General features: G+C 69.8%; 45 protein-coding genes and 1 tRNA gene. 17 read left to right on the top strand and 29 right to left on the bottom strand.

Going from position 1 to position 56,123, the window contains the following annotated elements:
* Together BKH28_RS08890 and BKH28_RS08895 are read left to right on the top strand one after the other, a co-directional pair.
* A partial coding sequence (locus BKH28_RS08890; protein ID WP_256695592.1) for an HAD family hydrolase occupies positions 1-612 on the top strand: 612 nt, incomplete at its 5' end.
* Positions 613-743: 131 nt separating this feature from the next.
* On the top strand, positions 744-1,547 hold the full coding sequence (locus BKH28_RS08895; protein ID WP_256695594.1) for an HAD family hydrolase: 804 nt from the start codon (positions 744-746) through the stop codon (positions 1,545-1,547).
* 231 nt (positions 1,548-1,778) lie between these two features.
* Here the strand turns inward: BKH28_RS08895 and BKH28_RS08900 are convergent, their stop codons facing one another.
* Together BKH28_RS08900 and BKH28_RS08905 are read right to left on the bottom strand one after the other, a co-directional pair.
* A complete protein-coding gene (locus BKH28_RS08900; protein ID WP_075418467.1) occupies positions 1,779-2,225 on the bottom strand; it encodes a GNAT family N-acetyltransferase in 447 nt (148 codons plus the stop codon).
* A 166-nt stretch (positions 2,226-2,391) separates the two neighbouring features.
* Positions 2,392-3,747: a serpin family protein gene (locus BKH28_RS08905; protein WP_075418468.1), complete on the bottom strand. Its 1,356-nt coding sequence runs from the start codon at positions 3,745-3,747 to the stop codon at positions 2,392-2,394.
* Positions 3,748-4,030: 283 nt separating this feature from the next.
* Here BKH28_RS08905 and BKH28_RS08910 point away from each other — a divergent pair, with 283 nt between their 5' ends.
* The gene (locus BKH28_RS08910; protein ID WP_075418469.1) at positions 4,031-5,395 is read left to right on the top strand and encodes a PAS domain-containing protein; all 1,365 of its coding nucleotides are present in this window, start codon (positions 4,031-4,033) and stop codon (positions 5,393-5,395) included.
* Between the two features lie 5 nt (positions 5,396-5,400).
* On the opposite strand, the gene BKH28_RS08915 is transcribed toward BKH28_RS08910, so the two are convergent.
* The 3 genes from BKH28_RS08915 to BKH28_RS08925 all read right to left on the bottom strand — a co-directional run bounded on the left by BKH28_RS08915 (position 5,401) and on the right by BKH28_RS08925 (position 7,847).
* Positions 5,401-6,630, bottom strand: coding sequence for a methyltransferase domain-containing protein (locus BKH28_RS08915; RefSeq protein ID WP_075418470.1), 1,230 nt, complete (start codon positions 6,628-6,630; stop codon positions 5,401-5,403).
* An 86-nt stretch (positions 6,631-6,716) separates the two neighbouring features.
* Positions 6,717-6,792, bottom strand: a tRNA-Thr gene (locus BKH28_RS08920).
* A 152-nt stretch (positions 6,793-6,944) separates the two neighbouring features.
* The gene (locus tag BKH28_RS08925) at positions 6,945-7,847 is read right to left on the bottom strand and encodes a DsbA family protein (protein ID WP_075418471.1); all 903 of its coding nucleotides are present in this window, start codon (positions 7,845-7,847) and stop codon (positions 6,945-6,947) included.
* Positions 7,848-8,103: 256 nt separating this feature from the next.
* Here BKH28_RS08925 and BKH28_RS08930 point away from each other — a divergent pair, with 256 nt between their 5' ends.
* From BKH28_RS08930 to BKH28_RS08940, 3 genes are all read left to right on the top strand, one after another.
* Positions 8,104-8,544 carry a hypothetical protein gene (locus BKH28_RS08930; RefSeq protein ID WP_256695600.1) on the top strand — a complete coding sequence of 147 codons (441 nt, stop codon included), beginning with the start codon at positions 8,104-8,106 and terminating at the stop codon, positions 8,542-8,544.
* Between the two features lie 114 nt (positions 8,545-8,658).
* A complete protein-coding gene (locus BKH28_RS13845; protein ID WP_075418472.1) occupies positions 8,659-9,195 on the top strand; it encodes a hypothetical protein in 537 nt (178 codons plus the stop codon).
* Between the two features lie 174 nt (positions 9,196-9,369).
* Positions 9,370-9,807 carry a hypothetical protein gene (locus BKH28_RS08940; RefSeq protein WP_256695602.1) on the top strand — a complete coding sequence of 146 codons (438 nt, stop codon included), beginning with the start codon at positions 9,370-9,372 and terminating at the stop codon, positions 9,805-9,807.
* 99 nt (positions 9,808-9,906) lie between these two features.
* Here BKH28_RS08940 and BKH28_RS08945 read toward each other — a convergent pair whose 3' ends face one another.
* Positions 9,907-11,955, bottom strand: coding sequence for a serine/threonine protein kinase (locus tag BKH28_RS08945; RefSeq protein ID WP_075418474.1), 2,049 nt, complete (start codon positions 11,953-11,955; stop codon positions 9,907-9,909).
* Positions 11,956-12,403: 448 nt separating this feature from the next.
* On the opposite strand from BKH28_RS08945, the gene BKH28_RS08950 reads away from it, so the two are divergent.
* From BKH28_RS08950 to BKH28_RS08960, 3 genes are all read left to right on the top strand, one after another.
* Positions 12,404-13,531 (top strand): ABC transporter ATP-binding protein, encoded by a 1,128-nt coding sequence (locus BKH28_RS08950; protein ID WP_075418475.1) that lies wholly within the window; start codon positions 12,404-12,406, stop codon positions 13,529-13,531.
* 188 nt (positions 13,532-13,719) lie between these two features.
* Positions 13,720-15,096, top strand: a complete 1,377-nt coding sequence (locus tag BKH28_RS08955; RefSeq protein ID WP_075418476.1) for a DUF4032 domain-containing protein — start codon at positions 13,720-13,722, stop codon at positions 15,094-15,096.
* A gap of 113 nt (positions 15,097-15,209) precedes the next feature.
* Positions 15,210-15,665 carry a hypothetical protein gene (locus BKH28_RS08960; RefSeq protein ID WP_075418477.1) on the top strand — a complete coding sequence of 152 codons (456 nt, stop codon included), beginning with the start codon at positions 15,210-15,212 and terminating at the stop codon, positions 15,663-15,665.
* A gap of 213 nt (positions 15,666-15,878) precedes the next feature.
* On the opposite strand, the gene BKH28_RS08965 is transcribed toward BKH28_RS08960, so the two are convergent.
* The 6 genes from BKH28_RS08965 to BKH28_RS08990 all read right to left on the bottom strand — a co-directional run bounded on the left by BKH28_RS08965 (position 15,879) and on the right by BKH28_RS08990 (position 22,470).
* Complete coding sequence (locus BKH28_RS08965; protein WP_075418478.1) at positions 15,879-17,120, bottom strand: hypothetical protein; 1,242 nt, start codon at positions 17,118-17,120, stop codon at positions 15,879-15,881.
* A 141-nt stretch (positions 17,121-17,261) separates the two neighbouring features.
* Entirely contained in the window at positions 17,262-18,260 is a 999-nt protein-coding gene (rlmB, locus tag BKH28_RS08970; RefSeq protein ID WP_075418479.1) for a 23S rRNA (guanosine(2251)-2'-O)-methyltransferase RlmB, read from the bottom strand.
* A 57-nt stretch (positions 18,261-18,317) separates the two neighbouring features.
* Complete coding sequence (gene cysS, locus BKH28_RS08975) at positions 18,318-19,901, bottom strand: cysteine--tRNA ligase (protein WP_075418517.1); 1,584 nt, start codon at positions 19,899-19,901, stop codon at positions 18,318-18,320.
* 103 nt (positions 19,902-20,004) lie between these two features.
* A complete protein-coding gene (locus BKH28_RS13395) occupies positions 20,005-20,505 on the bottom strand; it encodes a hypothetical protein (RefSeq protein ID WP_143224114.1) in 501 nt (166 codons plus the stop codon).
* 478 nt (positions 20,506-20,983) lie between these two features.
* Entirely contained in the window at positions 20,984-21,508 is a 525-nt protein-coding gene (ispF, locus tag BKH28_RS08985) for a 2-C-methyl-D-erythritol 2,4-cyclodiphosphate synthase (protein WP_075418518.1), read from the bottom strand.
* Positions 21,509-21,792: 284 nt separating this feature from the next.
* Positions 21,793-22,470, bottom strand: coding sequence for a uracil-DNA glycosylase (locus tag BKH28_RS08990; protein ID WP_075418481.1), 678 nt, complete (start codon positions 22,468-22,470; stop codon positions 21,793-21,795).
* 119 nt (positions 22,471-22,589) lie between these two features.
* On the opposite strand from BKH28_RS08990, the gene BKH28_RS08995 reads away from it, so the two are divergent.
* The 3 genes from BKH28_RS08995 to groL all read left to right on the top strand — a co-directional run bounded on the left by BKH28_RS08995 (position 22,590) and on the right by groL (position 26,622).
* A complete protein-coding gene (locus BKH28_RS08995; protein ID WP_081380103.1) occupies positions 22,590-23,219 on the top strand; it encodes a LytR C-terminal domain-containing protein in 630 nt (209 codons plus the stop codon).
* A gap of 6 nt (positions 23,220-23,225) precedes the next feature.
* Positions 23,226-24,707, top strand: a complete 1,482-nt coding sequence (locus BKH28_RS09000) for a glycoside hydrolase family 15 (RefSeq protein ID WP_075418482.1) — start codon at positions 23,226-23,228, stop codon at positions 24,705-24,707.
* Between the two features lie 292 nt (positions 24,708-24,999).
* Positions 25,000-26,622: a chaperonin GroEL gene (gene groL / locus BKH28_RS09005; RefSeq protein ID WP_075418483.1), complete on the top strand. Its 1,623-nt coding sequence runs from the start codon at positions 25,000-25,002 to the stop codon at positions 26,620-26,622.
* Positions 26,623-26,743: 121 nt separating this feature from the next.
* On the opposite strand, the gene BKH28_RS09010 is transcribed toward groL, so the two are convergent.
* From BKH28_RS09010 to BKH28_RS09040, 7 genes are all read right to left on the bottom strand, one after another.
* Entirely contained in the window at positions 26,744-27,091 is a 348-nt protein-coding gene (locus BKH28_RS09010) for a WXG100 family type VII secretion target (RefSeq protein ID WP_075418484.1), read from the bottom strand.
* A gap of 207 nt (positions 27,092-27,298) precedes the next feature.
* On the bottom strand, positions 27,299-28,705 hold the full coding sequence (locus tag BKH28_RS09015) for an HD domain-containing protein (RefSeq protein ID WP_075418485.1): 1,407 nt from the start codon (positions 28,703-28,705) through the stop codon (positions 27,299-27,301).
* A 142-nt stretch (positions 28,706-28,847) separates the two neighbouring features.
* Entirely contained in the window at positions 28,848-30,446 is a 1,599-nt protein-coding gene (locus tag BKH28_RS09020; protein WP_075418486.1) for a sensor histidine kinase, read from the bottom strand.
* Positions 30,446-31,183 carry a response regulator transcription factor gene (locus BKH28_RS09025; RefSeq protein WP_009407606.1) on the bottom strand — a complete coding sequence of 246 codons (738 nt, stop codon included), beginning with the start codon at positions 31,181-31,183 and terminating at the stop codon, positions 30,446-30,448. Before BKH28_RS09025 ends, BKH28_RS09020 begins: the two co-directional genes overlap by 1 nt.
* Before the next feature lie 243 nt (positions 31,184-31,426).
* Positions 31,427-32,029: an NYN domain-containing protein gene (locus tag BKH28_RS09030; protein ID WP_075418487.1), complete on the bottom strand. Its 603-nt coding sequence runs from the start codon at positions 32,027-32,029 to the stop codon at positions 31,427-31,429.
* 463 nt (positions 32,030-32,492) lie between these two features.
* Positions 32,493-33,341 (bottom strand): PspA/IM30 family protein, encoded by an 849-nt coding sequence (locus BKH28_RS09035; protein ID WP_075418488.1) that lies wholly within the window; start codon positions 33,339-33,341, stop codon positions 32,493-32,495.
* A gap of 201 nt (positions 33,342-33,542) precedes the next feature.
* Positions 33,543-35,744, bottom strand: a complete 2,202-nt coding sequence (locus tag BKH28_RS09040) for a TPM domain-containing protein (protein ID WP_075418489.1) — start codon at positions 35,742-35,744, stop codon at positions 33,543-33,545.
* Between the two features lie 112 nt (positions 35,745-35,856).
* Here BKH28_RS09040 and BKH28_RS09045 point away from each other — a divergent pair, with 112 nt between their 5' ends.
* Entirely contained in the window at positions 35,857-36,765 is a 909-nt protein-coding gene (locus BKH28_RS09045; protein ID WP_075418490.1) for a type 1 glutamine amidotransferase, read from the top strand.
* Positions 36,766-36,831: 66 nt separating this feature from the next.
* Here BKH28_RS09045 and BKH28_RS09050 read toward each other — a convergent pair whose 3' ends face one another.
* On the bottom strand, positions 36,832-38,526 hold the full coding sequence (locus BKH28_RS09050; RefSeq protein WP_075418491.1) for a DNA repair helicase XPB: 1,695 nt from the start codon (positions 38,524-38,526) through the stop codon (positions 36,832-36,834).
* A gap of 483 nt (positions 38,527-39,009) precedes the next feature.
* Here BKH28_RS09050 and BKH28_RS09055 point away from each other — a divergent pair, with 483 nt between their 5' ends.
* The 3 genes from BKH28_RS09055 to BKH28_RS09065 all read left to right on the top strand — a co-directional run bounded on the left by BKH28_RS09055 (position 39,010) and on the right by BKH28_RS09065 (position 43,836).
* The gene (locus BKH28_RS09055) at positions 39,010-39,309 is read left to right on the top strand and encodes a hypothetical protein (protein WP_075418492.1); all 300 of its coding nucleotides are present in this window, start codon (positions 39,010-39,012) and stop codon (positions 39,307-39,309) included.
* 97 nt (positions 39,310-39,406) lie between these two features.
* Positions 39,407-41,974 (top strand): helicase-associated domain-containing protein, encoded by a 2,568-nt coding sequence (locus BKH28_RS09060; RefSeq protein WP_256695614.1) that lies wholly within the window; start codon positions 39,407-39,409, stop codon positions 41,972-41,974.
* A 152-nt stretch (positions 41,975-42,126) separates the two neighbouring features.
* A complete protein-coding gene (locus BKH28_RS09065) occupies positions 42,127-43,836 on the top strand; it encodes a DUF3027 domain-containing protein (RefSeq protein WP_081380104.1) in 1,710 nt (569 codons plus the stop codon).
* A gap of 24 nt (positions 43,837-43,860) precedes the next feature.
* Here the strand turns inward: BKH28_RS09065 and BKH28_RS09070 are convergent, their stop codons facing one another.
* Both BKH28_RS09070 and BKH28_RS09075 read right to left on the bottom strand, forming a co-directional pair.
* Positions 43,861-44,697, bottom strand: coding sequence for a uracil-DNA glycosylase (locus tag BKH28_RS09070; protein ID WP_075418493.1), 837 nt, complete (start codon positions 44,695-44,697; stop codon positions 43,861-43,863).
* A 67-nt stretch (positions 44,698-44,764) separates the two neighbouring features.
* Complete coding sequence (locus BKH28_RS09075) at positions 44,765-49,765, bottom strand: DEAD/DEAH box helicase (RefSeq protein WP_075418522.1); 5,001 nt, start codon at positions 49,763-49,765, stop codon at positions 44,765-44,767.
* A gap of 147 nt (positions 49,766-49,912) precedes the next feature.
* On the opposite strand from BKH28_RS09075, the gene BKH28_RS09080 reads away from it, so the two are divergent.
* Complete coding sequence (locus BKH28_RS09080; protein ID WP_075418494.1) at positions 49,913-51,388, top strand: NCS2 family permease; 1,476 nt, start codon at positions 49,913-49,915, stop codon at positions 51,386-51,388.
* A gap of 334 nt (positions 51,389-51,722) precedes the next feature.
* Here the strand turns inward: BKH28_RS09080 and BKH28_RS09085 are convergent, their stop codons facing one another.
* From BKH28_RS09085 to BKH28_RS09100, 7 genes are all read right to left on the bottom strand, one after another.
* Positions 51,723-52,352: a hypothetical protein gene (locus BKH28_RS09085; RefSeq protein ID WP_075418495.1), complete on the bottom strand. Its 630-nt coding sequence runs from the start codon at positions 52,350-52,352 to the stop codon at positions 51,723-51,725.
* Between the two features lie 11 nt (positions 52,353-52,363).
* Positions 52,364-52,789 (bottom strand): hypothetical protein, encoded by a 426-nt coding sequence (locus tag BKH28_RS09090; RefSeq protein ID WP_075418496.1) that lies wholly within the window; start codon positions 52,787-52,789, stop codon positions 52,364-52,366.
* Between the two features lie 212 nt (positions 52,790-53,001).
* Entirely contained in the window at positions 53,002-53,613 is a 612-nt protein-coding gene (locus tag BKH28_RS09095; RefSeq protein ID WP_143224122.1) for a hypothetical protein, read from the bottom strand.
* A 58-nt stretch (positions 53,614-53,671) separates the two neighbouring features.
* On the bottom strand, positions 53,672-54,112 hold the full coding sequence (locus BKH28_RS13400; RefSeq protein ID WP_143224115.1) for a Tox-REase-5 domain-containing protein: 441 nt from the start codon (positions 54,110-54,112) through the stop codon (positions 53,672-53,674).
* 147 nt (positions 54,113-54,259) lie between these two features.
* Positions 54,260-54,820 (bottom strand): DUF6301 family protein, encoded by a 561-nt coding sequence (locus BKH28_RS13405; protein WP_143224116.1) that lies wholly within the window; start codon positions 54,818-54,820, stop codon positions 54,260-54,262.
* A 14-nt stretch (positions 54,821-54,834) separates the two neighbouring features.
* Positions 54,835-55,359 carry a DUF6301 family protein gene (locus BKH28_RS13410; RefSeq protein ID WP_143224117.1) on the bottom strand — a complete coding sequence of 175 codons (525 nt, stop codon included), beginning with the start codon at positions 55,357-55,359 and terminating at the stop codon, positions 54,835-54,837.
* A 116-nt stretch (positions 55,360-55,475) separates the two neighbouring features.
* Positions 55,476-56,123 (bottom strand): DUF6301 family protein (locus BKH28_RS09100; RefSeq protein ID WP_218638023.1); only part of this gene is annotated, 648 nt, incomplete at its 5' end.

Genomic DNA, 56,123 nt, shown 5'->3' on the forward strand with positions numbered 1-56,123 from the left:
GTCGTCGAGGACATCCTCGACTTCGTTGAAGGGGCGCCGGGCGTCACCGTCTTCACCACCGGGCTGGACGAGGACCTGCTCGTCTACGACACGATCGGCTCCGGCTCGGAGCTGCTGACCCTGTTCCGGCCGGCCACTCGGCGAGAGCTGGACGGGCGCGAGTTCATCGGTGTGCCGATGCGCTTCACCGACCCGGAGATGGCCGCGCGCACCGAGACCTACCTGCACCGGCGCTGGGAGGGGCAGGCGGTGGGCTTCCGCAACCAGGACTTCATCGACGTCGTGCCCGCCTCGGCCTCCAAGGGGGCGGGTCTCAGGCAGCTGGTGGCGAGCCTTGCTGAGCCGCCCGCCCCGGAGACGTCCGGCGATGCCGGGGAGGCTGGAGAGGTCCCGGCCGGTGGCTCGGTGGGGCTCGGCGTCGGCTCGTGCTCGCCGGAGCCCATGGAGACCTGGTCGATCGGGGACTCCTGGAATGACATCTCCATGCACCAGGCCGCCGACCACTCCTACGCCCTGCCCTGGTCGCCGCCGGAGGTGGTGGCCCAGTGCGATGGCACGGTCTCCAGCCTCGCCGACCTCATCGACTCCCTCATGGGGCGACCGACGATCTAGGCCCACACTTCGACAGAATCTTCACAAATGACGCGGCTCCGGGTCGTGTATGAAGATTCTGTCGAAGTGTTGAGGCATCGATGTACCGACGCGCGGGGCGGGCTCGGGAAGCGCGAGCTATGCTCGCCGGCATGCGTCTGCTCGCCACGGATCTTGACGGCACCCTCGTCTTCCACCACGTCGTCGGGCAGGCCGACGCCGAGGCCCTCGTGCGCTGGCGCGAGGCCGGCAACCTCCTGGTTCTGGCCACGGGGCGTTCGGTGCGGCTGGTGCAGCACGCCGTCGAGGTGGCCCGGGCCTCGACGTCCATCGGCCTGGACTACGACTACGCCGTGTGCGCCACGGGCACGACCGTCATCGACGCGGCCGGTCAGGTGCATCGCACCCGGATGCTTGAGGCCGATCAGGTGCGGGAGGTGGTCCGGGCGATCGGCGACATCGCTCAGGCCCCCGTCTCCGTGTTCGCCTCAACCCTCGAGCGCGACTACGTGCTGGATGACCCGATCGGCCTGTCCACTGACCAGCGCACGCCGCCCGACCGCTTCACCGCGGCGCCCCTGTCGCAGGTCGCGGGCCTGGGGATCACCTCGATGCCGCTGTACATCCCCGATGCCCGGGCCGCCGCGGCGCTGGTCCGCGGCCTGGAGGAGGCCGTCGACGGCATCAGCTGCACCCGCTCGACCGGCTTCGTGGACGTCACGGCGGCGGGGGAGTCCAAGGGGACGGGCCTGGGCCGGCTCGCCGCGCTCCTGGCCGATCAGGGCGAGGAGATCAGTGAGGTGGCCGCCGTGGGCGACTCCTGGAACGACATCTCGATGTTCGAGCGGGCCGATGTTCCCTGCGCGATGGTCGGCGCCCCGGGCGACGTCGTCGAGGCCACCGGTGGGCGCACCACCCCGAGCGTGGCCGCCTTCATCGACGCCCTCCTGGCCTGAAGGCACGCGGACGGTGGGTGCGCACCCCGCAGGCTGCTTCCGACCGGCTGCCTGCGCACCCACCACGTCGGCACACCCGCCACCTCGCGCTCGCACTTCGACAGAATCTTCACAAGCGACGCGGCTCCGCGTCATGTATGAAGATTCTGTCGAAGTGATGTGGCGATGGTGGAGAGGAGGCGGTGAGGAGGCCGCGGGGGAGTGCTGCTCAGCGGGGGCGTGCCTGGCTGCTCAGACCTGGGCGTAGCGGTAGACGTTGGTCTCCCGCAGCTCGAAGCCGGAGCGGCGGTAGAGGCGGTTGGCGGCCTCGCGCGAGGGGCGTGAGGTGAGGTCGACGGTGCGCGCCCCCATCTTGCCGGCGTACTCGACGGCGGCCTCCACAAGGGCCTGCCCGGCACCCTGACCGCGGGCCTCGCCGTCGACGACGACGTCCTCCACCCAGGCGCGCAGGCCCGTGGGGATCGTGAAGGTCGCCAGGGTGAGCATGCCCAGGATCGGGGCGCTCTGGCCGGCTTCGGCCTCGGGGCGGAAGACGAAGAGGAATACCCCCTCCTGAGCGATGAAGGCCTCGCACTGCTCGGCGCTCAGCGCCGGGGCGCTGCGGGAGAGCTGCGGGATGAGGCGCTCCATGGCCTCGACGATCTCCGGGCTGGAGGTGGTGACGAGCTCAACGGTCATGAGGAGTTCTCCTGCTGGTTGGAAAGAGGCTGCGGGCCGAGCGGGCGGATCCCGCGACGGTTCTGTCAGCCCCGGAGCCTACCGCCTGGATGCGCTCCGGGCGGCGAGACGTCCCACCGACCGGAAGAATCCACCGGTGCACCCCGGTCGGCAGAAGGCGGCCCGGTCAGGCCGAGGCGCTGGCCGAGGCGCCGACCGTCTTGAGGGTGGGATCCATGACGGCGGCCTCCAGCAGTGCGGTGCCGCTGGTCAGGTCCCGCAGCCGCAGCACATAGGGGTGGTCCACCGTGAACTCGATCGGCTTGATCTGCTCCGCCGGTGCCGCCATCTCCACTGCTGCGCCCTCGCTCAGAGCGGCCGCGACCGTGCCCTCCTCGTCCAGGACGAGGCGTATCTGCTGGACGACCTGGGTCAGTGCGAGTTCGGGCGCGATCCGGTCCAGGCCCTCGGGCTTGAGCCCCTGCTCCATGAGGAACGTGAGGAGCTCCTTGGGCTGGGAGGTGAGGTCCAGCTTGGGCAGGGACACCAGCACCTCGCGGGTCTGCGCGGCGTCCAGGGCCTTGGAGGCCTCCGCCCACGTTCCGGCACCCATGGCGCCGGGCAGGGTGCCGGCGTCGGGCAGGACGACGTCGAGGGCGAGGTCGGAGTCCCTGCCGTCCTCGCCGCTGGCGTAGTTCAGGCGCACCGCCGCCCACCCCTTCCCGGTGGCGTAGGGGATGTTGTGCTTGCCGTTCATGAGGTCGGCCTTGACGGTCTTGCCCCCGGCGAGTGTGAAGTCCTCCTGCTCGGTGCCCTCGGCCTTGAAGGGGGAGTCCCACTGGGCCGCGAAGAGCAGTGCGTTCTGCACCACCAGGCGGGTGTCCTGGGTGACCTTGATGCCACTGCTCGGGATGAGGCCGGCCGTGTTGCGCGAGGCCCAGCTGTCGAGGTTCTCCTTCATGGAGCCCACGCCGACCTGCTCGATCTCGGCGGAGAACCAGTGCAGCACCGTGTCGAGGTAGGCCTGCTCGACCTTGAACTTCTTCTCGTCGGCGATGAGGACGTGGTTGGCCAGGTGAACGAGCGGCTTGGCCGGGATCTTGTCCGGGTCGAAGCCCTTGAGGTCGCCGTCGTGGCGGTTCAGGGAGTTCTGGATGGCAGACCAGGCCCGGTCACGGTCCTCACCCGAGAGCCCCAGGAGCGCGTCAAATCCCTGGGCCTTGGCGTCGCCTGCGCCGTCGGCCAGGATCGCCAGGAGGAGGGCGAGACTGAGCGGGGAGGCCATCGCCGTCGTCTCGGGGTCGGCCTTGAGGTAGTGGGTCAGGAGCTTGCCCCCGAGCTGGTCACAGGCGGCGGCCGCGCCAGTCACCTGGGACGGGACGTCGGAGGGATGGACCGTCTCATGGGTGACCTTGGAGGTCAGCTGATTGCCCGATGCCAAGGAGCAGCCGCCCAGCAGTGCCACTGCTGCGGGAACCAGGGCGCCCAGTGCCAGCAGCTGGCGGCGGGTCGGGCCGCAGTGGTCGGAGGCGGAGAGTCTCATGGGGTCAGGCGGGGTCATGAAGCCAGGTTAGGGAGCCCGCCTGGACCTGTCAGGGCCTTGGTGCGGTTCCATCATGGGGAGTCATCCCCGGGCGGCTGCCGGCGGGCCCGCTCAGGCGTCCGTCCACGACTGCTCGATCGGCAGAAAACGGCCCGATCCGGTCTCGCTCACTGTGACGCGTCCTCCCGCCGGGATCGGCGGCCTCGAAGGCCGGTCAAGAGTAGGCTTCCGACCAAGGTCCCACAACGCCCCGCAGCCGCTGCAGCCCCAAGGAAGGTCACTCATGGTCGAGTCCGCAGCTCCCGTCGAGCACGTCTTCGCCGCCGACGAGCTCTTCTTCTCCACCACGGACTCCCACGGGCGCATCCGCCGCGCCAACTCCACCTTCATGCGCCTGTCCGGCTACCCGCGCGGCGCCCTGGTGGGGCGGGCCCACAACGTGGTGCGGCACGCGGACATGCCCGCCGGCCTGTTCCGATCCATCTGGGACGCCATCGAGGCGGGCCGGGCCGCCAGCGCCTACATCACCAACCGCTCCTCCGACGACGGCCACTACCGCGTCTTCGCCACGATCGTCCCCTCCGGCTCCGGCTACCTGTCCGTGCGCACCCTGCCGATGCTCACCGACCTGCGCGACGACGTCGAGGCCGCCTACGCCCGGGTCCGTGACGTCGAGGAGGCCTCCGCCGCGGCCGGCTCCACCCGCCGGGAGGTGGCCGCCGCAGGGCAGGCCGCCTTCCAGGCCGAGCTGCAGGCCCTGGGGTACGCCGACGCCATCGACTTCACCCGCCGGGTGCTGGTCGCCGAGGTCGGCGAGCTGCTCGCCCACGGCGTCGGCATCCCCGACAGCCCGCAGGCCGACGGCCCCGTGGCCCGGATCCTGGACGCCATGAGCCGGATCGAGGCCGAGACCGCCGGGCTCGTCGGCATCCTCCAGGAGGGGCAGCGGCTCGTCGACCTCCTGGGCAAGCGGGCCGGCGAGATCGAGGCCCTCTCGGCCCGTCTGGGCGCGCTGCGCGAGGCCATGCGGGCCGTCGGCGCCGACGTCGAGGTCCTGGGGCACGGCGAGCAGGCCGACGACGTCGCCGCGCGCTGCCAGCAGGTCGACGCCCTGGTCCTGGAGTGCTCCGAGCAGCTCCACCCGCTGAGCAGCCAGATCGAGGCGCTGCGCGGCGACCTGGACTCGGTGAGCTTCCGCATCGCCCTGGCGCGCCTGCACAACCTGGCCGCCGGGATCTTCGCCGTCCAGATCATCGAGGGCCAGGACGAGGTCGACGCCAACGACGCCGTCGGCAGCCTCACCGAGCTGTGCTCGGCGCTGAGCGACGGCGCCGACAACCTGACCCAGCGCGTCGGCTTGCTCGACGCGCGCCGCGAGCTGGTGGGCGGCGAGCTGGATGTCGTGGCCGAGGACCTCGGCGTCCTCCAGGGCCCGATCCTCGAGCTCATCGAGGCGGCCGCGGCCGCCGGCGCCGGACAGGCCGACTCCGTGACCACCGCGCGCACCCTGGCCGGACAGGGCTTCGCCGAGGCCCGGGATCTGGCCGACCTGGCCGTGCGCGTGCGCGACCTCGAGGTCCCCTTCGAGGCGGAGGCCATCAACAGCGCCCTGGCCGACGTGCGTACCGCCCTGGCCGAGCTCGAGTAGGGCCTTCAGGCCCGCACCAGCTCCACGAGCACCTCGGCGTGCTCGGTGTGCGGGAACATGTCGAACAGGCGGGAGCGCGTCACCCGCATCGAGGGCAGGTGCGTCAGGTCCGCCGCCAGCGTGCGCGGATTGCAGGAGGAGTAGAGCACCCGCTCCACGCCGGAGGCCTCGATCCTGCCGGCCAGCTGCTCCCCGATCCCGCGTCGGGGCGGGTTGACCACGAGCAGATCCGGGCGCTGCGCCCAGGCGACGCGCTCCTCAGGGGCGGCCGGGTCCAGGACGCGGGCGTCCCCGGCCTCGAAGCGCACCAGGGCGGGATCCAGGCCCATGAGGGCGGCCGCCGCACGCGCCCCGTCAATGGCCGAAGCCGAGACCTCCACCCCCAGCACCCGGCGGCCGGGCGCCGCCAGGGCCAGGGCGAAGCCGCCGACGCCGCAGAACAGGTCCCACACCCGGGCCGGTCCGGCCTCCTCGGCCCAGGTGCGGGCGGTGGCGTAGAGCGCCTCGGCCACGGCCGTATTGGTCTGGAAGAAGGAGCGGGTGGGCAGGTAGAGGGGCAGCTCGACGCCGTTGCCGCGCCGACCGGGCCGGCCGCCGTGCTCCGGTGACGGCAGGCTCAGGCGCATGAGGAGACGGTCCTCCTCAGTCAGGACGATCTCCTCGGGCCCCTCGATGACGGCCTGGTGGACGCTTTGGATGTTGACGGCGGCCACCGCCAGCTGGGGCAGACGCCGGTGCAGGTCAGGCAGGGCGGCACGCAGCAGCTCCAGGTGGTGGTGGGAGCGCAGGACGAAGCGCACCATGAGGTCGTCGTCGGGCGAGGCGGTCACCAGGACGTACTTGAGCTCGCCGCGGCGCGTGGGCACGTCGTAGGGGCGCAGGCCCAGCTCGGTGATGAGGCCGGCCAGCACCGGCAGGGCCGCCTCGATGGCAGGCGCGTGCAATGGGCAGGTGCGCAGGTCGACGCCGCACCCGGCGCCGTCGAGGATCCCCAGGGTCGGGTGGGCGGCGGTCCCTGCCACTGCCATCTTCGCCTTGTTGCGGAAGCCGGTGGGGGCGCTCGCGGCCGGTGCCTGCCACAGGCCGGCCGGGACGTGGTCGGCCAGGAGGCCGGCGACATGGGACTGCTTGGCGGCCAGCTGGGCGGGCAACGGCAGGGACAGGTGGGGGCAGGAGCGGCAGGTGCCGGCGTCGTGGAGGGCGCAGGACGCCGCTGGTGCTGCGGTCACCGACATGTCCCCTCCCGGTGGTGCGCTCGTGGCCGGGCCGTGGGGCAGGTGAGACAGGAGCGGCCAGGCCCCGGACGGCTACGGGTGATGAGTGGAGCCGCTTGTCGGACTCGAACCGACGACCTGCTGTTTACAAGACAGCTGCTCTACCAACTGAGCTAAAGCGGCGCGCGGCCGGCCAGGCGGCCGCAGGTGCGTGGGACAGTCTGACACAGACCGCCCCGGGGCGGGAAACCGGGGGAGACGGTACTGCGCCCGGGTCCGCGGGTCCTACGAGAAGGTCCTTAGGGGCCCGGGATGGGCTCCGGCGCGGATCAGCCCTACTGCTGGGTGGGCTGCTGAGTTGCCTGCTGGGTGGGCTGCGCCGTCGCGGTGGAACCGGTGAGGAGCTCGGTCAGGGAGGTCGGGGTCTGGAGCTTGTTCAGGTCGACCTTCTCCCCCTTGAAGAAGACGGTGGGAGTGCCCTCCAGCTCCCTGGCCTTGAAGGCCTCGTCGCCGAGCTCCACCCACTTCTTGTACTTGTCGGAGTCGATGGCCGCCTTGAACTTGGCGGAGACCTCCTTGGGGACGTTCACCTTGGTGGCGGCGGCGACCAGACCCTCCACCGTCATGTTGCTCTGGTCCTTGGTCTGCAAGAACTGGGAGAAGATCTCGAAGGCGGCGTTGTGGAAGCTCAGGGACTGGGCCGGGGCCTCGTCGAGCACGACGCCCATCGCGTTCATGACCACGCTGGTCCACTCCTGGCCGAGGAGCTTGGTGGGGTGGAGGGCCAGGGTGATCTTCTTGTCGCTCAGGAGCTGGTTGATCTCCTGGGTGTGGACGCCCTCGAACTGGGCGCAGTGAGAGCAGGAGTAGTCGAAGTAGATGTCCAGGACGGGGGCCGAGGCGGCGACGGTGTCGAGAGCGGCGCCCTCGCCGTAGGTCCAGGAGGCGTCCGAGAGGACCTGCTTGGGGATACCGTTCTGACTCGCCTTCGCGGTGGCCAGGCCCTCGTTCGGTGCGGGGAACTTCGAGCCCTTGGGCTTCTTCTTGGCGTCGACGCCGAGGTAGGCCAGGTAGCCGAGCCCGCCGGCCACGGCCACGCCCGCGCCTCCGATGAAGCTGCGACGGGCGATCGTGTTGCGGCGCGCGCGGCGGGCCTCTGCCTCGCGCAGCTCCTTGGCCTTGAGGCGCGCGGCCTCGCGGCGCTGGGCCTTGGTCTGGCGGGGCTGGTTAGTGGACACGCGGTGCTCCTTGTGGTGCGGTGACGAGCGGACGACCAGGAAGACGAATGGTCAATGAGTGACTGCTGTCGTGACGTCATTCTGCCCGAGGATCCTGGAGGAAACCACGCCTGGTGTCTGCCGGTGGCGGATTGTGACGCATCGGTCGTCGTTGTCCCGGCGCGTGTAGCCGGGGTCGGGCAGAATCGGGGGGAATCAGACCGAGCGGTCCGGGAGTGACCGGTTGGAGGGGATTGTGACCATGATGGATGGGCCTATGGGTGGCCAGATGGAGGACCAGATGGTCCTGCTCCAGAACATGTCGACCGACTGGGGCAACTGGATGCAGTCCGTAGACGCCCAGGAGGTCGTGGTGGAGGTTGAGGGGGTGGGGACCCGCGCCGCCGTGACGAGTCGCGTGCTCAGGCCCCGTGGCATTCTGCGCCGCGCCCAGTGGGCCGAGAACGAGATGCCCGTTGAGCTGGTCCGTGAGGCCGTGCGCCTGCGGGCGCTCATGGCCCACCCCCGTGGCGGGACCTGGACCTGGGCGGCGCTGTCCATGAAGAGCAGCGAGGGATACAAGCTCATCTCCGACTTCGACTATGACCGCGAGCCGGTCCTCGACCCGCCCTACACGGCGGAGGACTGCGCCAAGGAGCTGGAGGTCTTCCCCCGTGACCCCGGCGCGATCCCCGACTGGATGAAGATCGGGATCTGAGGACCGAAGTAATGAGCGAGGGCGTTCCGCTGTGACTAGTGGATCGATAGAACGGGAATGCCTCAGCAAGCAGAGTTCTCCAATCAATTGGAAAGCATGAAGGAGTGAGTGTGGATGAATGTGGCCATTGACTTGAGTGCTGGCTTGTTTTCTCGGATCGAGTCACTCTTGTTGGAATGGATTGAACGAGAGGGTTATAGTCGAGTTGATTTTGAATATAGTTATATCGCGCTTGCGGGTAGCTATATTTGTTGGGTTCATACACCTGAGGGGTCTGCGAGAGTTCATCTTCCTAGTGATATTAGTTTGATTGTGCGCGACCTTCGACGCTCTCAGGTCGATTCTCATCGCGGTGCGTGGTTGTGGTCGCATTTTTGGGTGGATGCTGCTGAGGGGGTGCTGCATCAGGAGTGTGATTGGATGCGTGAGCCGGAAATTGATGATGAACCTGTCGGGAATGGTGATGCCGCGTTTGAGCTGGATCAGTTTCCTCGGGATCCGGAGTGGATTCCGGAGTGGATGGCAACCAAGGCGGCCGCTTATCACAAGGAGGCTGAGAGGCGGGAACGTCGTCGTCAGCGTGACCGTGAGCGACGGGCTAAGAAGAAGGCTGAGGCCGCCCAGCCTGAGGGCAATGGCGCTGGTGAGTGAGTTGCAGGCGTGAGTGAGATGCGGGAACCCGAGGCTGTGACGTCCTCGGGTGGTTACTACACGATGCTGGAGTCGGCCCCGGAGGTCGACCCGGCGAGACGATCCGTGTCGGGGCCAGTGGCTGGGTATGGAGCCTTCCCTGCGCCTGGGGCTCCAGGTGCGCCGGCCCCCGGGATGGTGCCTGCGCCGATGATGGCTCCGGCACCCGTCAAGGTACGTGCCCCATCCGGTGCTGAGGCCTGGGGTGCGGGGCTGTTCGGGTTGCTGGTGTTTGTGCCGGGCTTCAATGCGCTGCTGGCTGCGGTGGCGATGATCGTGATCGGCCTGTGGGACAAGAAGGATCTGCGGGAACCGGCCCGGACGAATCGTCGTCGGGCGGCGAGCTGGGGGCTGACGCTGCTGCTGGTGGAGGTAGCTCTGATAGTGATCCAGATCGCCGTGGTCTCCATTGCGAACGACTTCGATGAGTCGCCGTCCTTCATTCCGTGGGGCACCCCGATCATCATGGCGCTGGTCATGGTCGGGGTCCACGTGCTGGTGTGCTCCGTCCAAGCGATCCGGGCCTACCGCGGCAAAACCACCCGCTTCGGAGGCATCCCCTTCTTCCGCTGACCACAACCCACATCACTGACGGTCCCCACGCTCCCACTGCACCTGGTCCCGGAAGCGGAAGCCACAAGGGACCTCGGCGTCACCCGCCGAAGCGGTATCTCAGCTCCCGAAGGGAGTCAGATTCGGAATCGGCAGCGCACCGGCGAAGGCCAGGATGAAGAACACGGCGCCAACACCCAGCATGCCCATCACCAGGTTCCTTCTGCCGCTGTCGCTGGGGGTGAACGAGTTGAGCATATGTGCGCCACCGCGTCGCGTCGCCGCCCCCCACGGCGCCAGCCACAGGATGAGAAGGTACGAGGCGATCTCGGTGAAATAGAGGATGTAGTAGCGACTAGTGGGGGGGAACGATCCGAGAATCGGGGCGTCGTCGTTCACCGCACCCGCCGAGTAGAAGAACGTGAGAAGGACGGTCGCGGTCCCCAAGGCCAGGAGAAAAGCGAAGCCAACAGATATCAGCGAGCGCAACAGGTACCACGGGCTCATTGCCCACATGCGGGAGTTGTCCGACGGAGCGGTGCCGCCGCGCTGGAGCCGGTTCCAGCGCCGAGCGTCCTGGGCCCGGCCCACAGTACCGGCGATCGCCGTCAGAATCGCCCCGACAATGGCCATCCAGCCCGGTCTGACGATCCCGATCGAGGACAGCATGAACCACAGGGCCAGCATCGCCAGCGGGCGACGCACCGGCTCCTGCGCCCAATCAGGCAGCTCACCCGGGTGCCGGGGAGCGTTGAACCGGCGGACCTGCGCACCTGAGGAACCCGCCGCCATCGCCCCGGTCATCGCACCTGCAGGCGCAGCCGTCGGACCGGCGAGGGCCCGGGAGTAGCCGGGCTGATATGCCGTCGGATGCTGTCCCGAGTAGGGGAACATCGGCACCTGCCCGGACGGCGCCGGCCGCGGGTAAGCACCAGACGTGGCCGCAGGCGCAGGAGCACCCACGCCGTACTGCATTGACTGCGCCCCCATCGAGGGCATCGCCGAACCGCTCTGGTGCCACGAACGCGGCGGAATGGCCGGCGGGGGCTGTGCGGAAGCGCCGGAGGCGGCCGACGGCGTCGCGTAACCGTACCCGCCCTCCGCGCCGGAGGCCGCGGAGACGGGACTGCCGTATGCGGCCGGGGAGGCCGAGGTCGCGCTGCGAGCATCGCGAGGAGAACCCGGGGCCGAGCCGTAGCCCGAGACGAAGGTGCTGGTGCTCCGCGCCAGCTCACTGGACTCCGGCTCCTCGTCCTCGGGCCCCAGGAGCCGGTCGACCGCCTCCTGCCCGGTCCCACCCTCGGCGATCTCATCGAGCACCTCCAGCAGACCGTCCGGGTCCAGCCGGTTGTCCGCCTCGGGGGCGAGCGCCGCCGTGAACGCCCGCGCCAGCGCCGGGCTCTCCTCCTCCAGGTTGCCCAGCTCCGGGGTGCCCGCGTAGACGCGCCGGAAGACCACCTGCCAGGCGCCAGAACCGAAGGGCGCCAGCCCGGTGACGGTGAACAGGAGCACGCCGGCACAGGCGTACCAGTCGACGTCGGAATTCGGCTCCCCGCCGTCGAGCATCTCCGGAGGGATGAATCCCGGTGTGCCCGTGACCTGCCCGGTCTGCGTGAGCCGGACGTCGTCCGCCACCTGGGCGATGCCGAAGTCGATGAGAACCGGCCCCTGCGCACTGAGCATGACGTTGGAGGGCTTGAGGTCGCGGTGGATGACACCGGCAGCGTGCACCGCGCGCAGCGAGTCGACCAGCCCGTGGGCCAGGTCGGCCAGGTCGCGGGCGTCGGTGGTCAGGTCGTAGACGCCCTCGTGCTCCACCTCGTGCTGCAGGGTGGGGCCCTCAATGAGCTCGGTGATGACGAAGGTGATGCCCTGGGAGCCGTCCCCGGTCTCAATGTCCAGGATGCGCGCCACGCGCGTGTCCCTCACGCGGGCCAGGACGCTGGCCTCCCGCTCCAGGCGGCGCCGAGCCGTGGGGTCCGCGGCGATCTGCGGGTGGAGGATCTTCATGGCCACGTGGCGCCCACCCTCATCGGTGGCCTCCCACACCACGCCCATGCCCCCGGCGCCCAGGCGACGCAGAAGCCGGTATCCCCCCACCAGGGTGCCGGCGCGCAACTTGCTCAGGGTGACCGGCTCGCCCGCGTGCGCGTCGAAGTTCTGCGTCATGGCCCCCACAGTACCGGGCCGGATTCACTCGTGGGCGCCCCGAACCTGTGGGGCTCTTCGCCCGACTGTGGGCCATGTCGCGGGAGTAAAACCAGTGATGGAGCCACATCGCCGGTCCTGGGACAGGTGGTTTCCGACGGCGGGGATGGGGAGGTCTCCACCGGCCGCTGTCCGGGGGCGGGCCGACCCGCCCGCGGCCCGTCATCGACCCGTCCGTGGTCCGTCACCGACCCGCCACTGACCCGACGGCGGTCTTTCACCGCCATCGCCATGGAAGACCAACCTGGCTGTTTGCTGGGAATCACTAGTCAAAGCGGGGAACCTGTGTCAAGATGAGCCCGTCCGCGGTCGAATGGCTGACCGCGGCACGTGTCAATGCGGACACGCATCGGCACCTTTCACGACGGATCGTCCGGCACGTACCTGCCGGTGAAGGGAAGCACCACTCATGGCAACTGTGACTTTCGAGAACGCCACGCGCATTTACCCGGGCAATGACCGCCCCAGCGTGGATGCTCTCAACCTCGAGATCGCCGATGGCGAGTTCCTCGTACTCGTTGGCCCCTCCGGCTGCGGTAAGTCCACCTCCCTGCGCATGCTCGCGGGCCTGGAGGACGTCAACGCCGGCCGTATCCTCATTGGTGACCGCGACGTCACCGACGTTCAGCCCAAGGACCGTGACATCGCCATGGTCTTCCAGAACTACGCGCTCTACCCGCACATGACCGTGCACGACAACATGGGCTTCGCCCTCAAGATCGCCGGCACCCCCAAGGCCGAGATTGACAAGCGCGTGCGCGAGGCCGCCAAGATCCTCGGCCTGACCGAGTACCTGGACCGCAAGCCCAAGGCGCTCTCCGGTGGTCAGCGTCAGCGTGTGGCCATGGGCCGTGCCATCGTGCGCAAGCCCAAGGTCTTCCTCATGGACGAGCCGCTGTCCAACCTGGACGCCAAGCTCCGTGTGCAGACCCGCACCCAGATCGCCTCGCTCCAGCGCTCGCTGGGCGTCACCACGGTCTACGTCACCCACGACCAGACCGAGGCCCTCACCATGGGTGACCGCATCGCGGTCCTCAAGGACGGCGTGCTCCAGCAGGTCGGCACCCCGCGCGAGATGTACGACCACCCCGCCAACGACTTCGTCGCCGGCTTCATCGGCTCACCGGCCATGAACCTGGGGCAGTTCACGGTCAAGGGTGACGTCGCCACCGTCGGCGCCGCCAAGATTCAGCTGTCCAAGGCGACCCTGGACGCCATCACCCCCGAGGACGGAGGCAAGGTGACCATCGGGTTCCGCCCCGAGTCGCTCGACGTCGTCTCCGCCCAGGACGAGCACTCCATCCCGGTGCGCCTGTCCTTCGTCGAGGAGCTGGGTTCCGACGCCTACATCTACGGTGAGCTCGTCGGCGCCGAGGACTCCGAGGCCAAGCTCGGCTCCGGTGAGGACTCGAGCCAGATCATCGTGCGCGTGCCCCCGCGTACCGCCCCCGAGCCGGGCGAGACCGTCTACGTGCGGATCCGCCCCGGTCAGGAGCACATCTTCTCCGCCTCCACCGGCAAGCGCCTGCCTGCCTGAGGATGCTGAGCACGACGGCGCCGTTCCCCAGCCCGGGGGCGGCGCCGTCGTCGCGCTCACCGAGGCGGGACCGGGCCGGTGCGGCCACCGCCTGATGGGAGCCGCTCCGACGCCGACACTGTAAAAAGTGTGGTCGGCGGCTCATGTCTCGAAAAGCAAAATGGGTTCTGGCCTGAAAGAATGACCTCATGTCCCAGTCCATGAAGATCACGGCGGCAACGATTGACCCGGCGCTGCTCGACCTCCCCTGGGAGACGGCGCTGGAGGAGTGGCCCACCGAAGTCCTTGCCGCGCTGCCCCGTGGTCTGTCGCGCCATATCGTGCGCTTCGTCAACCTCTCCGAGCGCGTCATCGCGGTCAAGGAGATCGGCGAGTCCGTGGCGCATCGCGAGTACGAGCTCCTGCGCGACCTGTTGCGGCTGGGGGCGCCCTGCGTGCACCCGACGGCGGTCATCACCGGCCGCAGCAGCGTCACCGGTGAGGAGCTCAACTCGGTGCTCATCACCGAGCACCTGTCCTACTCCCTGCCCTACCGGGCACTTTTCAGCCAGTACATGCGGCCCGAGACCGCCACCCGACTCATCGACGCGCTCGCCGTGCTGCTGGTGCGCCTGCACCTGCTGGGCTTCTACTGGGGGGACGTGTCCCTGTCCAACACGCTCTTCCGCCGCGACGCCGGGGCCTTCGCCGCCTACCTGGTGGATGCCGAGACCGGAGAGCTCTACCCCGAGGGGCTCACCGACGGCAAGCGCCTCTATGACATCGACGTGGCCCGCACCAACATCATCGGCGAGCTCATGGACCTCCAGGCCGGCGCCCTGCTGGAGCCGACCGTGGACACCATTGAGGTGGGGGACCGGATCGTCAGCCGCTACACCGAGCTGTGGGAGGTGCTCACCGCCGAGGAGTCCTTCTCCATGGATGAGCGCTGGCGCCTGCGCCGCCGGGTCGAGAAGCTCAACGAGATGGGCTACGACGTCGCCGAGCTCACCATGAACACCGACTCCCGGGGCGACCACATCACTATTCAGCCCAAGGTTGTCGACGCCGGCCACTACCACCGCCAGGTGATGCGACTGACCGGCCTGGACGTCCAGGAGCGCCAGGGTCAGCGCATGCTCAACGACCTGGAGGCCTACCGGGCCATCACTGGCCGCAGCGAGGACCCCATCGAGCTCGTGGCCCACTCCTGGCTGGCGGAGGTCTTCGAGCCCACCATTCACTCAGTCCCCGTCGAGCTGCGCCGTAAGCTGGAGCCCGCGGAGATCTTCCACGAGATCCTCGAGCACCGCTGGTACATGTCCGAGGCCCAGGACCGCTACGTCACCACCCAGGAGGCGGTGGAGGACTACGTGGCCACGGTACTGCCCCAGCACCGTGACGAGCGGGCCTACCTGGGGGTCGGGGACACCCAGGAGATGGAGGCGATCGTCGTCGACGATGACATCGACGAGCCGCTGCCCGAGGACGACGCCGAGTTCGCCGCCCGCGACGAGCAGACCCTGGCCGACTACGCCGCCAACCCCTACGGCTTCACCGCCGGCATGAAGTTCAAGGGGGAGTAGGGCGCGCTCCGCAGACCGGGCGGTGCGACGGCGTCGTCGGCGCAGGTGGTGACCGGCCGGTTGATAGCCTGATCTCGATCAGCTGAGGCGATGAGAAGGGCTGTGACGGAGACATGAGCGAGGACGCGCCCGCATTCCAGGCCCTGCCCGGGGCCACGCCGCAGAACAGCGCCTTCATCGACCTGTACTTCGACCCGTCCATCTCAATGCCGGGCAAGAGCACCGTGTCCGTCACGATCAACGGCTGGGCGATGCGCCTGTCCGCGGGCCAGTTCGTGAGGATCGCGGTGCCCCCGGGGTCGGCGAGCGTCGTCGTCGACCACTACGCGGCCTTCCTCAGTCCCAAGCCGCGCCTCCAGTTCGCCGTGCAGCCCGGACAGGTGGTCCCGGTGTTCTACCGCGCCTCGATCCTTCGAGGCGACCCGGGGGCGCTGAGCATAGGAAAGCATCGCGGCATGTCCCGAACTGAGAAGGGATCGCTGATCTTCGCGCTGGTGGTGCTGTTGTCTATTCTCGTCGCTGGCGTGGTGCCGTTGTTGATCTTCTTGAGCTTGGGGATGCCGGAGTAGCCCGCCGGCGCACCTGCGGCTTGCGGGGGCGGCCTACGAGCGGGGACATTCCACGCGGCCGGGTGCATTCCGCCCCGGAGGGGGACACCCCTCGCGTCCGGGGACAGGATTTCCGTCCCCGACGGCGTCGAAGGTCCCCGGACGTAGAGAAATGTCCCCGGACGCGTGGAAGGCCCCCGGTGGGTGGTGCCAGATGTCCCCGGTGGCGGGCTCTCAGGCGCCGAGCTCCTCGGCGACCAGGGCCATCTCCTCGTCGGCGCGGCGGCGCAGCTCGCGGTGACGCGTCCAGGAGGCCAGCGAGACCTCGGTGATGGCGTCCACCAGCAGGAAGGCCCCCACGGCCGCCACCCCGCCCGGGAGGTTCCCGGTCGAGCGGCGACGGCGCACGGCGGCACCCACGAGCGCCCCGCCCAGACCCGCCTCGAGCAGCGCGGCGCCCCGCACCGCCCACGGCTTGTCCGTCACCGTGCGCACGTAGCCCTGCCAGAAGGCCGAGCCGGGGGTCGAGGGGTCGGCCAGCAGCAGGCCCACGCTGCGGCCCACCGCGTTGGACAGCCCGCGCGGCTCGTGCACGACGACGCCGGGAACCTCCACCGGCGCCAGGCGGCCGGTGAGGACCTCCAGCACCCAGTCGGGCAGGCCCAGGGCCTGAAGCATCGCGGCGAAACCGTCAATGCCGGGCTGGACGATGGCGGCGGCCGCGGCCTCCAGGTCGGCGCCCGGCATGGCGTCGACGATCCCCGACGCATCGGTCAGGTCTGCCAGGAGCTCGTCCACCAGGGACCTCAGGGCCGGGCCGGGCTCCTTGACCCCGCCCCACACGTAACGCGACGTCATGCCCCAGGAGAAGACGGCGTCATCCTCCGGGTCCCCGGTGGGGATGGCGCGGATGGACATGTCCTCGGAGTCGGAGGTCAGCACCAGGGCCGGCAGGGACTCCTCGTCCCAGCCGAAGGTGCCCAGCTCCGTGCCCTCACCGGAGTACATGACGATGCGGCGGTCCAGGCTCGGCGTCGAGGCCACCGCCAGGGGCCGCTCCAGCAGGGTGGCCTGCAGCGGCACCATGTAGGCGCTCATCGGGGAGATCACCACGGTGCGGGCGCTGGCCGAGCCGTGGTGGGAGATCGTGGGCAGCTCGACGTCGTCGGGCAGGGCGTTGAAGGCCGCCGGCCCCACGGCGACATCGGCCGTGAACTCCCGGGCCAGGGACTCCACGAGCTCACTGACTCTCGGTCCGGGCACAACTCCCCCGCGCGAGGGCGGCGTCACCGCGACCCGGCCCTCGACGTCGGTCATGAGGGTGAGGCTGAGCAGGTGGGTGGTGGCCGGGAACCACTCCAGGCGCACGACCACCCCGCGCTCGGCGAAGGCGTCGGCGACCGCCTCCGGCGTCGTGCCCGGCGCGATGAGCACGCCGTCGGTGCGGTTCCAGCGCTGCGAAGCGTCCTGGGCCATGGGGACCTCCTGTGGATCGGATGCGGCCCATTGTGTCAGCAACGGGGCCGTCATGGAGAAGTGTAAACCGGGCGCTTTCGACCTGGTCGGCCGGATCGGCCGGCTCTGCCGGAGGCTGCCGGCCCTGAGCGGCGGTGTGGGTCAGCTGCCGCTGCCGGCGGCCCGGCGCCGCAGGCGGTCGACCTCGTAGAGGCTGATACCCGTGGCCACGGCCGCGTTGAGGGACTCCACGCTGCGGCTGATCGGCACCGAGGCCAGCACGTCGCAGGTCTCGCGCACCAGGCGGGACAGGCCCGCGCCCTCCGCGCCGGTCACCAGCACCAGGGGCGAGTCGGCCAGGGTGAGGTCCTCGACGTCAGTGCTGCCCGAGCCGTCCAGGCCGACGACGAAGCAGCCCTCCTTCTTCAGCTGCTCCAGGGTGCGCACGAGGTTCGTCTCGCGGGCCACGCGCACCCGGGCGGCGGCGCCGGCGGACACCTTCCACACGGTGGCGTTGACGCCCACCGAGCGGCGTTCGGGGATGATGACGCCGTCGGCCCCGAAGGCCCCGGCGCTGCGCAGGACCGCGCCGAGGTTGTGGGGGTCGGTCACCTGGTCCAGGGCCACGAGCAGTGGCGTGCGGCCCAGGGCTCGGGCGCGCTCCAGCAGGTCCAGGGCGGTGGTGTACTCGTAGGCGGGCACCTCGATGGCCACGCCCTGGTGGGCGGCGGAGTCGGTCAGGGCGTCCAGGTCCAGCTTGGTGGTCTCCAGCACCGGGGCGCCCAGCAGGGCGGCGCGGCGCACCACGGCGCCCAGGCGCTCGTCGGACTGGGCGGAGACCGCCATGAAGACCCGGGTGATGGGCACCGAGGCGTAGGCGGCCTCGGCCACGGCATTGCGCCCGCACAGGATCTCGTGGCCCTCGGGCACGTCGAAGCGGCGCTTGATCTTCTCAAGCTGCTTGGCCCGGGTGGGCTGGGCGGCCCGGGCCTCGGCGCGGGCCTTCGCCCGGGCCTTGGGGTGGCCGACGCGGTTCTCCGCGCGCGGGGTGGGGCCCTTGCCCTCCAGGCCCTTGCGGCGCTGGCCGCCGGAGCCCTTCGTGGGGCCCTTCTTCGAGCCGGGGCGGCGCTTGGCGCCGGGGTACTGCTCGTTGCCGGGCATCCGGCCTCCTGTTCGTGACGGTGCGAATTGCTCAGTAGTGGATGGTGGGTGGGCCGCTCAGGCCAGGTGCCAGCGGGCGCCCGAGGGGGAGTCCTCGACGACGACGCCGGCCCCGGTCAGCTTGTCGCGCAGAGCGTCGGCGCGCGACCAGTCCTTGGCGGCGCGGGCCTGGGCCCGCTCCTCGAGGTCGTGGCGGATGAGCCGGTCGAGGGCCTCCATGGCGGCGCCGCCATGGGAGGAACCGACGCCGTCGAGCACGCGGGCGCGCCAGGGCTCGGCCAGCGGGTCCAGGCCCAGGACGTCGAGCTGGGCGCGCAGGTCCAGGGCGAGGTCGACCACCGAGGCGTGCAGGTCGGCGTCGGCCCCCTGGCCGCCGCTCGGAGCAGCCTTGGTGAGGGCCACGTTGAGGGCCTTGAGGGTGGCGTGGACGACCGCCATGGCGCCGGCCAGGTTGAGGTCCTCATCCATGGCGGCCGTGAACTCGGCCGGCAGCGACCGGGCACGCACCTGCTCGGCGGGGGCGTCGACGGGGTTGGTGCCCCCGCCGTCGCAGAACTCGTAGGCCCGCAGGATCGCACCGGACAGGCGCTCCCACAGGGCGGCGGCGTCGGCGAGGGTCTCCTCGGAGAACTCCACGGTGGAGCGGTGGTGGACGGTGCCCAGGGCCAGGCGTAGCACGGCGGCGTCGTAGCGCTTGAGCAGCTCGGCCACCACCAGGGAGTTGCCCAGCGACTTGCTCATCTTCTCGCCCTTGATGGTCACCCAGGCGTTGTGGACCCAGTGGCGCGCGAAGCCCCAGCCGGCGCCGTGAGACTGGGCCTGCTCGTTCTCGTGGTGCGGGAAGCGCAGGTCGATGCCGCCGCCGTGGATGTCGAAGGTCTCGCCCAGGTAGCGGCGCGACATGGCCGAGCACTCCAGGTGCCAGCCGGGCCGGCCCCGGCCCCACGGGGCGTCCCAGGCGGCGTCGGCCGGCTCGGTGGGCTTGGCGGCCTTCCACAGGGCGAAGTCGCGCGGGTCGCGCTTGTCGGCCTCGACGTCGTCATCCAGTTGGGACTCGTCCTCGGTGGTGGCCAGGTCCTCCAGGCGCTGGTTGGTCAGCGAGCCGTAGTCGGGCAGCGAGCGCACGTCGTAGTAGACGTTGCCGGACTCGCCGACGTAGGCGTGACCGGCATCCAGCAGGCGCTGGACCAGGTCGATCATCTCGGGGATGTGGCCGGTGGCGCGCGGCTCATAGGTGGGGGCGGCCACGCCCAGGGCGCGGTATGCGGCGTCGAACTCCCGCTCGAAGCGCTGGGCCCAGGCCCACCACGGCACCGGAGGCTCGGCGGCGGCCGACTTGCTGAGAATCTTGTCGTCGATGTCCGTGACGTTGCGGATGAGGTGGACCTCCTGGCCGCTGCGCTCCAGCCAGCGGCGCAGGACGTCGAAGGCGATGCCGCTGCGCATGTGGCCGATGTGGGGCGAGCCCTGGACGGTGGCACCACACAGGTAGATCGTCACCAGGCCGGGGGTGGCCGTGGGGGCCAGCGGCACGATCGCGCGGGCGGCGGAGTCGTACAGACGCAGGGCCGGCGCGCCCGCGGAGGCGGGGGAGGCGGCAGGGCCCGTGGACTCAGGGGGCTCAGTGGGGGTGGTGCTCACGGGCACAGGCTACCTGGCCGCCCGCCACCGGTGTCCACTGGTTGCTTGTCGGCTTTTGGTCGTGTTCGTCGTCAACTGGGGCGCCATCAAAGTTGATTTTTCGTTAAACTCCTTTTGTTTTATCTTGTATCTGGTCGACTGGATTGTTTGCGCGTCTTTTCTCGACGGCTGATACTGCGATCCAGACGGCGCGTCGCCACGCACAGACTGGAGTTGCGACAACAGTGAGTGCGGCCATAGCAAGAAAGAACACAATAAGTTGGCGGTCTTCGCTGGCGTCAAAAACTTTGACATGAAATGCAATATTGTCGTCGATGCTTTTAATTGTTAGCGTAATGGTTAGCAGTGAAATAACCAAAATCCCCATCGGCGACAAATGTTCGTTAGGGTTCAGTAAACTTGAACGCCCTGCAATGACTGCCACCCCCTTCTCTTTTTCGCTGAGTTTCTCGAATCCCAGATTCTGTAGAATTTTGTTTACATTTTTTATCAGTAGTGTGTTGATGTCCGTCAATCCTCTTCTTGGTGTAGGTGGTCCTGCTGAGGAGGCTCCACCGAAGTTGATGGAGACGTGCTCGGCGGTGTCACCTCTTGTGTCTGCCATTGGTCTTCGGTGTATGAATGTCTTGATGTCTATGTAGTGGAAATAAATCAGATCCACTGTTGACGTAACCGGCGAAAAGGCAGTGAAATCCTGCGGTTCTCGCCGGTCGCCGATGTCGCGGTCGTACCTTGGGCCGCGGGTTCGAGGGTTAAGGGTGTTGTGCTGTCTCCTCACTTCTGAGACGTGTGAGTGTCGTGGCTTCTGAGGCGCTAGTTCTGGGCGGGTTGGTGGTCTTGGGGTGGATGGTGGGTCGAGGGAGGAGATCTGGAGGGGCGTTGGTGTCCATGGCGCTGACATCAACTCCGCATCGACGCCGTACCCGGAAGGCAAATCGCAGTATTCCAACGATCCTCGCTGGGCGCATTGACGTCGGGATCGTTGATGTCAGCGCTGTGGACACTGAGTGTCGGGCCTGGTCGACTCCGCGGGGTCTAGGCGGCGGGACCGGGCGCCCTCACCCCGGGGCCGGACGCGCGCTCTACGGTACGACCGCGTGGACGGCGTCGGGCACCGGGTAGACCAGGGCGGTGGCGATGGCGAGTAGGCCCTCGGTGCGGCCCAGGAAGCCCAGGTGGTCGGTGGTGGTGGCGGTGAAGGAGACCCTGGCGGAGGCGGCCTCGGACAGTGCCCGGGAGGCCTCGGCGGAGCGTGCGGCCACGCGCGGGCGCTCGCCCACGAGCTGGACGGCGATGTTGCCGATCTCGAAGCCGGCCTCGCGCACCCGGCGGGCGGCCTCGCTCAGGAGCGTGGCTCCGGAGGCCCCCTTCCACCGAGGCTCGGCGGTGCCGAAGTTCGAGCCCAGGTCGCCCAGTCCGGCGGCCGAGAACAGGGCGTCGCAGCAGGCGTGGGCGACGACGTCGCCGTCGGAGTGGCCGGCCAGGCCCACCTCGCCGGGCCACTCCAGGCAGGCCAGGTGCATGGGGGTGCCCGAGTCGGGGGCGGCGAAGGCGTGCACATCGGTGCCGATGCCGGTGCGCGGCAGAAACTGGGCGATCTGGTTCAGGTCGATGGTGGCCGGGCCGGCGGCGTGGCGGGCCCGGGAGGGTGTTGGGGGCTGCGACTCGGGGGCGGCGGGTGCGGTGTCGCCGAGGGCGGCGTGAGCGGTCTGGGCGGAGTGCTCCGACTGGTCTGGCTGGCGTGCGGACATGGGGCCGTGTCTACCAGATGGGGCCCGGGTGCGCAGATGGGGCTTGGGCGCGTTGCGACTGGGCGGGCCTGGGCGTCGTCGGCCCAGGCTGGTGGTGGACCGACAGGGCGAGCGCTGGCAGGGCCCGCCCCGACGTCTTTTCAGGGCAGGCGCCAGTCCACGGGGGCGGCCCCCATCTCGGTGAGGATCGTGTTGGCGCGGCTGAAGGGACGCGATCCGAAGAACCCGCGCGAGGCCGACAGAGGGGACGGGTGCGGTGAGGCAATGATGGGTGTCTGCCCCAGCATCGGGGTCAGCGACTGCGCCGGCCGCCCCCACAGGATCGCCACGAGCGGGCCGCCGCGCTCCACCAGGGCCTCGATCGCCCGCTGCGTCACCTTCTCCCAGCCCCAGCCCTTGTGCGAGGCCGGAGCCCCCGGGCGAACGGTGAGCACCCGGTTGAGCAGCATGACGCCCTGCTCGCACCACGGCGTCAGGTCCCCCGACGTCGGCCGGGGCACGCCCAGGTCGCTGACCAGTTCACGGAAGATGTTCTCCAGGCTGCGTGGGGGCTTGACGCCGGGCGCCACCGAGAAGCTCAGCCCCATGGGGTGCCCTGGGGTGGGGTAGGGGTCCTGGCCGACGATGAGGACGCGCACGTCGTCCATCGGGTACGTGAAGGCGCGCAGGACGTCTGTCCCCGCCGGGAGATACCCGACGCCGGAGGCCACCTCCTGACGCAGCCGCTCCCCAATCTCATGGACCGTGGGCTCCACGGGGGCCAGGGCGCGCGCCCAGGAGGGGTCGATGATCTCGGACAGGGGCTTGGCGGATGTCACGCCGCGAGCCTAACGGCCCATCGCCGGCACCTGCAGGATCTTGCCGGACCAGATGTCACGGTCGTGTGAGCCGGACGTGGTGAGCAATACCCGACGAACGGCGCTCGGACCGGTATCTTGTGAGCGTGAGCAACTATGACTACCCCGAGGACGAGTTCGACGTCGGCGATGATGACGGCCCGGTTCCCGTGGGCGTGCACCGGGCCCAGGTGCCCCGGTGGCGCAGCTGGGCCCCGCTGCTGGCGATCATCATCATTGTCCCGGCGCTCGCCTGGGGCGCGGTGACGCTGTTCCTCAACAGCTCGGGAGGCTCCGGCTCATCGGACGCAGTCTCCTCCACTCAGCCCGCCCAGGGCGGACAGGGTGGACAGGCCGCTGACAAGCAGGCTGCCGACAAGAAGGGCGCCGCCGCCTCCGCCAAGCCCAGCGCATCGGCCAGCGCCTCCGGCAACGTCGACTTCAACACCAAGGTCACGGTGTCCAACGGGACGTACACCGACGGTCTGGCCAAGGGGGCCAGTGAAAAGCTCACCAACGGCGGCTTCACCTCGGTGGAGGTCATCGCCGGGGTCTACGAGAACGCGGAACCGGCCGCGTCGACGGTCTACTTCAGCTCCCCGGAGGCCCGCCCCGCCGCCGAGGAGGTCGGCAAGCGCCTGGGGATCAGCAACGTGGCCGAGGGCGCGGAGGAGAGCACTCAGGGCGCACCGATCGCGGTCATTCTGCGTGACGACTACAAGCCGCAGTAAAGGGGCATGAGGCCACTGGCGCTTCCCGGGCGTCGTCGGATCCTGACCCTCGCCGCGGCGGTCCCGCTCACCGCCGCCGCGGCCCTCTGGGGCGGCTCCCACCTGCTGGGCCGCGGCCGCCACGACCCGACCCTGCTCAGCAGCGGTCTCGTCATGGGTGGGGGAGGAGCCCTGTACCCCCTGGCCCCGGGTGATACGGTCACCTACGTCTCGGGGACCCGCCTGCCCGATGCCCCTGAACCGTGGGGCCTGGCGACCGCGCAGCGGGACACCCTGGCCCGTCAGGCGCTCGCCCGCCGCAAGGCGGCCCGCCTTCCTCAAGGCAGGTGGGCGGACCTGGCCGACGACGCCCTGACCGACCTGCTGGCCCTGACCGGGCCGGCACTCATGGCCGGCCCCGTCGGCCCGGCCGCCCGGCCGACGACGTCACCGACTCCCACCCCCGCCGACAGCGCTGCTCCCTTGACCGCGGGGCCTGCCGGCCTTGAGGGCCGCGACGCCCGCAACCCCCTCCCGCAGGGGGCGGAGATCTTCCCGTCGGGCGCGGTCGTGGCGGCGCCCGTAAGCATCTGGCGCTACGTCTGGCCCCGGGACGCGGCCTTCGCCGCGGCCGCACTCAGCGCGGTGAACCTGGCCGATGAGGCGCTCGGGGTCCTGGGCAACCTGGCCTCCTGGCAGCGGGCCGACGGCGGCTTCGAGGCCCGCTACACCAGCAGCGGCCGGGTGCCCGACAGCCGCCCCGCCCAGGTCGACGGCGCCGGATGGTTCCTGTGGGCCGCGGGCCGGCTCCTGGCTGACGGCGTGCCCGCCGCCAACCTGCGTGACCGCCTGGGAGCGCCCCTGGCGCGCTCCACCTCCCGGCTCCTGGGGGTCACGGATACGCCCTCGTACCTGCCCGCGGTCTCACCCGACTACTGGGAGGTCGCCGAGACGGTCCTCACCCTGGGGGCGGCCGCCCCGGTGCTCCTGGGGCTCGAGGCGGCGACGGCGCTGACCCGGGCCGGAGTCGACCTCGGCACCCCCGTGGAGGGCCTGGCCGACCGGGTGGCGGCGGTGCGCAGCGCCATGGAGCGCAACTTCGCCCCCACCTGGGGCCGCCACCTGCGGCGCGACGACGTCGACGCCGCCATCACCCTGGTCCTGCCGCCCTTCACCCGGCCACTGGCCGGGGCCCGCGCGGTGCGGCAGACGGCGGCCGCACGCATGCGACGCCCCGCCGGGGGCCTCGCCCCCGGCTCCGGCTGGCGCGATGACGGTGTCTCCTGGACGCCGGAGACCGCCCTCATGGCCTGGTCGGCCCTGTCGCTGGAGATGGAGGAGGAGGGAACCCGGATGCTGTCGTGGCTCGAGTCGCACCGCACCGGCGCCGGCGCCCTGCCGGAGAAGGTCCTGGCCGACGGCGCCCCGGCGGGTCCCGCACCCCTGGCCTGGACCTGCGCACTCATCCTGCTGGCCACCGCCTCACGGGCAGCCGGCCGGCCCTCATGACCCGGGCCGCCGCCCCGGGGGCAGGACCGCCCGCGGGCCCGGCGCGATTCCCTGCTTCGCCATCGGAGGATTCAGTGCCGATGAGAACTGAGCTCCTTGCACTCAAGGGCTGAGAGTGCCAGCATTGCGGTTAGCACTCGGGCTCCTCGAGTGACAACGCATCCTTGAATGCACCAAGTTCATCCAGGCTGGAACGTGAGGGCCGGCGTCGGGCGTGACGTGAACGCCCGGGACCGACCCGTCCGTCGCGGGCACGAACCGGCCGCCCCTACCACGCAGTGGAGGAAACTCAATGTCCAAGATCATCGCCTTCGACGAGGAGGCCCGCCGCGGCATGGAGCGCGGCCTCAACACCCTCGCCGACACCGTCAAGGTCACCCTGGGCCCCAAGGGCCGTAACGTCGTGCTCGACAAGAAGTGGGGCGCCCCCACGATCACCAACGACGGCGTGACCATCGCCAAGGAGATCGAGCTCGAGGAGCCCTACGAGAAGATCGGCGCCGAGCTCGTCAAGGAGGTCGCCAAGAAGACCGACGACGTCGCGGGTGACGGCACCACCACCGCCACCGTCCTGGCCCAGGCCCTGGTGCGCGAGGGCCTGCGCAACGTCGCCGCCGGCGCCAACCCGATCGCCGTTCGCCGCGGTATCGAGAAGGCCGTCGCGGCCGTCGTCGAGCGCCTGCTGGCCGACGCCAAGGAGGTCGAGACCCAGGAGGAGATCGCGGCCACCGCCTCCATCTCCGCCGCCGACGAGCAGATCGGTGCCTTCATCGCCGAGGCCCTGGAGAAGGTCGGCCACGAGGGCGTCGTCACCGTCGAGGAGTCCAACACCTTCGGCCTCGAGCTCGAGGTCACCGAGGGCATGCGCTTCGACAAGGGCTTCATCTCCCCCTACTTCGTCACCGACCCCGACCGCCAGGAGGCCGTCCTGGAGGACGCCTACGTCCTGCTGGTCGAGTCCAAGATCTCCAACGTCAAGGACCTGCTCCCGCTGCTGGAGAAGGTCATGCAGACCGGCAAGCCGCTGGCCATCATCGCCGAGGACGTCGAGGCCGAGGCCCTGGCCACCCTCGTCGTCAACCGCATCCGTGGCACCTTCAAGTCCGTGGCCGTCAAGGCCCCCGGCTTCGGCGACCGCCGCAAGGCGATGCTGCAGGACATGGCGATCCTCACCGGCGGTACGGTCATCTCCGAGACCGTCGGCCTCAAGCTCGAGAACGCCACCCTGGAGGACCTGGGCCAGACCCGCAAGGTCGTCGTCACCAAGGACGAGACCACCCTGGTCGAGGGCGCCGGCGACAAGGAGGCCATCGAGGCCCGCACCGCCCAGATCCGCCTCGAGATCGAGAACTCCGACTCCGACTACGACCGCGAGAAGCTCTCCGAGCGCCTGGCCAAGCTGGCCGGCGGCGTCGCCGTCCTCAAGTCCGGTGCCGCCACCGAGGTGGAGCTCAAGGAGCGCAAGCACCGCATCGAGGACGCCGTGCGCAACGCCAAGGCCGCCGTCGAGGAGGGCATCGTCGCCGGTGGTGGCGTCGCCCTGCTCCAGGCCGCCGAGGTCCTCGACTCCCTCAAGCTCGAGGGCGACGAGGCCACCGGTGCCGCGATCGTCAAGGTCGCCGTGGAGGCCCCGCTCAAGCAGATCGCTGCCAACGCCGGCCTCGAGGGCGGCGTGGTCGTGGACCGCGTGCGCAACCTGCCCACCGGTGAGGGCCTCAACGCCGCCACCGGCGAGTACGTCAACCTGCTGGCCGCAGGCATCGCCGACCCGGTCAAGGTGACCCGCTCCGCCCTGCAGAACGCCGGTTCCATCGCCGGTCTGTTCCTGACCACCGAGGCCGTCGTGGCCGACAAGCCCGAGCCCCCGGCCGCTCCGGCCGAGGGTGGCGCCGGCGACATGGGCGGCATGTACTGATCGACATGACTCCCGGCGAGCCAGTCATCACCCGGTAGCCCGGCCGCGACGTCGGCCGGCCCCGGGAATCACGGCGGGCCGTCTCTCACATATGTGAGGGGCGGCCCGCCGTCGTCGGCTCCTACCAGGCGCCCAAGGGCGCCGAGCCCGTGGCCGGAGCGGGGGCGGGAGCTGGTGCCGAGGTGGCGAAACGGCCCCGGTTGGAGGTCTCTGCGTCGTCGTAGCAGACGGCGGCGTTGTCCAGGGCCAGGCTGATCTGATCGAGGTTGGACTGCACCTGGAGCTGGGTGAGGTGCCAGTCGGCCGCGCAGGCGGCCATGGAGTCCGACGCCGTCCCGGTCCAGCATGACTGGAGCAGGCCGATGTCGCCCCGCATGCCATCGACCTCGGTCTGGATCGTCGCGATACGGGTACGGGTCCGAGCGGCGGTGTCGGCCACCGCGGCGGTGTCGACGGAGTAGGTGGGCATGAGGGGCGTCCTTTCGTGAGAGGCGGCTCGAGGGCCGTGCGCGGTGTGCCGGTGGTGCACCAAGGTGCGCGCTGTGCCTCTCACGGTAGGGGGCTGACCGGGTGGCGTACCGGGCGAGCAGCCGGCCCTGTGGAGCGGGTCCGCAGATCGCGGCCTGTGGCCCCGCAGGAGGCGGGCCGTTCCTGAGGAAGGGCCCGCCTGGGTGCCTCAGAGGTCCCGGGCGCCGTCGTCGATGATCTCCTCGGTGATGGGAGTGATCTCGCCGGTACGGGCCTCGCGCAGCTCCTTGGCCTCCTGGGTCTTGGCCCGCAGCTTCTCCGTGAGCTTGTCCCGCTCGGCCTGGACGCGGGCGCGGCGGTCCTCGGCCTCGTCGGAGCGGCGACGCGAGATCATGAGCAGGTCCAGGTCCGCGATGCACGACTCCATGGAGGCCGTGTGCGTCATCGCCTCCTCGCCGTCCTTGTCCTCGCGCGCCTCGCCTCGCTCGGCAGGTGCGTCGGCGGGGCGGCGCGCTGAGGCCACGGCCGGAATCCCGCGGGCGGGGGTGCGTGGCGAGGACGCGCTCGACGGGGAGAGCGGCGACGCGGACGCCGCCGGCGCTGAGGATGCTGAGGGCGCCGCAGAGGCGGCTGTCGCCGCGCTCGTGGCCGATACGGTGGATCGCATGGCCCTGAGCTCGGTGGGGTTCAGACGCAGGGTGTTGCCGTCCTGGGCGGGGCCGTCCATGGGGTCCTCGGCGGGCAGCGCCTGGAAACCCAGCGGAGGGGTGCGGGGGTCGCGTTCCGCGGCCTCGCTCGGCCGCTCGGGAACGGGGCCTGCAGCGGCGGTGGTACTGGCCAACGGGGTGACCGGGGCGGTGCGCGCCGGCGCCTGGGCGGCTCCGATCTCGGGGGCCGCCTGATCGGCCGGCCCTTCCTGATCCTCGGCGAGCCTGCCGAGCTTCTCGTTGAGACGTCGTTGCTCGGCGGCCAGGTTCTCCCGGGCGGCGTGCTCCCAGCGCTGGCCCAACGGCGAGTGGAAGAGGTGCTCACGGTCCAGGAGCCGGGAGACGATCGTCAGGCGGCCGCGCAGGTACTCCTCCAAGGGGATGTGGGAGTACTCCTCGCGCAGCAGCCGCACATACTCGGCGTAGGTCTGGGGGTCCACGGCCAGGGTCCCCAGGTCGGCGTCGATGAGGGCCTGGGCGTCGATGTCGTGCTCGTCGAGCATGTGCCGCTTGAGGTTGACGATGAGGCAGCACACCCGCTTGACCGTCTCCATCGGAACACCCAGGTGACGCAGGTCGGCCTCGGCGAAGGCCGCCGAGGCGGTCTCATCCTCGCCGCCGTTGCCGCGGATGACCTCCTCGACGTCGGAGGAGAAGACGCAGCCGTGGTACCAGCAGGCGACCCGCATGATGTCCGGGTTGTGCGACTCCTCGGCCAGCTCGTCGACCCGCGCGAGCATGTCGATGAGGTGGCGAAGGTTGTGGAAGCGACGGTCCGGTGTGGACCAGCGCTCGATGAGGAGCTCGCCGGCGGAGCCGATCGCCTCTGGGGGCTGCGTGGCGCCGATCGCCTTCACCGAGCGGGTGAAGGCCGGCAGGAGCCATTGCGGTGCGTCGATGACACCCATGGGTCAGTCTCCGTGTTGGAAATGGAACGCGTGCCATCGTAGGACTGTCCTTGCCGTGACGTCGACGTGACACAGTGTCTCGCGTGCCACTCTTGTGGACGACGCGGTGCGGCCGGCCCTGCCTGAGGCGCGGTGGCGGGGCCTACCAGGCCGGTGCGGGCGGCAGCTCGATGTGGACGGTGGCGCCGCCGCCAGGGGTCTGGAGCATCTGGACCGTCCCCTTGTGGGCGGCCACGATACCCAGCACGATCGCTAGTCCCAGGCCGGATCCGCCGGTCTCCCGGTTGCGGGAGGTGTCTGAGCGGTAGAAGCGCTGGAAGACCTTCTCGGCCGCCTCCGGTGGCACGCCGTGGCCGTGATCGCGGACCTCGACGACGACGACCGGTTGCGCCGTCGGGTTGGCTCGCGGGGGCGCCATACCGATGGCGATCTCCACCGGCGTCCCAGCGGGGGTGTGGCGCACCACGTTGCCCAGCAGGTTGGTGAGGATCTGGGAGAGGCGGTCGCGGTCGCCGATGACCTGGAGCGAGGGGGCCTCCTTACCGGCGGCCTCGTCGCGGGGGTCGAGGGGGATGAGGCCGCAGTCGCGCTCGGGGGCCAGCACCATCATGTCGCTCAGGGCGCCGGCGGCCAGGTCGGTGAGGTTGACCGGCTCCATGGACATCTCCCGGCCCTCGTCGATCCGGGCCAGCTGGAGGAGGTCGTCCACGAGGCGCCCCATCCGGTTGGACTCGGTCTCAATGCGCCCCATGACCTCACCGGTCTTGTACGCGGGCACCCCGCCCATCCGGTAGAGCTCGCCGTAGCCGCGGATCGCGGCCAGGGGGGTGCGCAGCTCGTGGGAGGCATCGGAGACGAAGCGCGTCATCCGCTCCTGGGCCACGACCTGGGCGGCGAAGGAGCTCTCGTTCTGGGTGAGCATCGTGTTGATGGCCCGCTGCAGCGAGCCGACCTCCGTGGTGCGCGGCTCGGTCACCAGGATGCGGGCGGACAGGTCGCCGTGGGCGATCCGGGCGGCCACGCCCTCGATCTGGCGCAGGGAGCGGAACGAGCGGTGAACCAGGTAGGTGGCGAAGACGGCTCCCACCGAGATGATCGAGACATCGGCCAGCGCCACCACGAGGCGGGTGCGCTCCACGGTCTCCATGACGTCGCTCAGCGGGAGTGCCAGGGCCACGGCGCCGGTGTACTCGCCGGTGTTCTGGTCCCGGATGAGCAGGGTGATCATCCGCCACTGGTGGCCGGGCTGATCGGAGTTGACCGTCGTGATCGGGAAGTCGTTCTTGTCCGCGTGGGCCAGGGCGCGCCGGTAGTCCAGGCCCTTGATCTGGGGTCGGCCGTAGGTGGCGGCGGTGTCCGGGGAGATCCACTCCCCGTTACGGCTGGGGTCGAGGTACTCGGCCTTGACGTAGTAGTTCGAGGGGAAGGTGGTGCTGCTGGTCCCTCCCTCGCGAATCTGGGCCAGTCCCTGGCTCCCGATGGCCACTGAGGTGGTGCGCAACTGACTGTCGATCTGGCCCATCATGTGGCTGTAGAGCAGCGAGGTCACCACGAAGGAGACGACGATGAGCCCGATGGCGAGCAGACCGGTGGTCATGAGGGTCAGGCGCGTGCGCAGCGGCATCGCCTGCCAGGGGCGCTGGATCGCGGTGATCGGGTGCCATCGGCCCCGTTTGATCGGGCGGTGCTGCTTACCGGACGACTTGGCCGGGCGCGTGCTCCCCCCACGCGCCGCGGCCATCACTCGGCCTTGGGTTCGCGAAGCATGTAGCCGACTCCGCGACGAGTTTGGATGAGCGGGGTGACGGGCTGGCCGTCCGCGCCCTGGATCTGGTCCACCTTGCGACGCAGATAGGAGATGTAGGACTCCACGATCGCGGCGTCACCGTTCCAGTCGTACTCCCAGACGTGGTCGAGGATCTGGGCCTTGGACACGACGCGCCCGGCGTTGAGCATGAGGTAGCGCAGGAGCTTGAACTCGGTGGGCGACAGGTCCACCTCGACCTCGGCGCGGTACACCTCGTGGGCGTCCTCGTCCAGGACCAGATCGGCCACGCGCACGACGCCGTCGTCCTGGTTCTCAATGGCGTGGGTGCGGCGCAGGATGGCGCGAATGCGGGCGATGACCTCCTCCAGCCCGAAGGGCTTGGTGACGTAGTCGTCGCCGCCGACGGTCAGGCCCTGGACCTTGTCCGCCATGTCGTCGCGGGCGGTCAGGAAGAGGATCGGGGTGGTCACGTCGCGTTCGCGCAGGCGACGTGCCACGGTGAAGCCGTCCATGTCGGGCAGCATGACGTCAAGGACCACCAGGTCGGGGGACGTCTTCTCCACCGTCTTCAGGGCGCCGTTGCCGTCGCCTGCGATCGAGACCTCGAAGCCTGCGAAGCGCAGGGACGAGGCCAGCAAGTCGCGGATGTTGGGCTCATCGTCGACGACAAGGAGGTGAGCTTCGGTGCGGGACTGCTGGGAACGCTCCATGAGTCTCACCATCCCTTCAGTTTCTGGTCGTTTCCTGAATGAGTTCCGAATGGTCGCTGTTGATAGGTCAAGTGGTTGGTGTGACCTCAATCCAATTGTAGACCCGGGAAGTCTTGGAAATCCCACAAAAATGGGGAACGGTGTGGTTGCCACGTGAACAGAGGTGACCTCTGACAGCTCTTCGGTGAGTCGCGTTGTGACATGAGGCGGGGCGACGGCAGGTGCCGTCGCCCCGCCGTCGGGTCAGAGGAAGGCGAGTGGGTCGAAGTCCTCCAGCGGGATGATGCACACGCGCGGCAGCGGGATGGTGAAGGCCTTGACGTCACTCTCCAGGTCGTAGATCGTCAGGCCCTCGTCCTCCAGGGCGGCCAGCTGGGCGTTGAGGAACTCGCGGAAGCACAGGATCCCCACCTGGGCGCCGGCCTGCAGGAGGCGCTCGATGTGGGGGATGTAGTCGCCGTCGTGGCTGCCCAGCAGGACGTGGGCCTCCTGGCCGGACTCGACCCGCTCGGCCAGCGCCTCCAGGGTGCGCTGAATACCGATGTCGACGACCTTCTCATCATTGCTTCCGGACCCGGCCAGCGGCACGGGACGGTAGTCCATGGCCAGCAGGGCCTGGATGAAGCTCATGGGCATGTGGCCGCTGGTGGCGTTGAGGAAGAACAGGGCCCGGGCCTCATCCCCCTCACCCTCGGCGGCGTCGGCGGAAGACAGTTCATCGCAGTATGCGAGGACTCGGTCCCAACGGGGCCGCTCCTCAGGTTCGGGACGCCGGCCCAGCACACTCATGCCGAGAGTGGCGTCAATGTTCTCGCCATCGACGAGAAGATAAGTCGGTACGCTCATGAGGCTCATGCTACCGGCCACGCAGTCCAGTAGCGTCCGACGACGCTCGAAGACACCGCACCGATACCGGCCTCCTCTCCCGTTCGTCTGAGCGTGATCGGGGTGTGTCCCGATCGTGTTGGGAAGTTGCCCGAGTGAAGGGACTCGAGGCGCTGGTCGGGGACATTCGACGCGGCCGGGTGCCGTCTACGCGGCCGGGGACGAAACTCACCTGGCGGGGACATCCGACGCCGTCGGGTGCGGTCTACGCGGCCGGGGACGAAACTCACCTGGCGGGGACGATCGGCGCCGTCGGGTGCGGAATTCCTGTCCCCGGAGGCGTGAGATGCCCCCGGCCGGAGTGGAATGTCCCCGGCAGGGGCCGCGACGACCGACGTCGAGGAGCACGAAACCGCCCGGCACTCATCGGGATGACGAGGACCGGGCGGCTTGCGGGCTGGTACGCCTGAGTGACGCGGTGAGATCAGTAGGAGGACTTCTCCTCGCCGGCCGGCTGACTCTGGTTCTTGAGGGCCGCGAAGGCGGCGTTGATCGCGTCGTCGTCACCGTCGGTGATCTGTGCGGGGGCCTGCTGCTGGGCGCCCGGAAGCGCCGGGTTCTGCCCGGACTTCAGGGCCGCCAGCCGGGCCTCCGCCTCCAGGTTGGCGCCGGAGGCCTCGAGCTCGGCGAACTGGGACTCCAGGGAGGAGCCGGCCAGCTCCATCTGCCCGGCGGCCTGGGCCTCGACCCGACGCACCTGGTCCTCGTAGCGGGACAGCTCGCTGGTGGGGTCCAGGACGTTGATGGAACGGATGGCGCCCTGCACCTTGACCTGCGCCTCGGCGGTCTTCTGGCGGGCGATGAGCTGGTCGCGCTTGGAGCGCAGCTCGCCGAGCTTGACCTCCATCTGCTGCAGGCCGGTCTTGAGCTGCTCGACGACCTGGCGCTGGGAGGCGATCATCGGCTCGGCGGCCTTGGCCTCGTTCTCCGCCGTGATCTGCTTGGTCAGCGCGATCTTGGCCAGCGAGTCCCACTTGTCCGCACCGGCCGTGTCACCGCCGGCGCGCATCTGGTCGGCCTTGCGGGAGGCGGCCAGGGCCTTGTTGCCCCAGTCCTTGGCCTCGGCGACGTCGGCGTCGTGGTCCTTCTCCGCCAGACGCAGGTTGCCGATCGTCTGGGCGACGGCGTCACGGGCCTCGGCGATGGACGCCGTGTAGTCACGCACCAGCTGGTTGAGCATCTTCTCCGGGTCCTCGGCGCGGTCCAGGAGCGCGTTGATGTTGGCGCGGGTGAGCTGGGCGATGCGCCCCAGGATCGACTGCTTCTCAGCCATGGTTGTTCGTCCTTCCGTCGAGCTGCGACGTCGGTGTGGGCAGTTTGTGGGCAGGTATGGACTCGGCGCTTGCCGGGTGGTCGCCAGGCGGGCCAGGCGTCATGATCGCAGGTCCCAACGCCCGGAGTCACGCCGGCGGGGGCCGCATCGCTCAGGGCATGACGGGCGTGCGAGCGGGGGCGTCCGCCAGACGGGCGCGACTCAGAAGTCGCCGCCCCCGTCGAAGAAGTCGCCGCCTCCGCTCATGAAGTCCCCACCTCCGGAGAAGAAGCCGCCGCCTCCGCCCCAGTCGCTGTCGTGGTGGTGGGAGCTCCAACCGCCGTAGTTGTGGCCTCCGCCCAGCAGCAGCCCTCCCAGCAGGAGCGAGCCCAGGTCGAGCCCGCCGCCCGAGCGGCCGTAACCGCCGGAGTAGGAGTAGCCCTCACCGGAGTGCGGGCCCCACGAGCTCGACGACGAGCCGCGCACATCGGCCTCGGCCAGGGCCTGGGCCTGGGCGACGAGCGGCTCGGCCGCCGCAACCTCCGCCAGGGCCGCCACCGGATCAGTGGTCTGGACGCTGGTGGCGGCCGTGGCGTGACGGGCGGCCTCGCTCAGCGCGGTGCGCGCCGAGGGACCCACCGCCCCGCGGTAGGTGGTGATGTAGGAGGTCACCGACTCCACCTGGGAGTTGAGGCGGGCCAGACGCGAGCCCAGGGAGGCCCGGGCGCGCGAGTCGTTCTCCTCGCGCTCGCGGGCCGGCGCCAGGGCGGCGTCGATGGCGGCCTCGGCCCGGGCCAGGTGGTCCAGGGCGGCCAGGGGGTCGCCGGTCGGGTTGGCCCCGCTGGCCTGACGGCCCTGCTCCACGGCGGCCTCGGCGTCGGCCACGAGCGGGGCCAGGGTCGCCGCCGGCACCGAGCCCTCCAGGCGCTTGGCGTCCACCAGGTCCGAGGAGATCGAGGCGATGGCCGCCTCCAGATCCTTCGCCGCGCTCTGGAGGCGCTCGCGGGCACCGGTGACCTGTGCGGCCAGCTCGCCGGCCTGGGCGATCGAGCCCTGGGCGATGCGCACCTGCTCCACGGCCGTCGCGTCCTGAGAGGCCTCGACGCTGGCGCGGGCCTGGTCCAGGGCGGTGCGCCCGGCGGCCAGCAGGCGGCGGGCCTGCTCGGGGGCCTGGGCCACGCTGGTCAGGGAGGAGGCGGGGTAGGCGGCACTGAGAGTCACCAGGATCGTCTCGGCCATGACGATGGCCTGCTCGGTCTCGTCCGCCCGCTGGGCGGTCTCCGCGATCGACGTCGGCAGGTTCGCCTCGATGCCGCGCCGCTTGTTGAAGGCCTCCTCCTGGGCGCGGATCTCACCGACCGCCTCCGAGCAGTGCTGGAGGATCTCGGTGTACATCTGGCGCTGCTGCGGCTCGGTCTCGGGGATGTCGTCGTCGAGGATCTTGCGCAGCTCGAAGCACCGTGACAGGTGCTTGCGGGCGCTGTCCAGGGCGGCGGTGAAGGCGTCCGTGGCGGACAGGCCGAACTGCGCCTGCGCGTAGGACAGCTCCTCGGCGGCGGCGCGTACCGTGTCATCTGCCTGGACCAGGGCGCTGCCGGCCTGCGTGCGCAGCTGCTCCACCGTCATCGCCGCGGGGCCCGCGGGCTGGTTCCCGGGTGCGCCGCCCGCGGTGTCCTGCTTCCTGCGCTTGCCGAACAGCATGTCGTCGTTCTCCTTGTTCTTCCTGCGCTTGTACACCGTCCAGGCGGCGGCGCCGCCGGCCGCGACCGCGCCCCCGCCCAGCAGGAGCGGAAGCGCCGAGGATCCCGAGCCGCTCGAGCTGCCCGAGCCGCTGGAGCCGGACATGTTATCCGGGATGGCGGCCACGGCGTCGTCGTAGTTGCCCGCGCTCAGCTGCTTCTTGAGGGCCGAGTCGATCCGCTTGTAGTCGGACTCGGAGAACTTCGAGGAGTTGCTGTGCGCCTGCAGCTTGTAGCTCTTCGAGGCCGAGCCGTCGGAGGGGATGTTGATGACCAGGAGCATGTCGTCACGCCCCAGCTTCGTGTCCTTGAAGGCCTGCTCGGCGATCGCGGAGGCCTTGTGGCTGGAGTCGGAGACGGTCAGCACCCACAGGCCCACGCCGTACTTGGAGGACATCGTGTCCACGGCCTGCTGGGCCTTGGAGGCGTCCAGGATCCCGAGCTCATCGGTGACGTGCTGGGTCAGGGTGGTCGACGCCGCCGGGAGCGCCCGGGGCGCACCCGCCGACACGGCCGACGCAGCCGGGACGGAGGAGGTCAGGGGCCGGGGCGCAGAGCCGGCCGTCGTCGGCGCGGCTGCGGCGCCCGCCGAGAGTCCCAGCAGCCCCAGGGCGATCGCCGTCGCGACGCCGGAGAGGGCCATCTGGTGCCAAGGACGGGAGAGTGGGGGCTGCTGGTTCTTCATCCGGAACATCGTCCCCGCCGGGCGCGGGTGTGAGCAAGTCGTTTCGCCTCAGGCGGCACGCCTGCGCCTGTCACCGCGCGCAGGCAACCGAACCACCGGCAGAATGTCGTCCATGACAGATACGCTCACGATCACCGTCATCGAGCCCGAGGAGCTCGCGCCTGTGGGACGCCTGGGGGAGTGGCTCTTCGCCGAGGGCGCCACGCTGCGCATGGTGCGTCCCTGGCGGGGCGACCCCATTCCCGGCCTGGATGAGATCGGCGACGGCCTCGTCGTGCTGGGCGGCTCCATGAGCGCCCACGACGAGGGCGACCACCCCTGGCTGGCGGACCTGCGTGAGCTGCTGCGCGGCGTCGTCGCCGACGACGTCCCCGCCATCGCCATCTGCCTGGGGGCCCAGGTGGCCGCCGAGGCCCTCGGGGGCTCCACGGCCGTGCCGGCGCTGGGCAATGACGAGGTCGGCGTCGTGGAGCTGACCATCACGGCCGCCGGCGAGAGCGACCCGGTCTTCGGGGCCGTGGCCGCCGAGGCCATCCGCGCCGCCCACCGCGCCGGGATCCGCACCTCCGACGGCACCCGCTTCCCCGTCATCGTCTCCCACCACGACGCCGTCACCCACCTGCCCGAGGCCGCCATCCTGCTGGCCTCCTCCGACCGCTCCCCGGTTCACACCTGGCGGGCCGGGCGGCTCCTGGCCTTCCAGCACCACCCCGAGTCCGACCCGGCGCGCGTGGCCTACTGGCGCACCCGCGACGCCCTGAACGACCTGGCCGGCACCATGGACGCGGCCTCGCTCAAGGCCGCCCGTGACGCCCTGGAGGTGGCCGCCGGCCGGAGCGCCGCGCCGGGCGCCGCCGGAACTCACGGGGCCACGGCCGCCGACCTGCCCGAGGCGGCCGCGAGCGCCGGGGCCGCCGCCCGCGAGGAGGCCGAGAGGGTCGACCCCGCCATCCAGGCCTTCGGCCGCACCCTGGCCCGCGTCCTCGTGCGCAACGTGCGCGCCCGCCGCCTGTCGCGCTGAGCGGGTCGCCGGACCCGGCCGGCCCGGTGTGCCTGGTGGTGCGCCTGGTTGGCCGTCGGGTCGGGCTCAGCCGTCCTCGGCGAGGTCCTCGGCGTCGATGATGGCGTAGGCGTAGCCCTGCTCGGCCAGGAAGCGCTGCCGGTGGGCGGCGTACTCCTGGTCGGCGGTGTCGCGGGCGACAACCGTGTAGAAGTGGGCCTGGCGGCCGTCCTCCTTGGGGCGCACGATCCGGCCGAGCCGCTGGGCCTCCTCCTGGCGCGATCCGAAGGAGCCCGAGACCTGGACCGCCACGCTCGCCCCGGGCAGGTCGATGGAGAAGTTCGCGACCTTGGAGACCACGAGCGTGCGGATCTCCCCGCAGCGGAAGGCGTCGTAGAGGCGCTGGCGCTCGCGCACCGTCGTCGAGCCGGTGATGACGGGTGCGTCCAGGTGCTCGGCGATCTCGGTGAGCTGATCCACGTACTGGCCGATGACCAGGGCCGACTCGCCCTCATGGCGGGCCAGGAGGGCGTCGATGATCGGCAGTTTGTGCGGTGAGCAGGCGGCCAGGCGGTAGCGCTCCTCGGGCTCGGCGGTCGCGTAGGCCATGCGCTCGCCGGCGTCGAGGGTCAGGCGCACCTCGGTGCAGATCGCCGGGGCGATCCAGCCCTGGTTCTCCAGGTCCTTCCAGGGGGCGTCGTAGCGCTTGGGACCGATGAGGCTGAAGACCTCGTCCTCGCGGCCGTCCTCGCGCACGAGGGTCGCCGTCAGACCCAGGCGGCGGCGCGCCTGCAGGTCCGCGGTCATCCGGAAGATCGGGGCGGGCAGGAGGTGGACCTCGTCGTAGACGATGAGCCCCCAGTCGTGGGAGTCCAGCAGGTCCAGGTGCGGGTAGACGCCCTTCCGGCGGGTGGTCAGGACCTGGTAGGTGGCGATCGTGACGGGGCGGACCTCCTTGCGCGAGCCGGAGTACTCGCCGATCTCCTCCTCGGTCAGGGTGGTGAAGCGCATGAGCTCCTCCTTCCACTGACGCGCCGAGACCGCGTTGGTGACCAGGATGAGCGTCGTCGTCGAGCTCCTGGCCATGGAGGCGGCGCCCACGAGGGTCTTGCCGGCCCCGCACGGCAGGACGACCACGCCCGAGCCCCCCGCCCAGAAGCTCTCCACCGCCTCGGACTGGTAGGGGCGCAGCTGGAAGGTGCTGGGGGAGTCGGTCAGCGTGATGGGGTGGGCCTCGCCGTCGACGTAGCCGGCCAGGTCCTCGGCCGGCCAGCCCAGCTTGATGAGTACCTGCTTGAGGTGGCCCCGCTCCGAGGGGTGGACGACAACGTCGGCCTCCCCGAGCCGGGTCCCCAGCAGGCCCTTGGTGCGCTTGGAGCGCATGACCTCCTCCAGGACCGGCACGTCGGTGGCGTGCAGGACCAGGCCGTGGGCGGGGTCGGTGAGGAGCTGGAGGCGGCCGTAGCGGCTCATCGTCTCGGCGATCTCGGTGAGCAGGGCGTGCGGCACCGGGAAGCGCGAGTGGGTGATGAGGGTGTGGACGACCGTCTCTGCGTCCAGGCCCGCGGCGCGCGCGTTCCACAGGGCCAGCGGGGTGATCCGGTAGGTGTGGATATGCTCGGGGGCGCGCTCCAGCTCGGCGAAGGCGGCGATGGCGCGGCGGGCCTGCCCGGCCCGGGGGTGGGCGACCTCCAGGAGGACGGACTTGTCGGACTGGACGATGAGCGGGCCGTCGGGGACCGACGACACCGGGGACGCAGGATCGCTGGGCGTGGCGGACATGGGCGGGAGTATCCCAAGCCGGGGCGCCGCGCCGCCGTGACGGAGGAGACGTTCCTCTTCCAGCGGGAGGGGCGAGCCAGCCGGCGTCATGCCCGGGCGCGCGTAGCTGACAGCGCTACCGACAGTGACGTTGCGCCAACATTCAGCTCATGCCCGCGTGCCGGATGGCCCGGATCCTGGGCTGCAGCGGCGGCGCGTGAGTCGTCGGGCGCGAGTTCGAGCCCTGGATGCGGGTCGGGAGGCGCTACAGGGGGCCAGAAACGGTGACATCTGCGGGCTCGTGTCCAAATCGGTGACAAAGGCGCGAGACGGGCTCCGGCCTGCGAAAGAAAACCGCATGATTCCACGGTTCGCGTTGCCGGCCTCAGGGGCGGTCGGGTCCCTTTGTCTCCGATTTGGACACCAGCGCCCTCCCCGAGGCCCGGCCGGGTCTCCTTCCATAGGATGAGGTATCCAATCGGGCGGACTGTTTAGGGTGGCGGTATGAACAATGAGCTCAATCAGACTGGAGGCGACCACGAGGCGTCCGGCGCCGGTCAGCGCGGCCGCTGGGCTGCCTGGTCGGAGGTCATCGAGGATGCCTTCAAGCCGCCTCAGGGGCCGGCTACGCCGTGGTTCTGGCCCATGATCTACGGAACTATGCTGGGGGTCGCGATGGGTGTGGCGGCACCGGGTCCCTGGTTCTTGTGGCTGCCGGTGGGGTGGGCAATGGGCCTGGCCCTCGGAACCGCCTTCAAGACGAGTGAGGACTCGGAGTCTTCCGAGGAGACGGAGGCTGAGTAGTCGGCGCCGGCGGTTGGTGTCGGCCTCACTCTTAGTCCAGGCTCTTCACCCCGCCCCACTCTGTCCGTGAGTGGGGCGGGGGCGTATTTTGGTGCGGATGAGCCCTTCCGCCTCCACCCAGGACCTCGCCGTGCACCTGACGGCGCTGCCGGACCGAGAGGTCGCCGCCCTGCTGGTGGCGCGCCCCGACCTGGTCGCACCGCCGTCCTCCTCCTTCCTGGCGCTGGCGACCCGCGCCGGGGCTCAGGGCAGCATCGAGCACGCCCTGGCCGGGCTGGATGCACCGACGCTGGCCGTGGCCGAGGCGGTGGTGGCTCTCAGTCAGCTCGATGAGTCGGGCCAGGCCAACGGAACCGGGCCAACCGAAGTCACTGAGGGCGCCGAGGCAGCCGGGGATGGACTCGCCGATGCGGCCGGTGGGGCCGGTGGTGAACCGGCCGGCAGCGAGCCGGCCAGCGATCCCGCAGGCCATCCGGCCAATCCGGCCAATCCGGACAGTGCTGACAGTGCTGACAGTGCTGACCTTGCCGGGCTGGTCGCCGCCCACCTGCCGCTGCCTGCCGAGCAGGCCACCGAGGCTCTGGGACAGCTGAGTCGGCTGGCGCTCGTCGTCGAGGGCAGGCCCGTGGCCGCGCTGGAGGCGGCCTTCGGGCCGCACCCCTTCGGCCTGGGGCCCTGGGCCGCCGAGCCCCTGAGCGCCGAGCAGCTGCCACCCACCCTGGAGGAGCTGATCGAGGACGCCGCCGGCGATGGCGGCGAGCCGGTCGTCCCGACAGCCTCCGTGGAGATGCTCCAGGCCCTCACCTGGGGGCCGCCCGCCGGCACCCTGCGCGCGGGCGGCTCCGCGCCGGGGGCGGCCCCGCTCATCGAACGCGGCTGGCTGGAGCGCAGCAGCGACCCCAGCGGGCGCACCCGCTTCATCCTGCCGCGTCAGGTCGCCCTCGCCCTGCGCGGCGGACGCTTGACCCGCGAGCCCCTCACCGCACCCGAGGCCGGCGACCTGGAGACGGTGGGCGCCGACGTCGTCGCCTCCGAGTCCTCCTTCCACGCCGAGGAGACCATCCGGCTCGTGGCCGCCCTCCTGGAGGAGTGGGGCCGCGAGGGCGGGACGATCCGCCGCACCGGCGGAGTGAGCGCGCGTGCCCTGGCCCGCACCGCCGACGCCCTCGACCTGGAGGTCGACGCGGCCGCCCGCATCGTCGAGATCACCGCGGGCGCCGGGCTCCTGGGGCTCGACGACGACGGCGCCACCTGGGTGCCCTCCTCCCTGGCAGCCGGCTGGCTCGCCGACAGCCTTCCCCAGCGCTGGGCGCCGCTCGCCCTGGCCTGGTCGGGCAGCGCCCGCACCCCCTGGCTGGCGGGCACGCGCGACGACGACGGAACCCTGCGCGCCGTCCTCGACCCGGACCTGGAGGCCGGGTGGGCGGCGCGACTGCGCGCCCGAGTGCTCGCCCTCCTGGGTGACCTCCCGCAGGGGACCAGCACCACCCCTGCCTTCGTGCGGGCGGCCCTGACCTGGGAGAGCCCCCGGCGCACCATCCCGGGCGGGGCGATCTCCGCGGTCCTGGCCGAGGCCGATGCTCTCGGGATCACCGGCGCCGGGGCACTGACCGAGGCCGGCAGGATCCTCGCCCGACGGGCGGCGGCGAGCCTCGACGAGCAGGACGCGGGACTCAGCGGCAGCCTCCTCGGTACCAGTCGCGCCGAGGAGGCGGGCGGCGACGCGCTCGCCGAGTCGCTGTCGGATGACGAGATCCTCGCAGCCCTGGAGGCGGCGCTCGCGGCGGACCTGCCGGCCGCCGTCGAGACGATCCTCGTCCAGTCCGACCTCACCGCCATCGTGCCCGGTTGGCCCGCCCCCGAGCTGGCCGCGCTGCTGGAACGCACGAGCGTCGTCGAGTCGCGCGGCGGGGCGCTCACGGTGCGCTTCACCCCTGAGTCGGTGCGCGGCGCGCTCGACGTCGGTTACCGGGCCGAGGAGATCACCCAGGCGATCGGCCGCTACAGTCCCACGCCCCTGCCGGACTCCTTGAGCGTGCTCATCCAGGACGCGGCCCGCCACCACGGGGCGGTGCGGGTGCGGGCCGTGTCCGCGCTGCTGCGGATCGGCGATGAGGCGACGGCCGCCGGGCTCCTGGTCGAACCGCGATTGAAGGACCTCGGCCTGGACCAGGTGGCTCCCGGGATCCTCGTGGCCACGGCCAGCGCCGGGCAGGTGCTGCGCGAGCTGCGCGCCTCCGGGCTGGCGCCGGTGACCGAGGACGCCGGCGGCCACCTGGTGGTCGGATCGGCCACCGCGCAGCAGGCGCGCCGGGCCCCTGAGCCCTCACGCCCCGGCAGCGAGCACTCGGTGCGACGGCGTCGGCCCGGGAGGCGTGAGCTGACGACCCTCGTGGGGCGGCTGCGTGTGGGGCAGGAGGCGCTGCAGGCCGCCGGAGAGACGGCTGTGGCCACCGACCCGGTGCACGCCCTGGCGGTGCTGCGCCAGGCCCAGTCCTCGCGCTCGCGGCTGCGGCTGAGTCTGGCCGGCCCCGACGGCGCCGTGCAGGAGCGTCAGGTGCGGGTCATGGCCGTGGAGCCCGGGCGGGTGCGCCTGCGCGACGTCGTGCGCGAGACCGAGCTGACCGTCGCCGTCCACCGCATCGTCTCGGTCGAGGCGAACTGACGGTTCTCTCACTCACCGACAAAATCTTCAAAAACGACGCGGAGCCGCGTCGATTACGAAGATTCGGTCGAAGTGTTGGAGGGCGGGCCGGTGTGCCCAGGCCAACCCGTGCGGGCCGGGGCAGTTTCAGGAGCCTCCCCTACACTGGCCGGGTGACCGACACGATCGACTCTCACACCAACGCCTCGGGCGAGCCCACGACCGGGACCGGATCGGGTTCTTCGGCGGGCGCCGCCACCGGGGCGCGCACCTCGACGGCGACCCTGGAGCGCCCGGCCCCGGGCGCGGCCTCGCCGGCCACTGTGCCGCGCGCCGGCGCCCTGCCGACCCCCAGCCAGCAGGCCCAGGCCGCCAAGGACAAGACCCTCACCTCTCCGGCCGCCATCGAGCTCGCCCGCCACGCGCTGGAGGAGGTCACCGACCCCATCACCGTCGGCGAGTACCTGGCCGCCGTCCCCGACGCCGAGCGCCTCGTCACCCACCTGTTCGACTGCACCCTGAGCGGTTACCGCGGCTGGCGCTGGGCGGTCACGCTCAGCCGCGTCCCGCGCGGCCGCACCGCCACCGTCTGCGAGATGGGGCTCCTCCCCGGCGAGGATGCCCTCCTCGCACCCGCCTGGGTCCCGTGGGCCGAGCGCCTCGAACCCGGCGACATCACCCGCTCCGACCGCCTGCCCCGCAAGGAGACCGACGAGCGCCTCGAACCCGGGTGGGAGGCCACCGGTAAGGACGCCGACGCCGTCGCCCTGGACCAGCTCGACCTGGGCCGCCCCCGGGTCCTGAGCGCCCAGGGCGTCGCCAGCGCCGCCGAGCGCTGGTACGGCGGCGACCACGGCCCCGACGCCGAGGGCGTCCGCAAGGCCCACGCCACCTGCTCCACCTGCGGCTTCTTCCTGCCCATGGCCGGTGCCCTGCGCGCCATCTTCGGCGTGTGCGCCAACGAGTGGGCCCCCGACGACGGCAGCGTCGTCTCCCTGGACCACGGCTGCGGCGCCCACTCCGAGACCGACCTGCCCGACCAGGGCCCGGAGTGGCCCATCAACCCCTCGCGGGTCGACGACCACCTCATGGTGCCGCTGAGCACCAACGGGCTCGACCTGCGCGAGGGCCACAGCATCGCCGAGATCGCCGCCCAGCAGTCCGACGACGTCGACGGCGAGCCGGGCGGCGCCCCCGCCGAGGACGCGGCAGACGCGCCCGGTCAGGGAGCCGATGCGGAGTCGTCGGCTCGGGACACCGACGCCCCGGCCGATGCTGACAGGGCCGCCGCCGACTCCGACGGCGCCGCTGACGAAGCCGCCGGCGCTGACGCCTCAGGCACTCAGGCCGAGGCCGGCGCCTCTGGTGCGGATGCCACCGCGCCCGCAGCGGAGGAGCGGCCGGAGGCATCCGGGACGAAGGCTGGCAAGAAGTCCGGCAAGACTGAGCAGAAGCCCGCCGCGAAGCGCTCTCGTCGTGCGGCCACCTCGACGCGCCGCCTTCGTACGGCCGACTCGCCGGAGGAAGCCTCCGCGGAACGCAGCAGCCGCCTGGTGGAGCTCGACCTGGGGGACCTGGAGAGGGCGACCGCAGCGGCGTCGGCCTCGTCGGCCCCCGATGCCGCGGTCGCCGGCCTGTCCCTCGCGGCGACCGCGGAGCCGTCCTCACCGGCCCCCGCCGGCGGTGAGCCCAGTGACACGTCCAGCGAGCGCGCCGCCTCGGCCCGCGCCGCCGTCGCCGGCCTGTCCCTCGCCCTCGGGATCGACGTGCCCCAGGGCGACGCGGCCTCCGAGGCCACCGAGAATGTTGAGGCAGGTGCCTCCGTGGAGCAGACACCGCGGACCCTCGCCGAGCTCGAGGCCATCCTGCCCAACCGCTCCTGAAGCCGCGTCAGCCGCGGCCCGTCATCATGCCTCGGCGAGGCGCTTGGCGGTCGCCAGCACCTCATCGAGCATCGCTTCGGTGAGCCGACCGGTGAACGTGTTCTGCTGGCTGGGGTGGTAGCTGCCGAGCAGCGTCACCGCTCTGCCGTCGGGCCTGGTCAGCTCCGCCGTCGCCCCGTGGCCGAAGCGCGGCTGGGGGCGGGGGAGGGCCCATCCGGCCTCGCGGGTGACCCGCAGCACCGCGCCCCATCCGATCCCGCCCAGCGCCAGCAGCACCTTGACCTCAGGCATGAGGGCGATCTCGCGGGCGAGCCACGGCGCGCAGGTGGCGCGCTCGACGGTCGTCGGCTTGTTGGCGGGCGGGGCGCAACGCACGGCGGCGCCCATGCGCGCCCCGATGAGTTGCTGCCCGTCGCCGGCCGCCGTCGAGGCGGGGGACGTCGCCAGGCCGGCCCGGTGGAAGGCCGCCCACAGCCAGTCCCCGGAGCGGTCCCCGGTGAACATGCGGCCGGTGCGGTTCGCCCCATTGGCCGCGGGTGCCAGCCCGACGACGTAGATGCGGGCATCCGCCGACCCGACGCTCGCCACCGGTCGCCCCCAGTACGGCTCATGGGCGAAGGAGGCGCGACGGCCGGTCCGGGCCACCTCCTCACGCCAGGCCACGAGCCGGTCGCAGGCACGGCACACCGTGATCCGGGCGTCGAGCGCGGGCAGATCCGACGATGCGCCGGCTAGGTGCGCCACATCGGCGGCCGATCGGGCCACGGGTGTGGCGGCAGTAGCGGGATCCTCGGGCCACCCGGTCCCGGGAGGGACCGGGGAATCGAAGAACGCTCCGGTGACGGGGTGCGGATCGGCCATGTCCTCATTGTGGACGCGTGGAGCGCACCATGGGCCGGCTTCTGTCACCGGTGATGGGCCGGCCCGCTCATCGCCAAGTGGCCCCGTAAGGGCCGACGGCGAGCCGCATCCCCCTGGGATCGCGCACGAAACCGGCCTGACGCAAGAGGTCGCTCACGGTGGGCTCCAGCGCGGTGACCCCGTTGAGGGACTCCACCACTGTGCGGCGCCTGACCGCCGCGGCCCCTTGGCGCGCAAACATCCGCTGCCTGTCGGCCGCCAGCGCGGTTAGGGCACGCACCAGATCCTCGCGCTCGGACGTGTAGGAGATGAGGACCTTGAGGTTCTCCGAGGCGTAGAGCACCGGGGCGCCGCCCAGCACGACGACGCTCGCCCCCTGGCGCCGGACCGGCGGGCCACTCGTCTGCTCGCTGCGGTCCCGGGCCGACTCGCCGAGGCCTGCGGGCAGTACCGGCTCAGGCCACGGCACCCCGCGCCCGACGAGACAGGCCGGGTCCTTGAGATCGAGCACGACCGGTGTTGCCGCCGCGCCGCCGGGGTCGTGGCTGAGGGACCGCAGCCGGTCAACGCTCTCCCGCTCGGCGAACTGCACCGGCCCCAGGCCCTCAATGAAACCGCCGCGCAGAACCACCCCGGTCTCCTCCATGCGCCGCAGCACCGGCATGAGCGGCCCGAGCCCTCCCGCCCCGCCGAAGGTCAGGGCGAGGTCGCGGGAGACGACCCCGTAGCGGTCCAGCAGAGACTCCACCTCCGCGATCGCCCGCTCCTCATCGCCCGCCGAGGCGGAAGACAGCCTCACCCAGGAGGTGGAGCCCAGAACGGAGGACAACCGCCCGGCCGCTGTCACCTCCCCGGCGCGCGGCATCTCCATCATGAGGCGACGGCCCCGGCGGCTGCGCACCCGCCGTGAGGATGGTGCGGTGCGCGTCCCGGCGGCGGGCGCCAGTGCCCGGCGCACCGGCTCGAAGGAGCGGCCCGTGGCGGCCCCCTCACGAACCAGCTGCCAGAGCCCCTCCCCGGTGACGCCCGCTTCCCGGCCCTCCGGCGCCTCCGGCTCACCCGGGGCGGTCGCCTCCCCGGCGACCGGCGCCAGGGCGGAGTCCGTGGGGAAGAAGGCGATCTCGCCCGGAGCGGGGACGTCGTCGGCCCCGGTCCTCACCCGGGTGGGACCGGACCGGGACACGGCATCGCCGACGGGCCGCGCCTGCCAGACGACCTCCCCGGAGGCGATGAGCTCATCAAGCATGGCCGGCCGGTAGTCGGCCACGCGCGCGGGCAGCACCACCGACTCCCACAGGCCGGCCGGCAGCCACACGCCCTCCAGTGCCGCCAGGGCCTCCGCCAGGGCGTCGACGCCGCTGCCCGGCTCATCCAGCCCCGCCCGCTCCAGCACGAGACGCTGAAGAGCCGCGGGTGGCACCGGCGCGACGGCGGCCCGCGCCCGGGCCAGGGAGCGGTGGCGCACCCGGGTGAGAACCGCCGACTCCATCCACCCCGCGGCCCCCAGGTCCACGAGGGAGCCGTCCCCGGCCAGCTCGGCCAGGGCTCCCTCCGCCACCGCCGCCCCCAGCCCGAAGGCCAGCGCCACGCGCTGCGGCGTCACAGTCGTGTGGGTGCGCGCGTAACGCAGAAGCAGGTCGTTCAGCGGTGAACGGGCCACCGCGGTCCGCTCGACAGCGCCACCGGCCTCAGCCCGCTCCAGCGCCCAGTCGGGGACCTCCGCTCCCAGGGCCCGCCGCAGATCCTGGGCATCCTCGACCCGGGCCCACAGCTCCCGCCCGCCGACCCGCACCGCGGCGGCTCGGTGCGCCCCGGCCAGCTCGGCAAGCGCCCGCCCGACCGTCCGCTCGACCTTGCGCTTGTCCCCGCGTTCGACGTCGTCGCCGGCCCCGTCCACGCCGTCTCCTCGCGTCTCCTCTCCCGGCTCCCGCCGGTCGAGGTCGGTGCACCGCTCGACCAGCTCGGCCGCGCTCAACGGACCCAGCTCACGCAGCAGGTCGGCGATCCCCTCGGCATCGGCGCGCACCCGCCGACCGGGAGCCAGGTGCTGGAGCTCGGCCTCCACCTGGGCCAGGACCTCGTCGTCGAGCAGATCCGCGACGCCGCCGTCGCCCAGCAGTGCGTCGAGCACCTTGGGGTCCAGGGAGAGCAGCTGGGCCCGGCGCTCGGCGTGGGGCAGGTCCTCCTGGTAGATCAGCGTGCTCGCGTACCCGAACAGCAGCGGATGGGCGAAGGGCGACGGCTCACTGGTGACGGCCTCGACGACGCGCACCCGGCCGGAGGCGAGACGCTCCATGAGGTCGGTGAGCGCGGGCAGGTCGTAGTACTGCTGGAGGCACTCGCGCGCCGCCTCCACGCTGACGGGGAAGTCCTGGAACTGGCGGGAGGCCTCGAGCAGCTGGCCGGCCTTGACCCGCTGCAGCCACAACGGCGTGCGGTGCCCCGGGCGGGCTGCGGGCATGAGCAGGGCGCGGGCGGCGCACTCGCGGAACCGGGCCGCGAACAGCGCCGTCGTCTCGATCCTGCTCCGCACGAGGGAGGAGATCTCCGCGGCGTCGAAGGTGATGAGCCCGGCCGTCGGGAGGCGGCCCTCAACCGGTGGGATCTGCAGGACGATGCCGTCGTCGGCCACGATGATCTGCGGGCGCACCCCCAGGAGCTGGTGCACCCGCTCCCGAATCGCCATCACCCAGGGCTCGTGGACGCACCGACCCAGCGTGCTGTGGACGATGATCCGCCAGCTGCCGGACTCGTCCTCATAGCGCTCCAGGACCAGGGTCTCATCCGTCGGCAGGGCGCCGGTGGCTCGGTACTGCTCGCGCAGCAGCGCCAGCAGGTTGCTGCGGGCATGATCATCCAGCCCCGCCTCCGTGAGCCGCCGCCGCAGCGCCTGCTCGCCCTCCGACTCCCCGGCTCCCGCCTCCGACGGCAAGGAGGCCTGCGCCTGACGCAGGAAGACGCCCTTGGCGAGCCCGGTGGCCGCAGGTCTGCCCAGCCCCTCGCCCTTCCAGAACGGCAGGCGGGCGCTGCGCCCCTCGGCCGGGTCGACGACGACACGGTCCCCCGTGATCTGACGGATCCGCCAGCTCGACGTCCCCAGCGTGATGATGTCCCCCGGGCTGGACTCGTGCACCATCTCCTCGTCGAGCTCCCCGACCCGCCGCCGCCCGGAATCCTGCGCCCCCTCGGGCAGGACGACGGGGAACATGCCCCGGTCCGGGATCGTGCCCGAGGACGCCACCGCCAGCCGCTGCGTGCTGGGCCGGGCACTGAGCTCACCGGTGGCGCGGTCCCACACGATCCGCGGCGAGAAGTCCGCCAGGTCCGCCGAGGCGAAGCCACCGGACAGCAGCTCCAGGACCGAGTCGAAGGCCGAGCGCGGCAGCGAGGTGTAGGGGGCCGACCGAGTGACGGTGGCGAACCAGGCGTCGGCCGTCAGCCCACCCGCCACACTCACCGCGGCGACCGTCTGCTGTGCCAGCACGTCCAGGGCGTTGGACACCAGCTCCGTGCGCTCGATCGCCCCGGCGCGCATCCCCTCAGCGGCGACGACGGCGTCCACCAGGTGAGTGCGCTCCACGGGGTAGATGACGCCGCGCGGCCGCCCGCCCACCCGGTGGTCGGCGCGCCCCACCCGCTGCAGGCCCGCCGCGACCGACGGGGGCGGCGCCACCTGGAGCACGAGGTCGACCGAGCCGATGTCGATGCCGAGCTCGAGCGAGGCCGTGGCCACCACGCACCTCAGCTCACCCGCGGCCAGCTCCCGCTCCACACCGAGACGCTGCTCCTTGGAGACCGACCCGTGGTGGGCCTTGGCGATCACCGGGGCGCCCGCCGCCAGGGGCTCGGTGTGCGAACCGGTTCCCATCTCCCAGGACTCCCTGTGAACCGGCACCTGCGGCGTCGGCGCCGCCGCCCCGAGACGCGCGGCGTAGGCCTCGTTGAGGTGCGCAGTGAGCCGCTCGCAGGCACCCCGGGAGTTGACGAAGACCAGTGTCGTGCGGTGGGCCAGGACCTGGTCGAGGATCGCGTTCTCAAGGTGCGGCCAGATCGAGGCCGACACCCGGGCGGGCACCCCGGCACCGGGCCCGTCAGCCCGCCCCGCCGCCATGGCTCGCCCCAGTGCCCGGTCGGAGCGCCAGGCATGCGAGGACCCCGCCCGCCCGAGCCCGGAGGGCCGGGAGCCGCGGCCACTGCCCGCGCTCGCGGGTGCCGCCAGCGCCCGCTCCATCCGGGTGCGGCGGTCCGAGATCGCCGGGACGCGTGCCATGTTCTCCACCGGCACGGCCACCGTGACCTCCGGCGTCGCCCGGCCGTCGTCGGCGATGATCGTCACCGGGTGCGGCCCGCCGAGGAAGCGGGCGACCTCCTCAGGGGGCGAGACGGTGGCGGACAGACCGATGCGCTGCGCCGGGCGCCCCAGGAGGTCATCGAGGCGTTCCAGCGACACGGCCAGGTGTGTGCCGCGCTTGGAACCGGCAAAGGAGTGGATCTCGTCGACGATGACCGTCTCCACCGTCCGCAGCGTCTCCCGCACGGCGCTGGTGAGCATGAGGTAGAGCGACTCCGGCGTCGTGATGAGGATGCTGGGCGGATGACTGCGCAGCCGACGACGCTCCCGCGTGGGCGTGTCCCCCGAGCGAACCCCCACCGAGATCGGGCGGGTGGGGCCGACGGCGGAGATTCCCGCCAGCGGCCGGCGCAGGTTGCGCTCCACATCCGCTCCCAGAGCCTTGAGCGGGGAGATGTAGAGGACCCGCACGCCGTCGGCCTCGGCCGGCGCTCGTCCTGACGCCGCCCCGGTCCCCTTCTCCTCCGCGACCGGCTCCCGCCCCAGGCGGTCGATGGCTGACAGGAAGGACGCGAGCGTCTTGCCCGAACCGGTGGGGGCGATGACCAGGGCGTTCTCACCCCGGCCGATCGCGGCCCAGGCCCGCTCCTGCACAGGGGTGGGGCCGGCGGGGAAGGCGCTGAGGAACCAGGTGCGCGTGGCCGGGGAGAATCCTTCCCAGCCCGGCTCGTGCGGCCCCGCGACGGCAGGGTCCCCTACTGACTCGGTCACTGCCATCACCTCCTCCCGTCCGGTCTCACCGACCATCCTTCCACGAGGGTGTGACAGCAATTCCGGGGCCTGAGCATCAGGGCGAGCACTGGGGGAGCGGTGACGGTATCGCTCAGTTTCGCTCAGCGCGTGATGTTCTGAAAGAATGCCGCCGTGAGCTCCCGTACTCCCACCAAGTCCTCGTCGGCATCATCCTCCTCATCCGGCCAGATCTCCGGGCTGGATCGGTTCTTCCACATCACCGAACGCGGTTCGAGCATCTCCCGAGAGATCCGTGGCGGCATCGTCACCTTCTTCTCGATGAGCTACATCCTCGTCCTCAACCCCGCAATCCTGTCCAAGGCGAGTCCCCCGGGAACCGAGGCCCAGCTCGCCGCCGGCACCGCTTTCGTCGCCGCGGTCATGACGATCCTCATGGGCGTCGTCGCCAACTACCCGATGGCCCTGGCCGCGGGCCTGGGGATCAACGCGATGGTCGCCTACACCCTCGTGGGCACCCAGGGCATGACCTACGCCGACGCCATGGGCCTCATCGTCATCGAGGGCATCATCATCCTCGTCCTAGTGCTCACCGGCTTCCGAGAGGCCGTCTTCAAGGCCGTCCCGGACCAGCTCAAGACCGCGATCTCGGTGGGCATCGGTCTGTTCATCGCGCTCATCGGACTGGTGGACGCCAAGATGGTGCGCCGCGGCGGCACCCCCCTGGAGCTGGGCCTGGGCGGCTCCCTTCAGGGCTGGCCGGTCCTCGTCTTCCTCTTCGGCCTCTTCCTCATGGTGGTGCTCCACGTGCGCAAGGTCCGCGGCGCCATCCTCATCGGTATCGCCTCGGCCACGGTCCTGGCCATCATCATCGACGCCGTCGCCCACCTGGGCCCCTTCAACGACGACCCGGAGAAGGGTCCTCTCAACCTCACCGGCTGGTCCCTGTCCGAGCCGCACCTGGACGGCTTCCCGGTGGACCTGCCGAGCCTGTCGACGCTGGGTCACTTCAGCCTGCTGGGCAGTGTCCACAAGGTCGGCATCGTCTCAGTGATCCTCCTGGTCTTCTCCCTGCTGCTGGCCGACTTCTTCGACACGATGGGCACCATGGTCGCCATCGGCGCCGAGGGTGACCTGCTCGACGAGCACGGCAACCCGCCCAAGACACGCGAGATCCTCGTCGTCGACTCCCTGGCTGCTATCGCCGGTGGTGTCGGGGGCGTCTCCTCCAACACCTCCTACGTGGAGTCCGCCGCGGGCGTGGGGGAGGGGGCCCGCACGGGTCTGGCCTCCGTGGTCACCGGCTGCATGTTCGCCCTGTCCATGTTCTTCGCGCCGCTGGTCAAGATGGTCCCCTATGAGGCGGCCACCCCGGCGCTCGTGGTGGTCGGTTTCCTCATGATGATGCAGGTGACCGACATCGACTGGAAGTCCCCGGAGATCGCCCTGCCGGCCTTCCTGACCATCATCATGATGCCCTTCTCCTACTCGATCACCAACGGGATCGGGGCCGGCTTCGTGTCCTACCTGGTCGTCGAGGTGGCTCAGGGCAGGGCGCGGAGGATTCACCCGCTCATGTGGGTGGCCTGCGCGATGTTCGTCGTCTACTTCACCCTCGCCCCGATCAAGGCGATCCTCGGCGTCTCCTGACGAGAATCGACGGCCTCCGGCAGACGCTCCGGAAGCGCCCTCTCGTCGGGTACCGACGGTGTGGATGTCCACATCTGCAGCAAAGGCTCTGAACTGTCTCGCTCCTCCGGAAGCAAACCGCATGATTTCGCGGTTGCTGCTGGTGCGGTGAGTGGCGTCGAATCCCCTTTGTTGCAGATGTGGACACTCTGTCCCCGGCTGCCGCCTCCGCTCTTCTCAACCCGTCCCTCGCGCTCCGGTTCAGGAGCCGTTTCACGTGCCTCAGCGGCCTACGAGGGATAGAGACGGAAGTTCTGCTCGATGACTGATCTGGGCCGCGCGCAGCGGTTGGTTATCACCACTGGTTGAGGATGGTGGGGTAGGTGTCGGGGGTGCCGAAGGTGAAGATGGCGCCGTTGCCCACCGGGTTGGTTCTGGTGGCCAGCTGGGTGGCTCGTTGGTAGTGGGGCGAGTCGGAGGCGAAGAACATCTTCCAGCCCGGCAGGTATCTGTAAGGCGGTGGAGTAGGAGAGCGTGGGCGCTCTTTGCCGGCCAGGGTTCCGATGATTCCGGGTGCGAAGGTGCTGGCGGTGGTGTGCATGAGGGCGTCGGCCAGGTCCTCGCTGGCGTCCAGGGCGGACCCGAGAGCCTGGCCGATCATGAGTACGATGCCGGCGTTTCCGGGGGTGGGCCTGTTGAAGCTCAGCATGAGTTTGTTGCCTTGTCCGATCGGTCCTGAGAAGGCCGGTGTGAGGCCGAAGTCGGGGAAGCTGGAGGTGGCTTGGGCGTTGCGGATGTACTGGAGGAGGTAGTCCTGGGTGATGGGTGGGGACTGCTCGGCCTCCTGACGGCTGTCGGCGGTGGGGCGCCACAGGTCCAGGGAGAGGTGCAGGGGCCTGACCTGCTGGATCCACTCCCACACCCGACGCCCCTCAGAGACCGGGTCACCAAGAGCCTGCCGTTTGAAACTGAGGTCCCATCGCATGGTTGCCTCCTTTAGTGGAAGTACTGGGGGTACTCGATGTAGGGGTCGTGCTCTGTGTGGTCGACCCACTGGTCGATGACCTGCTGAGGTGTGATGCCAGGTGTAAGGACAGTGTGTCCGTCGAAGACACTGGTAGTGAACCACAGCACCAGATTCGGGTCGGGGTTCAGTGAACGGACCCAGGCAGCGATATCAGCCGCCTCCTCAAAATCTAATGCACCATCAGCTGAGATGAGTTTATTATCGCGAAAATGACTGACGGTGACTGCTATGTCATCAGGGTTGATGATGATGTCGACGTCAGTTTCACGCTCGTCCTCTCCCCACTGTAGAACCCTGCTTCCTGGCCATCTTTTGTTGGCCTCAAGAAGAAATATACTTCCGTCTGTTATCGTCTGTGCTGCGCTGAGTTCTGGAAACAGGAAACTAATGCTCATGGATTTCTTCCAGTTATGGAGTCATGGAATCGTGTGAACAGTTAAGGTGGTGCTTTTGTGATGACAGAGACGGTTCGTGTCTTATCCCCGACACCCGCCGAAATGTGCTGTTCCACATTCGCTCCACGCGCCGCGGTTGGTGTTAGTGCTCAGGTGCAGTGGGCGGGCGTGCTCGACGATGGTGTTGCGGGCCTCGTGTGCTGGCCGGTTGGTCACCATTGGTTGAGGATGGTGGGGTAGGTGTCGGGGGTGCCGAAGGTGAAGATGGCGCCGTTACCCACAGGGGCGATGCTGGTGGCCAGCTGGGTGGCTCGTTGGTAGGGGGGTGAGTCGGAGGCGAAGAACATCTTCCAGCCCGGAATGTAGTTGTAGGGCTCTGGGGTGGGGTTAAGTGGGTGGTCCTTACGGGTCAGGGCTCCGATGATGTTGGGTGTGAAGGTGCTGGCGGTGGTGTGCATGAGGGTGTCGGCCAGGTCCTCGCTGGCGTCCAGGGCGGACCCGAGAGCCTGGCCGATCATGAGTCCGATGCTGGCGTCTCCGGGTGTGGGCATGTTGAAGCTCAGCTCGAGCTTGTTGCCCTGTCCGATCTGTCCTGAGAAGGCCGGGGCGAGGCCGAAGTCGGGGAAGCTGGAGGTGGCTTGGACGTCGCGGATGTACTGGAGGAGGTAGTCCTGGGTGATGGGTGGGGACTGCTCGGCCTCCTGACGGCTGTCGGCGGTGGGGCGCCACAGGTCCAGGGAGAGGTGCAGGGGCCTGACCTGCTGGATCCACTCCCACACCCGACGCCCCTCAGAGACCGGGTCACCAAGAGCCCGCCGCCTCATGTGTAGGCGCCATTCCATGATCATTGTCCTTTCCTCGTGGTGCTGATTATCTGAGATGTTAGTTGGGTGGCGTGTAGAAGAGTTCGATCTCGGCAGGGAATTCGCCCCAATCCTGCTTGTCTCTGAGGACGTCGAACGTATATTTTTCGGCGATGTGCCATTGGATGGGGGTTGTGGCTCCCGCATTGCGGACGGCTTCAAGTCTCCTTAGTGTCCAGTCAACGAGTCCACCATTTCCATAAACTGAGGCTGTCCAGTTTGTCTCTATGAACTTGAGTAGCCCCTCACCTTTGGCGTCGACGGGAATGCCATCCCGATATCCGTCGAAGGAAACGTCCCCAACATGGTAATAGTATTCTGCTGGAACGTTGGTGACCTGCTCTTTGTAATAAAGGTTACGTGTGAGTGTAGCTTCTAGGTCGTTATTGGTTCCGTGGGCGTCAACGTTCTTGTGCATGAGGGTGTCGGGAATGCCGTTTGGTGATGAGTTAAATTTCATAGTTCAACTGTTCATTGTTGGTAGTCGGGTGTGGGGTGCATGGGTGTTTAGCATTTCAGGGTAGGTCTTGCTGCGACCTTGGTCGCTGTGAATAGGTGTATTGTCGCCGGAACGGGAAAAGCAGTGTGTGGATTCTATGGTCTGTTTTCAGTCGCATCCATGGTCTACGATGCGGCGAATGGCCTGCATGTTTCTTTCTGTTTGCGCTGGCGAATGGATGCGCATTTTTAGGTATGTCTGATTGAGGATCAGAATTAATGAGATGTGGTTGGGAAGTGTCCAGCTTCCTGATTGCCCGACCTCGTTACTGCTGGTTGTAGGTCTCCCGTACAGGCTTGAGATTGCACTCAGGTAGTCATTGTAGATTCTATGAACGACAGGAGTCGTTCTCGGTATCAACTCTGTGGGCGGACGGGGAGTGAGTTCGATGTCGATTCCTGAGATGATGCCGGGACTGATGAAATCGTACCTAATGGTTCCGTTGTTATTTCCGTTAGGAATGGGGATGCTGAATAGTTCCTCTTCTCCAGTCATGATCGTCCAGCCGCACTGGCCGCAAAGAGTGAAGGCTCCTTCTTTGCTGATAGGCCACGGGTGCTCTGTCCATGTTCTCACCAAGGTTGCAAAATGCTCTGCTGAGTATGTGATGAACGTGAATCCCGCAGCCTGAGTGAAGTCGATTGTGGCGGATGCATTTTCCATTCCCATGTCCTAACTATTGATTAACTGGGGATCGCTGAGAGTGTCGCTTCTGGCGAGCGGATATAGAGTGAGATATAAGTGTTTCCTGGTGAAAGAAAAACTGAGGATCCGTTTGGGAGGATCCAGTCCACGTACAGTCCTGTATGCTCAAGTTGCTCTTTGGGGTCGCCATACAGTTTCAAGAGCGCATCCAGGTACTCTCTGTAAATTGAGTGCGTTATTTGGGATGTCTTCTCTCGAAACTGGAGGACGGCGCGTGTGGTAATCATGATGTCGACACCACAGGTGAGGCTTTGATCGCCGGTGTCGACAAGAATGTGGCTATCCTCCATGCCGTTGCTGACTCGGGTACTGAAGTAGCGGTCACCATCTGGAGAACCAACCCATCCGCACAGGTCGCGTAGCGTGAAGGCCTCCTGCAGAGTCATGGGCCAGGGAGCCTCCGTCCAAGCCTTGACTATGGATATCATCCGGTCGGGTGGGTAGGCGTAGAATGGGGTTCCGGCAGAACTGCTGTAGTCGCGAATTGGCGATGTATCGGCCACCATTGTCTCCTCAATGCGACTTGGTCTGATAGTTTGGTGTGGTTCAACGCAGGTTTTCACGCGCTCGTAAGGGTGTTTGGTGGGCTCATGAGAATGGTGTGCTTATACGGTCCGCTCTAGGGGAGGTCGGGTCCGTACTTGCTTTCATAGTAGGCGGCCAGCGCCGCGTTGTGTGTTTCGGTTGGCGAGTTGATGGTGACTTCGACAAATGTTCCTACAGAGGCGAGGTTTATGGATGCGTTGCTGGGGAGCATCCAGTCGCTGTGGGGACCGAACTTGTCCCTGCCTTCTTTGGGTGGGCCGTATACTGTGGTCAGGGCGTTCCGGTAGTCGGTGTAGACGGACTGCGTGATAGCAGATACGCGCGCCTCCAGTTCCACGGGGACCCAGGTGGTCAATCGAGCATCGATGCTGTTGACGAGGCTGCGGTCCCGGGTATCTTCCATGATGGTGCCGTCTGTCTCCCCGCTGCTCACGGGGGTGGTGAAGAAAGTACCGTCGTGCGGGGCTCCGGTCCACCCGCACTGGTCGCGCAGGAGGAAGGCTTCGTCAAGAGTGATGGGCCAGGTGTGCTCCGCCCAAGCTCTCACGATGGAGACCATCTGCTCGGTGGCGTACGCGTAGAATGGGGTTCCGGCAGAACTGCTGTAGTCGCGAATTGGCGATGTATCGGCCACCATTGTCTCCTCAATGCGACTTGGTCTGATAGTTTGGTGTGGTTCAACGCAGGTTTTCACACGGTCATAAGGGTGTTTGGTGGGCTC

The organism is Actinomyces oris (assembly GCF_001937665.1).
Taxonomy (GTDB): Bacteria; Actinomycetota; Actinomycetes; order Actinomycetales; family Actinomycetaceae; genus Actinomyces; species Actinomyces stomatis.

Excerpts from the sequence above, each read along its gene's own strand:
- BKH28_RS09085 (WP_075418495.1), bottom strand. The coding sequence starts at position 52,352 with ATGCGATGGGACCTCAGTTTCAAACGGCAGGCTCTTGGTGACCCGGTC.
- BKH28_RS08965 (WP_075418478.1), bottom strand. The coding sequence starts at position 17,120 with ATGGCCCAGGACGCTTCGCAGCGCTGGAACCGCACCGACGGCGTGCTC.
- BKH28_RS08955 (WP_075418476.1), top strand. The coding sequence starts at position 13,720 with ATGTCCCAGTCCATGAAGATCACGGCGGCAACGATTGACCCGGCGCTG.
- BKH28_RS13405 (WP_143224116.1), bottom strand. The coding sequence starts at position 54,820 with ATGGGAATGGAAAATGCATCCGCCACAATCGACTTCACTCAGGCTGCG.
- BKH28_RS09060 (WP_256695614.1), top strand. The coding sequence starts at position 39,407 with ATGAGCCCTTCCGCCTCCACCCAGGACCTCGCCGTGCACCTGACGGCG.
- BKH28_RS13845 (WP_075418472.1), top strand. The coding sequence starts at position 8,659 with ATGAATGTGGCCATTGACTTGAGTGCTGGCTTGTTTTCTCGGATCGAG.
- BKH28_RS09050 (WP_075418491.1), bottom strand. The coding sequence starts at position 38,526 with ATGTCCGCCACGCCCAGCGATCCTGCGTCCCCGGTGTCGTCGGTCCCC.
- BKH28_RS09055 (WP_075418492.1), top strand. The coding sequence starts at position 39,010 with ATGAACAATGAGCTCAATCAGACTGGAGGCGACCACGAGGCGTCCGGC.
- BKH28_RS09025 (WP_009407606.1), bottom strand. The coding sequence starts at position 31,183 with ATGGAGCGTTCCCAGCAGTCCCGCACCGAAGCTCACCTCCTTGTCGTC.
- BKH28_RS09035 (WP_075418488.1), bottom strand. The coding sequence starts at position 33,341 with ATGGCTGAGAAGCAGTCGATCCTGGGGCGCATCGCCCAGCTCACCCGC.
- BKH28_RS09010 (WP_075418484.1), bottom strand. The coding sequence starts at position 27,091 with ATGCCCACCTACTCCGTCGACACCGCCGCGGTGGCCGACACCGCCGCT.
- groL (WP_075418483.1), top strand. The coding sequence starts at position 25,000 with ATGTCCAAGATCATCGCCTTCGACGAGGAGGCCCGCCGCGGCATGGAG.
- BKH28_RS09070 (WP_075418493.1), bottom strand. The coding sequence starts at position 44,697 with ATGGCCGATCCGCACCCCGTCACCGGAGCGTTCTTCGATTCCCCGGTC.
- BKH28_RS09015 (WP_075418485.1), bottom strand. The coding sequence starts at position 28,705 with ATGGGTGTCATCGACGCACCGCAATGGCTCCTGCCGGCCTTCACCCGC.
- BKH28_RS09075 (WP_075418522.1), bottom strand. The coding sequence starts at position 49,765 with ATGGCAGTGACCGAGTCAGTAGGGGACCCTGCCGTCGCGGGGCCGCAC.
- BKH28_RS13395 (WP_143224114.1), bottom strand. The coding sequence starts at position 20,505 with ATGGCAGACACAAGAGGTGACACCGCCGAGCACGTCTCCATCAACTTC.
- BKH28_RS09000 (WP_075418482.1), top strand. The coding sequence starts at position 23,226 with ATGAGGCCACTGGCGCTTCCCGGGCGTCGTCGGATCCTGACCCTCGCC.
- BKH28_RS08960 (WP_075418477.1), top strand. The coding sequence starts at position 15,210 with ATGAGCGAGGACGCGCCCGCATTCCAGGCCCTGCCCGGGGCCACGCCG.
- BKH28_RS08895 (WP_256695594.1), top strand. The coding sequence starts at position 744 with ATGCGTCTGCTCGCCACGGATCTTGACGGCACCCTCGTCTTCCACCAC.
- BKH28_RS09095 (WP_143224122.1), bottom strand. The coding sequence starts at position 53,613 with ATGAGGCGGCGGGCTCTTGGTGACCCGGTCTCTGAGGGGCGTCGGGTG.
- BKH28_RS08915 (WP_075418470.1), bottom strand. The coding sequence starts at position 6,630 with ATGTCGGTGACCGCAGCACCAGCGGCGTCCTGCGCCCTCCACGACGCC.
- BKH28_RS08910 (WP_075418469.1), top strand. The coding sequence starts at position 4,031 with ATGGTCGAGTCCGCAGCTCCCGTCGAGCACGTCTTCGCCGCCGACGAG.
- BKH28_RS08900 (WP_075418467.1), bottom strand. The coding sequence starts at position 2,225 with ATGACCGTTGAGCTCGTCACCACCTCCAGCCCGGAGATCGTCGAGGCC.
- BKH28_RS09090 (WP_075418496.1), bottom strand. The coding sequence starts at position 52,789 with ATGAGCATTAGTTTCCTGTTTCCAGAACTCAGCGCAGCACAGACGATA.
- BKH28_RS13400 (WP_143224115.1), bottom strand. The coding sequence starts at position 54,112 with ATGAAATTTAACTCATCACCAAACGGCATTCCCGACACCCTCATGCAC.
- BKH28_RS08945 (WP_075418474.1), bottom strand. The coding sequence starts at position 11,955 with ATGACGCAGAACTTCGACGCGCACGCGGGCGAGCCGGTCACCCTGAGC.
- BKH28_RS09020 (WP_075418486.1), bottom strand. The coding sequence starts at position 30,446 with ATGGCCGCGGCGCGTGGGGGGAGCACGCGCCCGGCCAAGTCGTCCGGT.
- BKH28_RS08930 (WP_256695600.1), top strand. The coding sequence starts at position 8,104 with ATGGGTGGCCAGATGGAGGACCAGATGGTCCTGCTCCAGAACATGTCG.
- BKH28_RS08950 (WP_075418475.1), top strand. The coding sequence starts at position 12,404 with ATGGCAACTGTGACTTTCGAGAACGCCACGCGCATTTACCCGGGCAAT.
- BKH28_RS08905 (WP_075418468.1), bottom strand. The coding sequence starts at position 3,747 with ATGAGACTCTCCGCCTCCGACCACTGCGGCCCGACCCGCCGCCAGCTG.
- BKH28_RS09045 (WP_075418490.1), top strand. The coding sequence starts at position 35,857 with ATGACAGATACGCTCACGATCACCGTCATCGAGCCCGAGGAGCTCGCG.
- rlmB (WP_075418479.1), bottom strand. The coding sequence starts at position 18,260 with ATGCCCGGCAACGAGCAGTACCCCGGCGCCAAGCGCCGCCCCGGCTCG.
- BKH28_RS09040 (WP_075418489.1), bottom strand. The coding sequence starts at position 35,744 with ATGAAGAACCAGCAGCCCCCACTCTCCCGTCCTTGGCACCAGATGGCC.
- BKH28_RS09030 (WP_075418487.1), bottom strand. The coding sequence starts at position 32,029 with ATGAGCGTACCGACTTATCTTCTCGTCGATGGCGAGAACATTGACGCC.
- BKH28_RS08940 (WP_256695602.1), top strand. The coding sequence starts at position 9,370 with ATGGTGCCTGCGCCGATGATGGCTCCGGCACCCGTCAAGGTACGTGCC.